Genomic DNA, 57,671 nt, shown 5'->3' with positions numbered 1-57,671 from the left:
TTTCTTTTTAGGTTTAAAAAGTATTTACTTACGGCGGGTTCCGGTTGAGTTGTTTTAAGTTGACAACCCTTTTTACGGGATTATAGGTATCTTTGCGTGCGACGCTAGAAACCAATGGAACTGAACAGACGGTTGATTTTCTTGATTTGGGGATTACTACAGACAGTTCCCGGCCTGACACAGCCGTTGGGTTACCGGTCTTTCCAAAACGTAATTGCCGGGGCCGGGGCGACTACCGTGAGTGCATTCGCGCAGGATAGCCTGGGCATGATGTGGTTTGGCACTAACAAAGGCTTGGTAAGCTACGATGGTTACGTAACCCAGGCACATCACGGTCGCAACGACAGTACAAACACATATGTATATAACATCGTGGTATTGAACAGCCGCCTGCTGTGTTTGGGAACCGACTACGGTGTATTGTTTTACGACTACCAAAGCGATAGGTACCTGCCAAGCACTGTGTCATTTCCATCGGATGTGCGGACACTTCTGCTGGACGACAACGACCTGTGGATCGGTTCGCTTAAGGGTTTGTACCGTTATGAGCTAGACAGCAAACGACTGGAGTCTTTCACCGGTGATGCGACCAACGACGACCAACCGAAACTGACCGTATATGCATTGGCAAAACTGGAAAGCGATTTATACATCGGCACGTATAATGGCTTATACCGAAAGCAGGATGGCGTGCAATCAATCGGTGCTGTTAGCTTATCCACTCAGCATAGCCGGAGCAATTTTTTTGTCAATTCACTATGGGTAGACACGGCGGAAGGCACGGTATGGGTAGGGGCCGAGGGTGCGCTTTACCGATATGACCCAACTACCACGGAGACAACGGAGGCCATTCCCCTTCACAACCAGTCTGTCAAATCGCTTGCCATGGACCGCCATGGGATGCTATTGGCGGGAACAGATGCAGGGATATACATTTATGATCCGGGTAAGCAGTCCGCAGTAACGGTGGTGCACGACGCCCGCAACGACAGATCGCTTGCCAACAACATCGTTTGGGCCATCTTCACCGACCGCGAAGGCAATTGGTGGTTTGGTACAGACTATGGTACCTCCGTAACAAGCGGCCGTCCGGTATTCCAAACCATCCCGATTTACGAGGTTACCGGAATAGGCGAGGGGAATCGCTTCTATAACATCCTCCGCGATTCGCGCGGCCGTTATTGGCTGGGTGGCACCAATGGAATCATCCGTACGGATACCCTCGGTGCTAGGCGAACGGCACCGGCATGGTACCGCATGGGTGACTCCCGTTATCCGCTGTCGCACAATCGCATCCGTGATATCTACGAAGATATTGACCGGCAGATTTGGATTGCCACCGATGGTAGCGTAAACCGGTACAACGAGGCAACACACGGTTTTGACCGCTACACGATCGTCAACCAAACGCGGACGGCAAATGCCAACTGGGCGTACGATTTGTTTGAAGACCGAAACCGGCGGTTATGGATTGCTACTTACCTCGGCGGAATCTTCGTCGTCGATAAGCAACGCCTGATGGCGGCATCCGGCGATTACATTGCGCAGCATCAGTTGACCGCAGCAGATGGGCTAGCGGGTGATTTCGTGAACCAATTGTTTCAGGATGTCAAGGGGGATATCTGGGCACTCGTCTATAAGAAGGGGCTGCACCGTATCCAGCCCGACAACTACCGGGTGAGTGCCGTAACGGACGGCGCCGGACGACCGATCCAATTGCCGACCTATATGATGCAGGATGCCGAGGGAATTGTTTGGGTGGGGGGAGACAATGCGGTTTACCGCTTGGACCCGCAGCATGGAACCTGCCAAACAGTACCTATTAGTACGTTCGGTACCGGTGAAATCCTGTGTATGGAACAGGTGGGAGCGCACATTTGGATTTCAACTTCCGGTGCGCTCTGGACACTGGACCGTGGTACGCTCGAAGTGAAACGCATCAAGGGAGAGTCGGATTTCACGGCGGCCTTTTACGATGCGGCGGGTAGCCAGGTATTGCTTGGGGCGGTAAACAGTATCACTGCGTTACCCGCGGATGCGCCGCATGCCGCAACGGCGGCGGCCACACTGTCATTTACCGCATTGCTGGCCAATGACCGTCCGGTAGGCACCTCGGGGAGCAATATCCGCTACCGCGACCATATGGAGTTGACACACGATCAAAACAACCTCGTATTCCGCTTTGCTGACTTTGTGTATGCGCCGGATGAAAGCAAACAATTTTTGTATAAAATGGAAGGTGTAGATGCCGAATGGGTATTGATGGATCGCGCGTCTAATCAGTTGACATATACCAACCTCCAACCGGGTACCTACCAACTGGCTGTACGGAAGCTGGATCTCTCGGGTGACCCCACAGGTGCACCGCTTCGGTTTACCGTGCGCATCCGGCCTCCCTGGTATGAGACCGGGGCTGCCCAGGCTATCTACCTGGCACTGGCAATCGGGCTGATCGTATGGGTCGTCAACTTTTTCCGCGTACGGCATAACCTGAAAATCGAACGCATCGAAAAGCAGAAAACACTGGAGTTGACCAATCTGAAAATCAATTTCTTTACGGATGTTTCCCACGAATTCAAGACGCCATTGAGCCTCATTCTCGGCCCGACCAGTCAACTCCTGATGGATGCGAGGCATAAGGGTATTCATCCGCAATTGGAAGGTATACAACGCAATGCCCTGCAACTGAATACGCTGATCCAGCAAGTGATGGAGTTTAACCGGTTGGAAGGGGCGGGCGACGAAGGGCTCATGCGGTCTGATGTGGAATGGGTGTCGTTGGTAAGGAATGTGTTTGCCGCATTTCAGGGGTCAGCCGACACGCTGGGCCGCACCTATACCCTGAAAACCGAGCTGGAGGAACTGCGGGGAATGGCTGATGTCGTGAAGATCCGGTCGGTCCTGAATAATGTATTGGCCAATGCATTTAAGTATACACATGCCGGCGACCGCATCATGGTATCACTGGCTGCCGAGCAGGGAGAGATAATCATCACTGTCAGCGACACGGGTATCGGTGTCCCGGAAAAAGACCTGCCGTATGTGTTTGAGCGGTTTTACCGGGCGGCAAATACAACTAACCGGCATGCCGGTTCGGGTATCGGGTTGTATCTGGCTAAACAGTATGCCGAACAGCACGGAGGCTCGATGACCATAACGGCGACGGAAGGAAAGGGTACCTCGGTACGCATTGGGCTGCCTGTTGCGGCGGGCATTCAGCCGCCTGCCGGCGCTGGGGAGAGAGGCGCCGAAACATCGGGTGCCACAGCGGAAAGACACCGGATTCTCGTCGTGGACGATAACCGGGAGATCACCGAATTTTTGGCACAGCTGCTGTTGGCTAATTATGACGTACGGGTGGCCCACGATGGAAAGGACGGGCTACGGCAGTGCATGGAGTGGAAACCCGATGTGGTCATCGCAGATGCGATGATGCCATTGATGGATGGATTGGAGATGAGCCGCCAGATCCGCAGCCATGTGCCGTTGGTTGATGTAGCCATTATCCTGCTGACGGCGAAGGACGACAAGCAGACGGAACTGGATAGTATCGGCAGAGGAATCGATGTCTTCATGGCGAAACCGTTTGACGTGGCTATCCTGCGTTCGCGCATCGTGCAGCTGATCGAAAAAAAGCAGGCAACCGACCGCAAGCTGCGCGTTGGTGCAATCGCGACACCGCAAATACCTACGGCGGTATCGCCGGATGAACAGTTTCTCGTAGAGGTGACACGCATCATCGAAGATCAGATCGACGATCCGGAACTGAACGTTCAGGCGTTAAGCGATCAGCTTGATACCGGCACCAAGCAGCTTTACCGGAAGGTGAAGCACCTCACCGGTCTCACCCCTGTGGAGTACATCCGGTCCATCCGGATGAAGAAAGCCGCCATGTTACTGGGGCAGCATAAGTTTACCGTGGCCGAAGTGATGTACATGGTGGGCTTTTCCAATCCCTCATATTTTTCCAAATGTTTCCAGGCTGCTTTTGGGCGGACCCCACGGGAATTTGCGTCCGAACGGGAATCATAGGCTCCAAGTTTTCTTGTTGTCCGATATTTGTCGTTTTCTGTCCGATTTGTCACACATTCCTTGCCCCCCTCATGCTACTTTTGCGGTAGTTATAAACCAATCTGTGTAAACTGTATGATAAGATGTACTTCCGTTATTGCTTTTTTCAGTTTTTTTATTGTCGCCATGTTGCGTGCGCAGGATACGTCTGTGCCTACCATCTATGTGGACGATCAAGGGGTGATGCGGTGGTCGGACACCCGACAGGAAGCAGCGTTTTATGGGGTGAATTATTGCCTGCCTTTTGCGCACGGCTACCGCGCAATCGACTACCTGGGCAAAGACCATAAGCAAGCAATTGATCGCGATGTATACCACTTCACGCGCCTTGGATTCAATGCGTACCGTATCCACGTATGGGATGTGGAAATCACAGACAGCGTGGGCAACCTACTGGAAAATGAGCATCTGGACCTGCTGGACTACCTTATCTCCAAACTGCGCAAACGGGGTATCCGTACGGTGATCACCTGTCAAACGGATTTTGGCAACGGCTATCCCGAGCGGAACCGGCCCACGGGTGGGTTTTCTTACCTTTACGATAAATGCGACGTGCACAGCAACCCCGATGCGGTACGTGCGCAGGAACGGTACGTGAGCCAGTTCATCCAGCATAAAAACCCCTATACCGGATTCGCTTACCGCGATGACCCTTATGTGGTGGGCTTCGAGATTAACAACGAACCCTGTCATACCGGCGATCCGGCGCAAACACGTACCTATATCAACCGCATGCTGGCGGCTATCAAGCAAACCGGAAATATGAAGCCTGTGTTTTATAATGTAAGCCATAACATGGACCATGTGGGGGCGTATTTCAATACGGCTATACAGGGAGCTACCTATCAGTGGTACCCCATCGGCCTGGTAGCGGGCTTTACCCGCAAGGGTAATTTCCTGCCTTACCTCGACCAGTACGAGATTCCGTTTTCTTCGGTGGAAGGTTTTGGCAGTAAAGCAAAAATCGTCTATGAGTTCGATCCTGCCGATGCAGCATACACCTATCTGTATCCGGCGATGGCACGGACATTCCGTAGCCAGGGTTTTCAGTGGATCACGCAGTTTGCTTACGATCCGATCGATCTGGCACGCTATAACACCGATTACCAGACGCACTACCTGAACCTGGCATATACGCCGGGAAAAGCCATCAGCATGAAAATAGCAGCGGAAGTAACCCGGCGGGTTGGCCGGGGCGAATCATTCGGTTCCTATCCGGCTGACACCCTGTTTGGCGATTTCCTCGTGAGCCACAAGCAGGACCTGAGTGTGCTGAACAGCGAAAAGATATATTTGAATAGCAACCATACGACTGAGCGGCCTGTAGCGCCCGAAAAGCTGACCACTGTTGCGGGCTGCGGGAGTTCACCGATTGTGGACTATGCGGGCACAGGAGCGTACTTCCTGGATCAACTGGAGCCGGGGGTATGGCGTTTGGAAGTGATGCCCGATGCGGTGCCGATAGCCGATCCGTTCGCGAAACCTTCACTGAGCCGGGAGGCGGTAACCATCGCCTGGAACAGGTGGCCCATGCGACTGCGATTGCCGGATCTGACCGGGGAATTCCATGTAGTGCCGTTGGGAGCAGACGATGTGCCGGTTGCCGCCCATGCGGAAGGGGGAGCGTTGCAGGTGACACCGGGCGTATACCTATTGTGCCGGCCGGAGGTTGTTGATGCAGCTACGCGGCGTTGGCAGGCGGATACGCGTTGGCATTCCATTAACCTGGGTGAATTTGTGGCACCGGAAGCACATGCGGCACACTTTTCCGTGGTGCATACGCCTGCCACTGTGGTCACTGCCGACGAGTCATTAACCATCCGCGCAACCGTTGTGGGGCCGTCATTGCCGGATTCGGTCGTGCTTCATACGGATCGGGTTTCGTTTTGGTCCGCCAACAACCCGCGTGTGTTACTGAAGCATGGGAGCGGATACCGGTACGAAGGTAACCTGCCACGTGAAATGGTAAAACAGGGCGTGATACGTTATACGATGACGGTATATGCCAAGGGGCAAGCAACGACATTCCCCGACAATCGATCGGGGACACCGCTCGACTGGGATTATCCCGAGCCGCTTTACTGGACCACGCAGGTAGTGCCATCGGCCTATCCGGTGGTGTTACTTGACGCAGCGGCCGATCGCGAGTCACTGGAAACGTATGCCATGCCTGAATGGGGCGGCAACACGGTAAACAGTCGGTTGGATCATCCTGCGGCACCCAAGGCTTGGCGCTATACGTTTGCTAAGCGCGACAGCGGGGTGCGCTTCTTCTGGAAACGCTATGTAGCCGATGTAGTAGCAAACCGTAGGGACCGACTGGCTGATGCCACATACCTGTGCGTCGCCCTGCCGGGAGTCCATGCATTGGATAGTTTGTCTGTGGGGCTTACCACGGACGACGGGTATACCTACCGTGCGAATATCGCACTGGACGGCGCACCGTTAGTGAGGATTCCGCTCAGTACACTGCAACTAGGGGATACCCCGTTGCTGCCCGCACCGTATCCGGTTTTCCTGGAACGCTATTTTTCACCAACCGTACAGCGGTCTTTTGACGTGGCAACCGTGGAATCACTGGTGCTGCACACACTGGGAGAGGTGGCGTCCGATGCATCGCTGACCATCGGCAATGTATGGCTGGAATGAGTAATTAAATGATATCCATATAAACCAAAAATGACATGAGGGAATATCGACGTAAACATCGTACAAACACGTATTGGTTGGCGTTGCTGGCCAGCACCTTAACCGTGGGAATTCCGCTGGCAGCGACTCCCGTAACCGTACGGGCCCAGCAACAGCAACAGCTTACTGTGCAGGGCACGGTACGCGACGATCAAGGCACACCGCTGGCGGGAGTGGGTATCGCGGTGGCGGGCACAGTGGCGCAAGCCGTTACCGATGCCGAGGGGAGATACCGCATAACGGTACCTGCCGGTGCGCATCAGCTGGTTTTTTCTTCCATCGGTTACCTCACCCAGACGGTGGAGGCCGACCGCCAGCAGATCGACGTGGTGCTGTTGCCGAGCAGCCAGGACCTGGAAGAAGTGGTCGTGGTAGGTTACGGCAGCCAAACCAAAAAGGACCTGACCGGATCGGTAGCCAACGTGGCAAGCAAGGATTTTAACGCGGGCTTGGTGGGCTCGGCCGAACAACTGATCAACGGTAAAGCTTCGGGGGTGCAAGTGATGTCCAACAGCGGGTCGCCGACGGCAGGGAGTACCATCCGGATCCGTGGAGGGGCATCGCTGAGCGCCAGCAACGATCCGCTGATCGTGCTGGACGGCGTGCCGCTAGAAAATGGAGGCATCAGCGGAAACGGAAGCAATTTCATGAGTCTCATTAACCCCAACGACATTGAGAGCATGACCATTCTGAAAGACGCCTCGGCAACGGCGATTTATGGTTCGCGCGCTTCCAACGGTGTGGTGCTGATTACCACTAAAAAGGGCACTACCGGGACATTGCGGATAGGTTTTTCTTCGGTTCTGTCCATGCAACAGCAGCAGAAGGTGGCCGATATGCTTTCGCCCCAACGCTTCGAGCAGGTCATACAAGAGCAGGGTACGGCCGCGCAACAGACGCTGCTAGGTGGGCAGCGTACCGACTGGGTAGGGCAGGTATTTCAATCGGCCTTCGGTACGGACAACAACGTAAGCCTATCGGGCAGCGTGACCAACGCAGTACCCTTCCGAGCTTCGGTCGGGTTCTTTGACCAACAGGGTACGCTGCGTACGGATCGGACCGACCGGGTAACCGGTGCCCTGTCGCTGTCGCCCACGTTTTTTGACGCACACCTTACGCTAAACCTCAACGTAAAGGGAGCGCTCAATAACAATCGCTTTGCGAATACCGATGCTATCTGGTCGGCCGTGGCATTCAACCCCACGCAGCCGGTGCATTCGGGCAGTGAGGCATTTGGCGGGTTTTACGAAAGCCTGGACAATGCGGGTGTGCCGGCAACGGGTGCCAACCTCAATCCGGTAGGCTTACTCGAACAGGAAACCCACAAAAGCCGGGTGGGGCGCTCCACGGGTAACCTGGACATCGACTACAAGTTTCATTTCCTGCCTGCGCTGAAGGCCCATGTAACACTGGGTTATGACTATGCACACGGGGAAGGAGAGAACCGTATTCCCGCATCGGCGGCCAACGCCTATACGGTGGGTGGCTCGTTCAATGAATATGCACAAAATACGCAGAATCGCTTGCTGACGGCGTACCTTAACTACACGGCGCCGCTGGAAAATAGTTCCCTGGAGGTAACCGCAGGGTATGACTTCCAGTACTGGAGTGCAAAAAGTCCGTCGGTAATTTACTTCAACGAGGCCGGAGACGTGCAATCAACCGCCATGGCGTCAGACCAGCGGCATACGCTGCTGTCGGTCTACGGGCGGATCAACTACCAATATGGGGGGCGCTATCTGGTCACCGCAACCATCCGCCGCGACGGCACCTCACGCTTCAGCCCGGAAAACCGCTGGGGAACCTTTCCGTCGCTGGCGCTGGCGTGGCGGCTTTCTGAAGAGGATTTCCTCAGCGGCAGCCATACCCTCAGCGACCTGAAGCTGCGTGCCAGCTATGGCGTAACAGGCCAGCAGGATGGGATCGGTAACTACGGATACCTGTCGATTTACAATCGGGGTGATGACTTCGCCCAATACCGGTTTGGCGAGAGCTTCTATCGGGTACTCCGCCCATCGGTCTATGTATATGACCTGCGCTGGGAAACGACCCGTGCCTTTAACTACGGCATAGACTTCGGCCTGTGGGGCAACCGCATCACCGGTGCGGTGGAATATTATACACGCAAAACGCACGACCTGCTGGCCAATGTATCGGTGCCCGCAGGTACGAATTTCGACCAGACCGCCACTACCAACGTAGGTAACATCGAAAGCCGTGGTTTTGAATTCCAGGTCAATGCAACACCCATAAGCCGCGAAACGCTCACCTGGGAGGTGGGTTTTAACGCCACGCAGCAGCATACACGGGTGACCAACCTTTCGATGGTGGAGGACGATAAGTCCGTGGGTTCCTACGTAGGGCCCTGGGTAAGCGGGCGGGGCATCCAGATTTTGACCACGGGTTACGAACCGAACATGTTTTATGTATATAAGCAGGTGTACGACGAGCAGGGTAAACCCTTGGAGAACGTGTATGCCGATCTGAATGGTGACGGCATCATTAATGAGAGCGATCTCTACCGCTATGAGTCGCCTGCTGCCGAGTGGTTCCTGGGCTTCAATACGCAGCTCACATACAAACGTTGGACAGTGGGTACCACCCTCCGCGCCAACGTGGGCAATTACGTCTTCAACAATACCAAAATGGATCTTGGTGCCTGGGAAACGCTGCAATATGTGCCGTTTGCACTGAACAACCTGCACAGCGATTTCCTCAACACGGGTTTCCGTGCACGCCAGTATTATTCGGATTACTACGTGGAAAATGCGTCGTTTCTCCGGATGGAGAACATCACACTGGGCTATGACGTGGGGCGTATCGCCGGCAGTGCCCGGCTGCGACTGGGAGCCATTGTGCAGAACGTATTTGTACAGAGCAAATACACCGGCAACGACCCTGAAATGCCGAATGGATTCGATAGCACGTTCTATCCACGGCCGCGTACCTATTCACTGAGTGTTAACCTTCAATTCTAACGACCATGATGAACACGATAAAAATACTTTGCTTGATCGGCCTGCTGGGATTGTTCGGCAGTTGCGTGAGCCAGTTGGATCAGTTACCCACGGTGGAAACCACGTCAGAATCCGTGTATACATCGGTGGAAAACTACAAGTCCGTCCTTGCAAAACTCTATGCATCGTATGCAGTGGGCGGCAATGAAAAGGGCGACGGAAATGCGGATATGGCCAGCCCGACGGCCGCGTATGGCTACCTGCGGTCATATTTCAACCTGCAGGAAATCCCGACCGATGAGGTGATCTATACTTGGGCGGGCGGTGATAACCTAGTAGATATCCAATACATGCGCTGGGGCGCATCCGACACGTGGGTGAGCTCCATGTATTACCGGATTTACTATACCATCGCGATCTGCAACGAGTTCCTGCGCAATGCAGGTGACGATAAAATCGCAGGATTTTCCGAAGCGGAACAGCAGGAGATCCGGGTATTTGCTGCCGAGGCACGTTTCCTGCGTACACTGGCTTATTCGCATGCGATGGATCTCTTCGGCCATGTACCGTTTGTAACCGAAAACGACCAGGTGAGCGCCTTTTTCCCGCCACGGATAACGCGTGCGGAATTATTTGACTATGTCGAAACGGAGTTGAAGGCCATCGAAACAATATTGCCTGAACCCTTTGCCAATGAATACGGCCGTGCGAGCCGTGCAGCAGCCTGGACATTACTGGCCAAAAACTACCTTAATGCCTCGGTATATACTGGAACAGAACGCAACGCCGACTGCATCACATACTGTAATAAGGTGATTGGCAGCGGTTTCGCCTTGGAGGCCGACTACGGCAAGCTTTTCAACGCCGACAACGACCGCCGCACACAGAACGAGATCATCTTTCCGATCCAATCGGATGCCGCAAAGACGACCACCTGGGGTGGGATGACGTATTTGGTTAACGGTCCGATCCTCGGGTCGATGAACAGCCCCGACTACGGTGTCACGTCCGGCTGGCAGAGTATCCGCACGCTGCGCGAGTTTGTGGCGCTTTTTCCGGATACGACGGGAGAAGTGGACCGCCGCGGCGCGTTTTGGACCGACGGGCAGACGCTCGATGTGGATGATCCGTCATCGTCTAGCCAGGGGTATACCATCGTAAAATACACCAACCTGAATGATGATGGGTCATACACGACCGATGACGGGCTGGTCAATACCGATTTTCCGCTGTTTCGTCTGGCGGATGTTTACCTGATGTATGCGGAAGCAACGGTACGGGGAGGCGCGGGTGGTGATGCGGCAACAGCGCTGGGCTATGTAAACCAACTGCGCGAGCGTGCCTACGGCAATACCGGTGGAAACATTGGCGCAGCGGCACTGACGCTGGATTTCCTGCTGGCCGAACGGGGTCGTGAACTGTTCTGGGAGTGCGTACGCCGCACAGATCTGATCCGTTTCGGCCGGTTTACGGGTGACGATTACTTGTGGCAATGGAAAGGCGGTACGGTGGAAGGGTCGGCCACGGATGCACGGTTCGATCTGTATCCCATTCCGGCAACCGACCTGGCTGCCAATCCGAACCTGATACAACATACTGGATACTAACCGATGATGAATGATGAAAACGATTGAAAAAATATACCGCGCAGGACGGCTATTCACCTGCGCAATTGCTGCAATGGCTTGTGAGAAATCTGGAGATGTCGTCGTGGCTACGGGATTTTCGGATGCTGAATTGTCGGCAACCACCGAATCCGTGGTGCTCAGCGAAGATCAAAAGGATGAATTGGCGCTGCAGCTGCTTTGGAATACAGGGGAAATGCAGCTTACGGGTGGTTATGACGCGAAGAGCGTCGCAATCAAGACAACGGTGCAATTTTCGTTGGACGAAGCATTCACTACGGTAGCGAGGAGCCAGGAGGTGGGCAGTGCTTCGTTGTCATACACCCATACGAAATTCAACGAACTGGCGCTGGCACTAGGCTTTGAGCCGGATGAGAGTACACCGCTCTACGTCCGCGTGCTGTCGCAATTGGCTGCCAATGTGGCTCCTAAATACAGTAATGTGCTTCGTATCGCTGTTACGCCTTATCTACCTTTGGGGGCGGCCGATTACCTATTTATGGCCACCAACGATTTCTCAGCGTTCCCCTGGAAGTTATGTTCGCGTGAGGAGGATGGTCGCTACGATGGTTTCGTGCGTGTGGACCAGTGGTACAATTTCTACCTGACAAGTGAGGAGAGCGCCGCCGCCGAAACGATATACGGCTCGTACCCCGAAGATGGTAATCAATATCGGTTGCATGCCGGTGCCGACCGATGGAACCTTTGGACAAGTAATGGGGGCTATTTATACCTGCAAGCCGATGTGAATGCATTGACGTGGAGTGAAACCGTCGTTCAGTCACTTTCGGTAACGGGCGATTTTAACGGTTGGAGTACGGATGCGACACCGCTTACATACGACAGCGGGCGCAACGTGTGGACAGCCTCCATCACGACCACCGAAGCGGAGCAATGGGGCATCAAGATACTGGTAAATGGCGACTGGGGATTTTTCTTCGGAGTGGGTCCTGAGGAAGGCCAATGTACACTGTACCGGGCGGATGCCAGCGGGTTCCCGTATCCGCACGTGGGCACACATACCTTGACACTGGACTTAAGCGATCCGAAGGCATTCCGATACACGGTGGATTAAAAGGGTTGGTAAAATGAACCGAGGCAACATCAGGAAATATGTGGTTTGGCTGTTGGGAATACTGCTGTTAGGGGCTTGTAAAAGCGATCCGGAGGTAACACCCGAACCCCAGGCTGCTCCATTTGCCCGTGGGGCGGATGTGAGCTGGATCACCGAAATGGAAGCGGCGGGCCGCAAATTTTACAACGCGGCGGGGGTGGAACAGGATGGCTTGCGCCTATTAAAGCAGTTGGGCGTGAATGCTATCCGCCTCCGCGTATGGGTAAATCCTGTGGATGGCTGGTGCGGTAAGGACGACCTCCTGGTGAAAGCACGCCGCGCACACAGCTTGGGCATGCGGCTGCTGATTGACTTCCACTACAGCGACACGTGGGCCGACCCGGGGCAGCAACAACTGCCCGCGGCGTGGGAAGGGAAGGACCTGGATGGACTGACGGCGGCGGTATCCGAGCATACCACGGACGTGCTAGGCGCACTGAAAGCGGCGGGCATCACGCCCGAATGGGTACAGGTGGCTAATGAGACGGGCAACGGTATGTTGTGGGAAACCGGAAAGGCGGCTACCAACATGGCTAACTATGCTGCACTGAGCAATGCTGGCTATGACGCGGTGAAAACAGTATTTCCCGGGACGAAGGTGATCGTGCATGTGCAAAACGGCTATGACAACAACCTATTCCGCTGGCTGTTCGACGGATTGAAGGCCAATGGAGGCAAATGGGACGTGGTGGGCATGTCACTTTACCCTTCGCCCTACGAGTGGCAGCAGCGGAATGAACAGTGTCTGGCCAACATAAGCGATATGGTGAATCGCTATGAAAGTGAGGTGATGATCTGCGAAGTGGGCATGAGTTGGGACCAGGCGCCGACCGCCAAATTGTTTCTGGAAGACTTGATAAAAAAGGTACGTACACTGCCGGCGGGAAAGGGGCTGGGCGTATTCTACTGGGAACCGCAGTGTTACGGAGGATGGAAGGGATATACGTTAGGCGCATTTGATCAAGCCGGGAAGCCGACAGCGGCGCTCGACGCTTTCAGGGAGTAATAATCTGATGACCTTTTTCATTTATATCGCCATATCTTCTTTTGCCGGGAAATGGTCCGGACAGTATACGGGAACTGATCAGGGAACGTGGAATGTGACGGTATCCGATGATGGAGAGATTTCCGGGACGGGGCAATCCACACGATTGGGTACTATATTTGGCATGGAGGGCAATGTGAGCAAGGATGGTAGTTTTAAGGCAACCATCGGAACAGTAGCAACGGGCAGTGAGTTTACCGGAAAAGACCAATACCATCACCAATCCGCCCATGAGCGGAACATGGTCCGGCGAGCGGCAGTAGGAAGCGGAAAAGCCCAATAGTAAAAAAAGTCAAAAAAAAATTTGAGGTATCAAAAAAATAAATTAACATTGCACTGTTTACTTAAACGGTTAAGTAAATCCAATATAAATCCGATTTAATAAATTGTGCCGGTTTGAAACCCTCGCTGAAACATATCGCTGAACATTTGGGTCTTTCCAAGACGACGGTATCTTGGGTGCTTTCCGGGCAGGCCGAGCAGAAGAACATCAGCCGGGCGACGGCCGAAAAAGTACTGGCGTATGCGGCATCGCTGCATTACCAGCCCAACATGATCGCGCGGAGCCTCAATACGGGTGAAACCAAAACCATTGGCCTGATATTGCCTTCAATTTCAGATACATTTTATTCCGAAGTGGCCCGGGAAATCGAATCCAGGGCGCGTAACCAGGGATATTCACTGATGATCAGCAGCTCGGAGTCCGATATCGATCGGGAAGATGAGATTATCCGGTTGTTCAAAGCGAAACGCGTCGATGGGATTATTTTGGCCCCTACCAAACGGTCGAAGGTAGAAGTGCAGCGGCTGATCGACGAGGGGTACCCATTGACCACCATAGACCGTTATTTTCCCGAACTGAATGCGAGCTACATCATCATCAATAACCGCGATAGTTGTTACATGCTGACTAAGCATTTGATTAACAAGGGATGCAAAAAAATAGCGTTGCTGACCACCAACTCGTATTTGACAACGATGGGCCAACGCCGCGAAGGGGTAGAGGATGCGCTGCGCGAGTCGGGACTACAGTTGGATCCGCGGCTATACGGAGAAGTCGATTTTGCCGGATACGAAAAGAATATCCACCGGGTGCTGAACAACATTTTCACGGAGGTGCCCGATGTGGATGGTTTCTTCTTTACAACCCACATCCTGGCATTGGAGGCGTTCCAGTATTTTTATGAAAAGGGGATAAAGCCGGATTTTGAAATGGCTTGTATCCATGAAGTGCCCATTTTTAAAGTGTTGGCACCACAGATTAACGTGGCACGCATGCCGGTAGGGGAAATCGGTAGGACAGCGGTGAATTCACTGATTGAACAGATGGAGGATGCGAAGGGGAAGGCAAAATCCAGAAAGAAACAGCCGTATGAACCCAAGCGGGTGATGCTGTCCTGTTCGCTGGAGTTTCGTAGTTAGTTTTTTTAACCAGTTAGTTAACCGATTAAGTAGGTTGATATACCGATTTATTGAGATAATTATTAGCTATATTTTTAATATGTTACTTAACCGTTTAAGTAGTGCTTTTGCATACCTAGTACTCTTTTATTTACTGGTTTTGACAGCTTGTACAGGGCATTCCTGGTCGATTTCAGCGCTGCGCTGTGAATACTTGCGATCGCCGATCCATATCGACGTGTCATCACCCAGATTTACCTGGGGATATGAGGGATCAGCTGGCGGGATGCAAACAGCCTATCAACTGGAATTGGCAGATGCGAAGGAAGCATTGCTGCAGGAAAAGCCGTTATGGACGTCCGGAAGGGTGGAAAGTGGGCAGAGTAAAGCGGTGTACTCGGGAGCGGAGCAATTGCGCCCGCATGCAAGGTACTATTGGCGGGTGACAGCCTGGGACAACCGGGGGCAGCGCGTGGTTTCGGCAATCGATAGCTTCGAAACCGCCAAAATGCAGGAAACAGACTGGACCGCCCAATGGATAACGGATCAACACGATGCGTCCTTCGGGCCTGCGCCGATGTTCCGGAAGGTATTCAGCATCCATAAGGAAATTGCTGCTGCACGGCTGTATGTGAGTGCGGCGGCTTATTATAAACTCTACCTGAATGGCAAGGAAGCGGGTACCGCACAACTGGATCCCGGATATACCCATTACGACAAGCGTAACCTGTATACGACATTAGACGTAACTTCCGCGCTCCGGATGGGCGAGAATGTGGTGGCAACCGTGCTGGGCAATGGATTTTACAACGCGGCTGCCCCGGTGGCTACCTGGGATTTTGACAAGGCGCGTTGGCGCGACCGCGCGCGCATGGTGATGGAAATCCACATACAGCATACGGATGGCACGATAACCGTAATTCCTACCGATGATACGTGGAAAACGGCAACCGGCCCCCATGTGTACAACAACATTTACAGCGGAGAAACCTACGATGCACGGAAGCAATGGCAGGGTTGGAACGACCTACGGTTTGACGACGTCGCGTGGCAACCGGCGGTACCCACGCGGGCTCCTTCGCCGCGGCTGGTGTCACAGACCATGCCGCCGATGCGGATAACGGATGAACTCCCGGCAGTGGCCATGCAGGCTTTCGGCGATACGGTGTTTGTCTTTGACATGGGGATCAATCTTACGGGTGTATGCCGCATCAACGTGCGTGGCGAGGAGGGAACCAAAGTAACATTGACCCACGGTGAACTGCTGAAAGACAATGGCCGTATTGAAATGCGTAACCTCGATATTTACTATAAACCAATAAAGGACATCGAGTTTCAGACCGATACATATTTCATGAGTGGTGAAGGGGAGGAAACGTTCACCCCAGCGTTTACCTATCACGGGTTCCGGTATGTGGAGGTGCGGTCAGACCGTCCCATTAAGCTGGACAAAGCGGATGTGACTGCCTTATTTATCCACACCGACCTGGAGCGGGTGGGCCAGTTCAGCTGCTCCAACGAGTTGCTCAACAAGATATGGTCGGCCACCAACCAGTCTTACGTAAGCAACCTGCATAGCATACCCACCGATTGCCCGCAGCGCGAAAAAAATGGATGGACAGCCGATGGTCACATTGCCATCGATCTGGCGTTGCTTAATTTCGATGGCATTAAATTCTATGAAAAGTGGCTGGATGACTTCATCGACAACCAACGCCCGGAAGGTAACATTTCCGGCATCATCCCCAGTGCGGGATGGGGCTATGACGACTGGATCGGCCCGGTTTGGGATGCAGCATTGTTCATCATCCCGGATGCGCTGGAACGTTACTACGGAGATACGAGGGCCATTCACAAAGTATACGATGCCTGCGAAAAATACCTGGAATACCTTCGGAACCGTGAAAACGAAGAAGGCACGGTAACCTACGGCATCGGCGACTGGGTATACTACCATACACAGACACCCACCGAGTACACCACGACCTGTTTCTACTACTGGGATCAGGTGCTCATGGCCCGCTTCAGCGATCTGACCGGCCACGACGGTACGCCTTACCGCAAAAAGGCAGAAGAACTAAAGGCGCTGATCAACAGGAAATATTTCGACGCGGAACAAACCCGCTATGCCAATGGGTCGCAAACGGCTCAGGCAGTGGCGCTTGCGCTGGAAATCGTTCCGGAGGAATACGAGAAAAAAGTGGCGGAAAACCTGAACAGGCTGATTGTTGACAACAACTATCACCTCGACTTCGGCGTGCTGGGCAGTAAGTACGTGCCCCGCATGCTCTCGGCACATGGTTATGCCGAAACGGCTTACCGCATGGCGACACAGGAAACGGCTCCCTCATGGGGCAACTGGATCAAGCTGGGATTCACCACACTGGCGGAGACCTGGGTACTGTCGCCCGAGTTCCGCGATGCGTCGGTAAACCATGTCTTCCTGGGCGACATCAGTGCGTGGATGGTCAATACACTGGCGGGGATAAACTACGATCCCAACAATAGAGGGTTTGAACACATTCTCATTAAACCGGATTTCATTGCTGACCTTTCCTGGGCGAAGGGTGAATACCGTTCAGTGAAGGGACTCATCAAATCCGAATGGAGACGGGAGGGAAAACAGATCAGGCTATCGGTAACGATCCCGGATAACGCAACGGCCACCGTATACACCGATAAAGCGCAGACAGTGGGCAGCGGCCGCCACGAATTTGTCTTTACGAGCCATTAAACAGGAACAATTAAATAGGAAGGGAATAAAATACATTCGAGTTTACACAATTATTAACCGATTTAACAATGATGGATAATTTAAAATGGAGTCTTGTACTCATTTGCCTGTGGCTATTCCAGAATGGCCCGGCGCACGCACAGGTCCAACCGGAACGCATTACGGTCAGCGGAACGGTGACCAATGAACGGAACGAACCGCTGGTCGGTGCCCGCGTAGTCGAACTCGGGGTGCCTACCAACGGCACGGCAACCAACGAAGATGGCGGATTTGCCTTAACAGTGGGCAGGAACGCCACGCTGGAAATTTCCTCGATTGGCTATGCCACGCAGCGGGTAGATGCCGTGGCGGGACGGAGCCTGGCCGTTACGTTAACAGAAGATCTTGCCGTACTGGATGAAGTGGTAGTGGTAGGATATGGCCAGCAGCGGGTCGCTACGGTGACCGGTTCGGTTTCGCAGATCAAAACCGATAAGATTACGGTAGCCCCGCAGGTCAATGTGACCCACACACTGGCAGGGCAGTTGCCGGGGCTGATCTCCAAGCAGACGTCCGGAATCCCGGGTGCCGATGATGCCAGCTTGAACATCCGTGGCTTTGGGAGTCCGCTGGTGATCGTGGATGGGATTGAAACCAACATCAACACGTTGGATCCGAACCAGATCGAGACCGTGTCCATCCTGAAAGATGGTGCTGCGTCCATTTATGGGGCACGGGCAGGAAACGGGGTGCTTCTTGTAACAACCAAACGCGGAAAACAGGGCAAACCCAACGTGCAGGTCAACAGTTCGTTTACACTGCAGGGATCTACGCGGGTGATCCGGCCGGCGACATCGGCCGAGCGTGCACAGTTTGAGGTGGATAAATGGCTCAACGCCGAGAAGCCGGCCGACCAGGTGCCGTTTACCGAAGCGGAAATTCAGAAATTCCGGGATGGGTCGGATCCGAAGTATTTGAACACAAACTGGTTTGATGCCGCCATCCGCAGGTATGCACCGCAGCAGAACCATAATTTTTCCCTTTCGGGGGGTACCGAAGCGGTTAAATATTATGGGTATTTCGGTGCTAACCGGCAGGAAACCATCCTGAAAACCAACGGCGGAAATTACGACCGCTATAATTTCCAGGCCAACGTGGAGGCCAAGGTAACCCAACAGCTTTCGGCGGCCATGGATATCCAGTATTTCAATGAGCACCGCATGTATCCTTCGGGGGCCGACGGGGTGGGCACCAACAATAACTTTTGGCGCGATCTGATCTATGCGGCGGATCCGTCTTTTGCCATGGAATTGCCCGACCCGAATAGGATGCCTTATGCGGGTATTACGTATGGTAACCCGATCTTCGGTACCAATGCGGAGTTGAGTGGGGCACAGGATAAAGTGAACAGCATCACGCAACTCCGTGGGGAGCTGAAGTACGATTTCACTGCGGTACCCGGATTGAATGCCAAAGGGGTGATGATCTACCGGGCAAATTCCTTCGACCAAAAGGTGGTAAAGAACCAGGAACGGTTCTATACGTACAGCGCCGAGACCGGTGACTATACGTATGTGCGCAGCTCACAGGACCCGATGTTCCTCAGCAGAGCTGCAAGCACAGACAACCGGCTGGTGCAGCAATATTCGTTAAACTACGACCGGTCGTTTCTGGATGCCCACAACGTATCGGGGATGTTTATGTATGAGTACATCTACGAAAGGGGACGAGGATTTGATGCGTCGCGCGGTGGATTCCAGTCCATGGCCATTGAAGAGCTGTTCGCGGGCGACCGTACCACTTCGGCCAATAACTCTTCCAGCTTCGCAAATGGCCGTGTCTCGTGGATCGGCCGTCTGAATTATAGCTACCGCGACCGCTACATGGTGGAAACGATTCTCCGGGCCGACGCGTCTTCCCGGTTTGCCCAAGGGCAGCGGTGGGGCTATTTCCCCAGCGTATCATTGGGATGGAACATCGCGAAGGAGAATTTCCTGAACAAATACGACGTGTTTGACATTCTGAAACTCCGGGCGAGCTACGGATCGTCGGGATACGATGCGGTGGCAAATTTTGCCTACCTGGCGGGCTACCGGTTTGACGGTACCTATACGCTGGGCAACACACTGTATTCGGGGTTGATCCCTACGGGACTGGCCAACACCGGCTTGACCTGGGAACAGATGGCTATTTACAATGCGGGGCTCGACTTCTCGTTATGGCACCAAAAGCTATACGGTGAATTCGAGGTATTCCGCCGTGAACGGAAAGGCATTCCGGGCAGCCGGACGCAATCGCTGCCGACTACTTTCGGTGCAGAGCTGCCGGTGGAAAACCTGAACAGCCAACGTGCACAGGGGGTGGAACTGAGGCTCGGAACTGCCGGTACAGCGGGCGAGTGGAAATATGACGTCACCGGAAATATCGCTTACTCACGATCTAAGTGGCTGTCCATCGACGAACCTGCTTATACCGACCCCGATGAAATACGGCTGTATAAACGGAGCGGGGAATATACCGATAGGCGCTTCGGTTACGTATTTGATGGGTTGTTTACCAGTCAGGAGGAGATTGACAACTGGCCCCTGTCATTTGATGCCCTGAACCAGGACAACGCTTCGCTCAGGCCCGGTGATGTGAAATACAAGGACCTGAACGGCGATAACGTCATCAACTGGCGCGATCAGGCGGAGATCGGCAAAGGGGCCGAACCCCATTGGACATTCGGGTTGAACCTGGTGCTAAGATACAAACGGTTTGATTTCTCGGCTCTTGTACAGGGAGCATTCGACTACACGACCAACGTCATGCTGGAAAGTGCTCCCACGGTGCTGTACTACGGTAATTATTGGAACAACCGCGACAATAACCGTGCGGATGCACTGCTTCCGAGACCGGCAGGCTCATCCACCAACGATTTTTATTCGGACTACCGGAATCATAACACGGCTTATGCACGCCTCAAAAACATGTCGCTGGGCTATGAGCTGCCTACGGCAATCCTGTCAAAAGCGGGCATCAGCAGGTTCCGTGTTTACGTGGCCGGTGCCAACCTCTATACGGTGAGCTCACTCAACAAGTATGGCGTAGACCCGGAGATGCCCGAAGGATACGGCGTGGGTATTTATTATCCCCAGCAATTTACCATGAGTGTGGGATGTAATCTTTCATTTTAATTGATTTTGGATATGAAGACAAACTATAAATTGGTCCTATTGGCGTTGGCTACAACGGCCATGACCTCCTGTTATAAAGTATTGGATCAGGTTCCCACGGATCGGTATACGGATGCCGTGGTATGGAACGATCCTTATTTGCTGGATGCGCACCTGGCGGAGCTCTATGCCTGTACACCCGTGATGGTTGGCGACGCGATCAACCTGATGAATACGTGGGACGGTGCGCCGATGAACCGCGACGACAATAGCTTCGGTACCATCATGGGGTTCAGTGCCCAGATGGAGGGCCCCGTCCGTACGATTGAAATCACGGATGAAGCCAAGTATAACTTCGGCGCACAGGCACATTTACTGGGCGTGAAAGAGAACGGTATACAGGCGAACGGTACCGAGCTGCAATGGTGGGGAAATGCCTACTATACCATCCGGAACCTGAATAATTTTATTGAGCGGGCCGCCGAATCGTCCATTTCGAATGTGGAGGAGCGTATCGCCGAGGCACGCTTTTTACGGGCATTCTGCTACTTCGCCATGGTGAAGCGGTATGGGGGTGTTCCGTTGATTACGAAGGTGCAGGCGCTGGATGCGGACTCTACCGAGCTGTATCCCAAGCGGAATTCAGAAAAAGAGCTGTACGATTTCATCATCAGCGAGACCGGGGAGATTGCGACAATCCTGCCTTCCGCAGCAGAGGCCGGACGCGCCAGCAAATGGGCGGCGCTGGCACTCCGCGGAAGGGCGGCGTTGTATGCCGGGAGTATCGCGAAGTTCGGTACCCAGCAACTCAACGGCTTACTGGGCATTCCGGCAGGCGAAGCGGAAGCGTATTTTCAGATCAGCTACGATGCTTCCAAGGCCATCATGACCGAAAGCGCGCACGGGCTGTATGACGACGATGCTGATAAAGTACAGAATTTCAAGAATATCTTCTTGAAAAAGGACAACCGGGAAGCGATCATGGTGAAGCGGCATTCCGGACCGGGTTTCCAGGCCGGTGGCTCCAACCGGTGGTCATGGGATATGGTGGAATGTCCGCGCCCGAATGTGTGGGGGGTGGGCAATTACCACGGACCATACCTGGATATGGTCGAGGAATTCGAACGCAAAGACGGCACCTCGGGCGTGATTGATCGTACGTATGCCAAAAGCCGCCTGTGGACGATGGAAGAACTCTGGGGCGACCGCGATCCGCGTTTCTTTGCCTCGATCTGGACAAACGGTACTGCATGGCCAGGTGCGGTGGGTGGCGTGCTGGGTGATAATACCATCGATATGCATAACGGTATCATTTCGCGCAGCGGCGATCTCGTTGATGGGCGTTACGATTCGTACGAAGGGGTAGCGGCAGTAGGCGACCAGCTGGTGCGGTTCAAGGAGGGCAATACGCCCAGCACGGGTTTCGGGGTGATGAAATACCTGGATCCCGAGGCGGATAATTTCACCTGGTTCTGCGAATCGACCACGGATTACCTGATCTTCCGTTATGCGGAGATTCTGTTGAATTATGCTGAAGCGGCTTTTGAACTGGGACGTGCAGGGGAAGCGTTGGATGCGATCAACCAGATCCGCAGACGTGCCGGCATTGCCGAACTGGGAGGCATAGACCGTGAGAAAATACGCCACGAACGGAAGGTGGAGCTGGTGTTCGAGAACCACCGGTATTGGGATCTGCGCCGTTGGCGGACAGCGGTTACGGAGCTTACCCGTACGTATGCCGGGTTGCGGTATATGTACGATGCGGCAACCGGGAAATACCGTCTGGATTTTATCGATAACATCGATGGCCGTGCAAAAACGCCGACGTTCCCCGAAAAGAATTATTATTTTCCCATCGGACAAGGGCGCATTGCTGCAAACCCGAATTTGGTAGAAAATCCGGGATATTAATTGGAACACTCACGTTTGTGGAGGCTCGCTTCCGCAAACGTGAGTGTATTCATTGATCATAAGGAGAAATGAAGATGTATAAAAAATGGAGCTTAATTTTGGTTGGATTGCTGGCTTTTGGGGGAAGTTATTCCTGCAGCAAAGGTCCGGACAGCACGCCACCTGACGACGATACCAACGTACCGCCGAAAGCAGAACACTATCCCGGTCTGTCTGTATCGGCATCAGGGCAACTGTTGCTCAATGGGGAGCCCTACCGGGCGATCGGCGTCAATTACTTCAATGCTTTTATCCGGACGTTAGACGACGGGCAGCAAAACAACACATCATACCGGACCGGTTTGGCGTACCTGAAGGAACGTAATATTCCCTTTATCCGGTTTGCCATAAATGGCTATTGGCCAAAAAATTGGGACCGCTACTTAAACAACCGGGATGCTTATTTCCAGCAGTTGGATGCATTCGTAGCGGCCGCTGAAGAGTTTGGCATCGGATTGATTCCGTCGTTTTTCTGGCATACACCCACCGTACCCGACCTGGTGGGTGAGCCGGTGAACCGGTGGGGAGATACGGGTAGCAAGACCCATGAACTCATGCAGAAATTTATCCGCGATGTGGTGGTGCGGTACCGCGATTCGCCGGCGATATGGGGCTGGGAGCAGGGCAACGAGGTGAACCTGCTGGTGGACCTGCCGGGCGATAACGACAACCTGCCACCCATCGTTCCCGAACTGGGTACCCCAACTACGCGTTCGAAGGAGGATAAATTATATACAGCCGATCTGCTGGTGATGATGCGGGCGTTTGCCCGGGAAGTACGTAAATACGACGGCACCCGCATCGTCATTACGGGCAATGCAATTCAGCGGCCGGCGGCACGCAATCTTTGGAAAAACCAAAGTTGGACAAAAGATACCCGTTCCCAATTTATCGAAATGCTGGGGGTGCAGAACCCCGATCCGATCGATGTGCTTTGCACCCATGTGTATCCTGCATCGGCCGAAGAGGGGTATTTTTCCGACGCCTCGGTCGGTGTGGAGGGCCTGATCCGCGCCAGCATGGAGGCGGCCGGCGAGCTTAAAAAGCCGTTGTTCCTCGGCGAGTGGGGCGCACAGGAGGCCAAGTACGGTACTGAAACCCGCGAGAAATTCATGGAATTACTGGAGGCGATCGAAGACAATGAGGTACCGCTCTCGGCCATGTGGGTATTTGATTACCCGCCGCATGATACCGAGGAAGGGATCAATGTATCACCGGATAACGGCCCGCGGGAATACATGCTGCAGGAGATTAGGAAGGTGAATGAGCGGATGCGAAAGTGATAAAAAAGCAAGCAATGAAGAAGTACGTAAAATTGGGCTTGGCTGTAATGCTGATCGGCATGAGCTCACTTGGATTGAGGGCGGACGATACTCCGCTCAATGGGACGTGGGAGCTTTCCTTTTTCCCTCAGCCGAAACGCCCCATTACCAGTCCGGAGGAACTGGCGGGGGTGGTAGCCGCCCAGCGGATCGCTGCGACGGTGCCGGGCAATGTGGAGTTGGATCTGCTCAAGGCTGGCCTGATTGCCGATCCCATGATTGGCAGTAACGTCTACGCCCTACGGAAATACGAGGGATACCAGTGGTGCTACACAAAGACCTTCTCCACACCCGGGGTGAAGCCCGGTGAGCGGGTGCGGCTTGTTTTCGGCGGCATCGATTGCCTGGCGGAAATCTGGCTCAACGGAACCCACATCGGCTCGGCAAGCAACATGTTCATTGAACATGCATACGACGTGACCGACGTGCTCAAGGCTGGTGGAGAAAACACCCTACAGGTCATTATCCGTTCGGCGGTGATCGAAGCCCAGCAGTATATGCTGGGTACGTTCAGCGTGGGCAACTTCGCGGCTACAGAGTCTACCTACATCCGGAAGGCGCCGCATGCGTATGGATGGGATATCATGCCACGCCTGGTAAGCGCAGGTTTATGGCGCGATGTTTCCCTTGAGGTGATCAACGAGGCACACATCGTCAATACCCAGTGGATGACCTCCAGCATTGACCTGGAAGCCAAAACAGCCCGGGTTTTCGTGGATGTGCAACTGGCCATTCCGTTTGAAAAGCTCGACCGTACGCAGGCGCGTATCTCGTTGAGCCGTGGCGGGAAGGTAGTCCATGAGGAAAAGGTGCGGGTCACTTCGCACGCGTTCCGGGGCATCATTGAGTTGCAGGACGTGGCGTTCTGGTGGCCACGGGGCTACGGCGACCCGGCCCTGTACGACGCCAACGTGGCGCTGGAAGACGAGGAAGGCAACGTGCTTTCGGAAGCGGAGTGCCGTGTGGGCATACGTACCGTGCACCTGGATAGAACCGAACACAACGATATGGAAAACGACTACGGGCGGTTCTGTTTTGTGGTAAACGGCGAGCCGGTATTTGCGCGGGGCACGAACTGGGTGCCCCTGGATGCGCTGCACAGCCGGGATGCCGCTTTGCTGGACGATGCTTTCCAACTGATGGTGGAAGCCAATTGCAATATGGTGCGGTGTTGGGGCGGCAACGTGTACGAGGATCATCGGTTTTTTGACCTGTGCGACGAAAATGGCATCATGGTGTGGCAGGATTTTGCGATGGGATGCACGTTCTATCCCCAACGCGATGATTTCGCCCGTATGATCGAAGAAGAGGCCACCGCGGTGGTGACCAAGCTCAGAAACCACCCCTCGCTGGTGCTGTGGGCCGGAAACAACGAAGATGATGTGGCACTGCGCTGGACATTGATTAATTTCAACATCGACCCGAACAGGGATCGCGTAAGCAGGGAGGTGCTGCCGCGGGTGATTTATGAAATGGATCCCACCCGTCCGTTTCTGCCCAGCTCGCCTTATTACAGCCAGCAGGTCTATGACGAAGGCAGTCACGACGACCTGCTGCCCGAAAATCACCTCTGGGGGCCGCGGGGCTACTACAAAGATGCGTATTATACCCAGGCCAAGGCCCGGTTTGTGAGTGAAATCGGCTACCACGGCCTCCCCAACCGGAGTACACTGGAAAAGATGTTCACCAAGGATGCAGTCAATCCCTGGCTGGATGGGAAAGTGGGACTGTGGAACGACGAGTGGATGACCAAGGCGGTACGGCCGTTTCCCGATGAGCCGAAGCAGGGCGGACGTAATGACTTGATGACCAACCAGGTGAAGATCTTGTTTGGATCGGTGCCTGCGGACCTGGACAACTTCATCCGCGCTTCGCAGGCGGTACAGGCCGAAGCGATGAAATTTTTCGTCGAGAAGTGGCGGGGCGATAAGCCCGAACGATCGGGCATCATCTGGTGGAACATCCGCGACGGCTGGCCCATCCTGTCGGATGCCGTGACGGATTACTACAATTCCAAAAAGCTGGCCTTCCATTTCCTGAAGAACGTGCAGGAAAACGTCTGCGTGTTTATCAACGATGCCAAAGCGGGTAAGCACCCGCTGGTTGTCGTCAACGATACGCGGAAGGATTCTGGGGGGTATGTGACCGTAACGGACATTGCTTCCGGAAAAACGCTTTATCAGGGCGACTTTACGGTACCGGCAAACGGCAAATCTGTGATCTCGGAATTGCCGGCGTTACAGGGGCAAGGGATGCTGCTGATCCGCTGTGAAATTGACGGAAAGCCGTATACCAATCACTACCTATACGGCGAACCTCCGTTTAACTTGGATACATACTACGAATTACTAGGGAAAACAAATATATATGCTATTAACTGATTGGAAATGAAGGAATACTTGTTAGGAATTGATATCGGAGGAACGAAATGCGCGGTTACGTATGGTCACTACAGCGAAGCGGGGATTACATTAGTGGATGAAGACCGGTTCCCCACCGCCGGGGTGGATGAAACCGTGTCTGCGATTTGTTCGGCTATAGAAGGCATGATGGCAAAGCATGGGTTGACCCAAGCGCAGGTGGGAGCAATCGGCATCAGCTGCGGCGGACCGCTGGATACGAATAAGGGGCTGATCATGTCGCCGCCCAATCTTCCGGGTTGGGACGGTATTCCGATTGTATCCATCGTCGAACAGCGTATTGGCGTGCGTGCGGGCTTACAGAACGATGCAAACGCCTGTGCACTGGCGGAGTGGAAGTGTGGGGCGGGCCGTGGTACTCGGAACATGGTATTCATGACGTTTGGTACGGGGCTCGGTGCCGGACTGATCCTGGATAGCCGCCTGTATGCGGGCACCAATGACAACGCAGGGGAAGTAGGCCACATACGCTTGTCGAGCTTCGGCCCCGTGGGGTATGGCAAAGGGGGGTCATTTGAGGGTTTTTGCAGCGGGGCGGGCATTACGCAGGTGGCCCGGATGCTCGTGACCGAAAAAATACAGATGGGAATCGCTGTGCCTTGGTGCGGTGCGGATGAACTGGAAGTTCTTACCGCGCAGAAGGTAGCCGAAGAAGCTGTAAAAGGAGATACACTGGCCTTAAAGGTATTCGATATTTCGGCCCGGAAGCTCGGGGAGGGGCTGTCTATCATCATCGATATCCTCAATCCGGAATTGATCGTCATCGGGGGTGTGTACACGCGCTGCAAGGAACTGATGGAGCCGCGGATGCTGGAAACCATCGGCCAGGAGGCGCTGTCCAATTCCAGCAAGGTATGCAGCGTAGTAGGATCTCAGCTGGGTGAGCAGATCGGTTCTTATTCGGCACTGTCGGTCGCGGCAGATCTATTGACCAAAAATGAAACCGTCATGATTTTCAAAAATCGCACAGTGAAATAATTAAACCGAGCTTGCGAGCTCTTGAACACCTTTTCAACAAATAACTGTGAAAAATCATGACAGCTTCATTGCCGCTTAAAAACAATTTATTCGAATGAAAAATTATGAAGGAGTTTATTTATAACAGCCTTACCGAGTCCAAAGCGGTACTGGACCAGTTTGTCAGTTGGGAAACAGCCGCATTGATTGACAAGGTGGCTACAGACATGGCCGAAACATTGAGGGCCGGGGGTAAGATCATCAGTTGCGGTAATGGCGGGTCGCTGTGTGATGCGTCGCATTTTGCCGAAGAGCTGACTGGTCGGTACCGCAACAACCGGCGACCGTATCCGGCGATTGCCATCAACGATGCAGCCTACATTACCTGTGTGGGCAACGATTATTCCTTCGAGGAAATATTCTCCCGGCAGGTGGAAGCGTTGGGAAATCCGGGGGATCTCCTGTTAGCCATCAGTACGAGCGGCAACTCGGGCAATGTAGTGCGGGCGGCTGCTTCGGCGAAGCAGCAGGGCATGCGGGTGGTGGCGCTGACACAGGTGGGTGAAAACCGGTTGGCTGCGCTGGCAGATCATGTATTGGCCAGTCCGGCGGCGGCGTATTCCGACCGGATTCAGGAAATCCACATCAAGGTCATCCATACCCTGATACAGGCAATTGAAATAAAATTGGGACATTCATAAAAATAACCAGCTAAAAGCTAAATTACGATGGAAAGAAGAAATAAACAACACGGCCGGTTTGCTTTCGCAGGCGGACTGTTATGTATGCTGGCACTTGCTTCATGCCAGCATGGCACCTCCACCTCCTATACCGACGTAACGGTGGGCGAAGCTACCCCGGTCACACTGGAAGCTGTAGGCGCTGAATTTGACCCCCACTTTTTTGCCCAGAACCTGACACGGAACGACGGGGCGAAGCCGGAAGATTGGCAGCATGTAGTACGCAGGGTGAAAGCCATGGAGCTGCAGAAGTTCCGCGTGATGGCGCTGCCCCAATGGTATGAGCCGGTCAATGATAATGACGACCCCCATGTGACCGACCGGAGCCGGTTCACCTTCGATTCGCCGGAAATGCAATCCCTTTATAAGGTACTCGATCTGGCTCAGGAACAGGGCATGGACGTCTGCATCGTGGTATGGGGATGTCCGGTATCGGTATCGTTGCTGGATCCGGCCTATGCACACGTGAAGACGAGCTTCATGGCCGACCCGGCAAAGAAAGATGTGTGGATCACGGGGCCTACCGACTACGACGAATGGGCTGAAAATTACTCCGCCCTCATCAAACACCTCGTTGACGACCGCCATTACACATGTGTGAATGAAATCACGCCGATGAATGAGCCCGACGGCGGTCCGCTGCTGACGTCAACTGAATACATCAAAATGGCGGAGGTACTGGATGCCCGTTTCAAAAAAGACGGCATCCGCGACCAGGTGCGGTTTAACTTATCCGATAACACCGATACCCGGACCTTTTACCTGGAAGATTGCGCGGAGCACCTGGCGGACATAGCCGATGTGTTCAATTCCCATACATATATATTCGGCTACGACACGCCGAATGATACAATTGCCCGCTGGGAACGGAACAACGTGGAAATTTCCGCACGCGCGGGGAAACGCCACCTGGTGGGTGAGTTCGGTTCGAACCAAACCGTGGGCGCCACCCGGCAACGGGACATCGACCGATACGAACGGGGCGTGCTGATGACGCGCCTCGCCCTCAATTTCCTGAATGCAGGGGCGGCAGGCATCAGCTATTGGAGTCTGATTGACCAGTACTACGGCCGCGATGCCGATTACCAGCAGATGCAGCAACTGGGGTTATGGAAGTATGTGAAGGAAGCATACAAGACAGACTCGACTTATGACCGGATCAAGGAAGATTATGAGGTGCGGCCGCAGTACCATGCCTATGCGCTGCTCAGCCGGTTTGTAAAGCCCGGGTCGGCAATACACCCCATCGACCTTCGTGATGATTTTGCCATCGGTACGGCGTTCCGCGACCCGGAGGGAAAATGGACCTACGTATTTGCCAATGCCACGGATTCGGTAAAATCCCTGGCGGTAGTCAATTCGTCGGTTGAAGGGAATTTTGCGATTTACCGCTATGAGGAGCAAACACTTCCCGCTGACGATCGCATGCTTGCGCCAGCGTCGCACGCCGATGTGAAAAGTGGGAAGCTCCCGATAGACATCGCTCCCCATTCCGTTGTACTCTGTCGCCAACAATAAGAAGACCGCAGCAGATGGAACAAAAGAAAATAAGCGGTATACACGTCCTCCCCGTAATGTTCGGCTTCTTTGTCATGGGCTTCGTAGACATCATCGGCCTGGCGATTAATTACGTCAAGCAGGACTTTGACTCGATGACCGATACGGTGGCAAATAGACTGACCATCTCATGTTACGTGTGGTTTCTCCTCCTCTCGGTGCCTACCGTAATGCTGATCAACAAGGTCGGCCGGAAGCATACGGTGCTGCTGAGCTTTTTCCTGCACGTGATTGCACTGGGAATCCCGGTAATTTCGTATGATTTTTCGCACATACTGGTGGCGTTTGCGTTCGTAGGCATCGGGAATACGTTTTTGCAGGTTGCCCTGAATCCGTTGGTCACCGATGTGGTAAGCACCAAAAAACTCACCGGTACGCTCACCCTGGGGCAGTTCGTGAAAGCGGTATGTTCGTTTTTGGGACCCATCCTTACAACCTGGGCAGCGGGCACCGTCTATGGGTGGAAACTGGTGTTTCCGGTGTATGCGCTTACGTCGCTGATTGCACTGTTGTGGTTATGGCTTACGCCGATCCAGCCGTCTAGAAGCGGAGCATCCGTGTCTTTCGGTGCCACACTCGGGCTGTTCAGGGACCGGTACATCGCCTGGTTTTTCATCGGCATATTGGTGCTGGTAGGGGTAGATGTGGGGATGAATGCGACTTTTCCTAAGTTGCTGATGGAAAAATGCGGCCTGCCGCTGAGTGAAGCGGGCCTGGGCAACAGCGTGTATTTCTTCGCCCGCACGCTGGGGGCATTTGTGGGCGGGATGCTATTGCTCAACTACGCAGAGGTTAAATTTTATACGTATAGTGTGTTTGTGGCCATTGTAGGCCTACTGGGGATGTTTCTGTTGGATAGCCTTTGGGGGATGCTCGTGTCTGTCAGCATCTTCGGTTTGGGCTATGCCAACCTGTTTGCCATTGTATTCTCCCTGTCCATGAAGCGGATGCCGGATAAGGCCAACGAAGTGTCGGCGCTGCTGATCATGGGGGTGTCCGGTGGTGCAGTAGTGACGCCTGCTTTAGGTGTGGCGTCCGACCATTTCGGTACGCAGCTGGCCGCCATCGCGGTGATCGCATTGGTTTGGTTTTATATGGTTTGGCTGATTAAGCCCGTGCAACGCACTTACCTGTCAGGTAATCTAAGATAAAATGAATAAAAACAGATCGTTATGCTGAAAAAGATAGGTATATATGTATGCCTGCGGGTGTGGGGACTTTCTCCTCATTACGCGCATGGGCAAAACGTGGCTAAGTTTACCGGACAATCCACCGATGTGGTAGAGTGGGTAGGCAGCCATTTCAAGAAGGGCCTGATTCCACCGTTTTCGTTTGTTTACGATGGGGTTCATTCGAGCAAGTTCATCGGGAAGTGGAATTTTTCTGCCGAACGTGTCGCTGAAAGTGAACCGGGTGTGGTCGAACAGACCTATACATGGACTGACAAACGGACCAAACTTCAGGTGATGTGCCAACTGAAGGCATATCCGGCGTATAACGCCGTGGAATGGGTACTCCGTTTTACCAACGGTGGTGCAACTGATTCGCCTACACTGCAAGCGGTCAAAGTGATTGACATGGATTTTCACTATGATTCATCCGACCGCATCACGCTGCACTATGCCGATGGAACACACGTGTCGAAAGCAGATTTCCACCCGCGGAAAAAGGTATTGGCCCCCGGTGAAACCCTGCAGATTTCACCGGAGAGCGGCCGTTCCTCGGATAATGCGTTTCCTTTTTTCAATATCGAATCCGCTTCCGGCCAGGGTGCAATGGTGGCTGTTGGTTGGTCGGGAACCTGGTATGCGGATTTCACGGGTAATGCGGGGAACGGCGTTTCGCTCATGTCCGGCATGAAATGGCTGGACACGTACCTGCATGCCGACGAATCTATCCGTACGCCGAGTATCTGCCTGTTGTTCTGGAAAGGTGGAGACCGGATGGTGGGGCATAACCTGTTCCGCCGTTTTATCATCGAGCAGCAAACGCCGAAAATACACGGAAAGCCGGCACGTTATCCCATTTCGGCGAGCTTTAACTACGGCGATCCGTTTCCCTGCAATGAATATACCTGCCTGACAACGGACTATGCACTGGCAATTATCAACCGGTATAAACAATTCAAGCTTACCCCTGAAGTTTTCTGGCTTGATGCAGGTTGGTATGCCCACGCAGGGGATGTGGAAAATAATAAAAACTGGTCAAATACCGTCGGCAATTGGACCATCGACAGCGCACGCTTTCCCGATGGCTTGAAACCGATTTCAGATGCCGCACACCGAGTAGGAGCCAAGTTCATGGTGTGGTTTGAACCGGAGCGGGTGATCAAGGAATCGGATTGGGGAATCAACCTGCGGAAATGGATGTTGGATGCAAAGGGTACCGATGCCTACCTCTTTGACCTCGGAAACAAAGAAGCCCGGGATTGGCTGTGCGGGTTTATTGGCGATTTCATGGAAGCCAACGGCATCGATTACTACCGGCAGGATTTCAATATGGGGGTGGATAATTTCTGGGCGGAAAATGATGAGCCCGGTAGGCGGGGGATACACGAAATCCGTCACATCGAAGGGTTGTATGCATTTTGGGATTACCTGTTGGAACGGTTTCCGGAAGGTATCATAGACAACTGTGCCAGCGGAGGTAGGCGCATCGATTTCGAATCCATGAAACGAAGTGCACCGATGTGGCGCACGGATTACCATTATGGCGAACCGGTGGGGTACCAGACACATACCTACGGCCTGAATTTTTTCCTGCCACAGACGGGTACGGGCGTCGACAAGGATGATCGATTTACCTTCCGATCGAGCTTGGGAACGTCTGTCGTCTATAACTGGAAGGTGACGGACCGTGCATCGTCCATCACCGAAATGCTGCGTTGCCAGACGGAATTCAGTGCGGTGAGACCCTATTTTTACGAGGATTATTATCCACTGACAACGCACGACGATATGACTACCGACAGCATCTGGATGGCGTATCAACTGCATCGGCCGTCTGACAACAGCGGATACATCGTCGGCTTCCGCAGACAGGAGGCACCGGACAGTACGATCACGGTCAAGCTTTCGGGTGTATCGCCCGGCAAAAGGTATGCAATTGAAAATAGCGATACCCACGACGTGGTTATGAAGACCGGACATGAGCTGTCCCAGGGACTGGAATTATCGTTGCCCGATCCCTGCAGCTCGCTGCTGCTGAAATATACGATTCAAAACGATTAAAAATTTATAACAAAACTATGAAACAACGTATTTTATTTGTAACCCTGATGATGCTTTTTTTGCTGACAGGCGGTGCGTGTACCCAGCCAGAAAAGCGTTCGGACGCTGGCCGGTCGGATGTGCCCTGGAAAATGGCCATCCTGGCCTATACCTTCCGCAATCACACGTTTTTTGAGGCGGTAGACAAGGCAAGGGAGTTGGGAATTCACTACATCGGCGGTTATCCCGGCCAGCCCATTGGCAGAGGGGTGGAGGGTACCATGTCTCCTGCGATGGATGACGATCAACGGGAAAAGGTGCTGGATTACCTGGCATCAAAAGAGGTAAAATTGATTGATTTCGGTGTAATCAGTCCGGATTCAGAAGCGGAATGGACGGCGCTGTTCGAATTTGCAAAGGCGATGGGGATCGAGAACATCGTTTCCGAACCCGATCCGAGGTACTTGGAATTGGTTTCGGCATTGTGCGATCAATATCAGATCAATGTGGCGATCCATAACCATGCGGCGCCCTCCCAATATTGGAATCCGGATACGTTGATGAACCGGATCCAAGGGAAAAGTGAGCGGATAGGTGTGTGTGCAGACGTAGGGCACTGGGTTCGCTCCGGACTGGATCCGGTGGCGGGTTTGCAAACGGTGCGCGGCCGGTTGATGGAGCTGCATTTCAAGGATGTTTCCGTAGCAGGCATGGACGCCGAAGATGTGGTCTGGGGCACGGGAGTGAATGAGGTGGAGGCGATGCTGGCCGAATTGGTCGACCAAGGTTTTTCCGGCTTCCTGTCAATCGAGTATGAGCGCAATCCGACGGACAATATGCAGGAAATAAAAGAAAGCCTGCAGTTTTATGAAGAGGCATTGGCGCGGATTAAAAAAGCGATGAATGGACCGCTATAACTCCAGATCGCCTTCGCGGCCAATATCCATTTGCTGGCCCGATACGGCGCTCGCAGCTACTTTGAGTAGTGTAACCAATTTATTGGATTTGTTGAGACAACGTGTTTTGTTTGAGACATGGGTTTCCATGGCATTATGTGGTTTTTGAATGATGTTCCTATATTCGTCCCCTGAATCGGAAGAGACCGATAAGAATAGATACGAACTTATGAACATCAGGAAAGCAACGATAAGTGACGCAGTGCAGTTGCAGCAAATTGCCCGGCAGACTTTTTCCGATACATTTTCGGCCGTAAACAGCACGGAGAATATGGAAAAATACCTTACTGAGCGGTTTTCCATCGAAACGCTGAAATCGGAACTGCAATGTGAGAATTCTGAATTTTACTTTGCTGAAAAGGACCATGAAATAGCCGGGTACTTAAAGATAAATGTTGGGAATGCACAGAGCGAACCGCAGGAGCCGGGTGCACTGGAGATCGAACGGATCTATGTGCGAAAAGATTTCCAAGGTAAGAAGGTGGGCCAGTTGTTGTATCAGCAAGCTGTTGAGGTTGCCGAAGAGAAAGATGCCAGGTATGTTTGGTTGGGTGTTTGGGAAGAAAATCATCGGGCCGTTGCTTTTTACAAAAAGAACGGTTTCGTTGAATTCGGCAAACATATCTTTAAACTGGGTGCCGATGAGCAGATTGATTTAATGATGAAGTTGGAGCTTAAGCTATCCTGAATCACATCGGAGTCTTAACCTTCCGTTAATATCACTTTTGTAGCTTTGCGGCAACGTGATATGACAAACACTGAGTGGACAACCTTATTGCAAACCGGCGACCCCCATGCTTATGGGGATCTCTATCGCCGCTATTGGAAACTGCTGTATACGCATGCGCGCAGCCGCGTAGATGACGATGCGGCCGCCCAGGACATTGTGCAGGATGTATTTGTACGTGTGTGGCAGAAACGCCAACGTCTTTCCTTAACCACTTCAATGGAGGCGTTCTTGCTGGGTTGTGTGAAAATGCAGGTCCTCTCATATTACAAAAAGGAAAAAGTAAGACAGCGGGTAATTGAGAGGGCAATGCAGCAGCTTGACATCCTGCTGGAGGCCGGTACCGATCCCGTACGTGAAGCCGAACTTGACCGGTCTCTGCAGCTGGCGCTGGAAGATGTGCCGGAAAAAATGAGGCAATCCTTTCTGCTCCGATGCGATAACCGCAGTATCCGCGAGATAGCCGAACTGCTGGGGATTGCAGAACAGACGGTATCAAACAACCTCCATGAAGTCGTCATCCGGCTGCGCAAAAAGATAACCCAGGAGCATCCTGGTGAATACCTTACCTGCTTGGGTCTTTTTCTTTCCCTTCTTAATGATTAATTAATAAATAGGTAACGTTTTCGAAAAGTAGTTTTTGCCTTTACGGGATGTAATAAGGTAAAGACGAAGCAAACGTTGGATAAGAAAACATTTAAACAGCTCCTTGGCCGGTATTTGGCCGGTACCCCCACACCAAAAGAAAAACGCGCGATAGACCGCTGGTATGACGGCTTTCCGCTATTAACAGATAGCGATATCTTCCCGGATGAAGAGACGGAAAAGCAGGTGGCTGACTCGCTGTTTTCCAAAATCGATGCACAGCTCAGACCCGGTGAACGGAAGCAACGGCGGTTAATGCCACGCAGGCTGGTTGCTGCCGCCTCGGTATTCCTGATTGCCACCTTTGCGTATTGGATATTCCGGATGGTGTTGCCGATGGGAGCGGAAGAAACGGTGCATTACCTGACACTGGAAACCGGGGTACGGCAGGTGAAGCGGATTGTTTTGCCGGATAGTTCTGTGGTATGGTTGAATGCGAATACCGTAATCCGGGTACCTAAAGACTTTGATAAACGGCAGCAACGCCGGGTACTGCTGGATGAAGGGGAGGCGTCGTTCGAAGTAACTCACAATCCGGCTAAGCCTTTTACTGTAAGGAGTGGTGCATTGACGACCGAGGTGCTTGGTACCGTTTTCAGTGTGCGTAATTACGGGACACTGCCTGAATCGGCAGTGGAGGTGACGGAGGGTAAAGTGCGGGTGCGGGATAGTTTGGGTAACGTGCTGGCTCCCGAACTGCTGCCCGGCGAGCGGATGGTGATGAGCCGTGTTGACGGCTCGGTTGCCGTGGTACGGAATGCAGAGACATGGGAAAGCGATTGGCAACAGGGTGTCGTCCGCCTGCAGGATGCTACGGTAGCCGAACTGAAGCTTGTGTTACGGAATTATTTCGGGGCAACCCTCGTTCTGGACAACCCGGCGATCGGGGAACACCGGTTTAATTTGACCATACCTTCAACCTACAGCCTTGACCAGGTCATGAAAGTTATTTGTTCAATCCACCAAAGCCAATATAGGAGGGAAGCCAATGGGATAATCAGGTTGTATTAAAAAAGCCGGGTCCGCAACCTGCAGACCCGGTAGATTGCGCACGATGGTTCGTCAAAAAAGCTTGGAACCTGTCTGACCTGCCACGTGCATTCTGTTAAAGGGTAATTAACAAAATCATTCAAACTTAGATAAATTCAGGTTGATATGCAATATAATCAGGTTGAATATCAACGTGAATATCGAGGAAGAGCTAATCTTTTTATGAATATTCAAATCAGACATGGAATAAAAATCATGCGGATTTCTACGATCATTTACATGTGGTTGCTTTCAACTGTCCAACTTTTGCTTGCATATCCGTCTGATGGGCAGGTGCTCGGCAAACGGCTGGACATCAGTTTCGGGCGGACCACTTTACGAAATGCACTCTCGCAACTGGAACGGAAAGAAACGGTGTTCTTTGCGTATGAGTCAAAATTGCTGGCTGATGCCAACCCACAGGTGGGGCCGGTGCAGTTTACGAATGCATCACTTAAGGAGGTGCTTGATAATTTGCTTATCAACACCGGGTTAACCTACAAGGAGGAGGTGATTGGTACGGTTACATTACTGCGTAAACAGCGCAACGGCCGGGTGGCCGGAAAGGTTACGGACAGCCGCGGCGAACCGCTGTCGGGAGCTACGGTCCGCATCGGCGAATTGGGACTGAGTACCAGTACCGACCGGGAAGGGAATTACAGTCTTGCCGTACAACCGGGAAGCTACACGGTTTCTGCTTCATTTATTGCGTATGTAAAACAGGAAAAGTCAGCGGTTGTGGTCAAGGAAGACGGTCGTACAACGGTCGATTTCGTACTTGCTGATGAGCAGGGTGCCTTGCAGGAAGTGGTTGTGGTAGGGTACGGTACGCAGCAGCGCGGTGACCTGACGGGGTCCGTTGCCTCGGTACGGGGTGCCGAAATCAGTGAGATACCAACCACGAATCCCATACAAGCGCTGAAGGGCAAGGCAGCGGGCGTTGATATTTTCAACAGCGGTAATGAGCCCGGAGGAGGAATTGATATCCGGATCCGGGGAGAAAAATCCATCTCGGGATCCAATAGTCCATTGATCGTGCTGGATGGTATTCCCATGGCAGGGGGGCTCAACGAAATTAATCCCCAGGATATTTCTTCGATTGAAGTTCTCAAAGATGCCTCGGCAACCGCGATATACGGTTCCCGGGCGTCTAATGGTGTGGTGCTGATTACGTCCAAGCGCGGTGAACTGGGTAAAACCCGTATCAGCTACGATGGATATTATGGAATATCCCAATTGAGTAATAAGCTGGATTTGATGGACGGTGAGCAGTTTGCGCAATTGCGCCGTGAAGCAAACCGGACAGCTTCGGCCGATGGTTCCTATCCTGCCGACAAAACATTGTTCGACGATATCGCCCTGCAGTCCCTTGCAAATGGCGTATCGACCGATTGGCAGGATTTTGCCTATCAGAATGGCAACAAACAGAACCATCAGCTGGCTTTCAACGGTGGTGGCGAACGTACCCAGTTTGCGGTCTCACTGAACTATTACGGTGAAGATGGCTTGTTGGAGGGTGTGTTTTACCGCAGAGGTGGCCTGCGCGTTAACCTGGATCACCGGGTGAATGACCGGCTCAAATTCGGTGTATCTTCTTTTGCAAGCCGGTCAAAACAGACCGTGCAGACCAATGATATTTACGACAACATCGTTAGGCTTAATCCACTGGGTGTGCCCTATGATGAAGAAGGAAACGCACGCTTCCGGCCGACAAATGACGAGGGGCAACGGGTGAATCCACTTTCGGATCTCGAAAACCAGCTTGACGAACGTTTTAGAACACGGCTTTTCGCAAGTGTATTCGGTGAATACCAATTGGCTAAGGGATTCAAATACCGGCTGAATGTAGGGCCTGAACTTGAGTACGGCAAACGGGGTTATTTTTATGGATCACAAACCACCGTTACCCAGGGTGGGCTGAACCAGGCGGGTGTGAGTGATTCGGATATTTTCTCGTTTACCGTGGAGAACATCCTCGATTTTGACCGCCGGTTTGGTGAAAACCACCGGGTGCAGGCTACTGCATTGCAGAGTTACCAGGAACAACAGGCGAAAACTGCGTCTACAAACGTAGCGAATTTACCGTATGACTCGCAACTGTATCACGCGCTCAACACGGCCGGGGAAATCCGAAGCGTAGGAAGCAACTACCAGAAATGGCAGCTGCTGTCTTACATGGCCCGGGTGAACTATGATTTCCGGGGCAAATACTTTGCGACCGTGACTGCACGTACCGATGGCTCATCCCGTTTTGCTCCGGGTAATAAATGGAGTTTTTTCCCGTCGGCGGCATTGGGATGGCGGATCAGTGACGAACAGTTCCTTGCTGATAGCAAATGGCTGAGCGACCTGAAACTGCGCCTTAGCTACGGGGTAACCGGCAACACGGGCATTGAACCCTACCAAACATTCAGCCTGCTGGATAAGACTGCTTATGCATTTGGAAGTTCCGGCGGTGCCGGCTTCCTGCCAAGCACCATCTCCAATCCGGATCTCAAGTGGGAGACGACCAGCCAGCTGAACCTCGCCCTGGATTTCGGTCTGTGGAAGAACAGGCTCTCGGGCACCGTTGAGGCCTATCAGGCGGATACCAAAGATCTGCTGCTCTACCGGAGTCTGCCGGGCAGTACGGGGTTTGAGGAAGTGCTGCAGAACATCGGAGCACTCAGCAACAAGGGGATAGAACTGACGGTGAATGGAACGGTAATCGAGAAAAATGATTTTTCGTGGGAAGTGGGACTTAATTTCTCGCGCAACCGCAATGAAATCGTTGACCTCTTCGGCACGGGAGCAGACGATGTCGGAAATGGTTGGTTTATCGGCCATCCGATCCATTCCTTCTACGACTACCGTAAAATCGGTATCTGGCAGCTCGATGAGGCGGAAAAGGCGGCATCCTATGGATTCCGACCGGGAATGATCAAGGTGGAAGATGTGGACGGAAATGGTAAGCTGGACGCAGACGATCGGGTGATTCTGGGATCGCAGACCCCGGATTGGGTAGGGGGCTTGACCACCCGCTTGGTTTACCGGGAGTGGGAGCTCTCTGCGGTTCTGCATGCCCGACAGGGATACCTGACCAGTTCAAGCTGGTACAACAACAGCAACCGCCTGGCCGGTCGGTATAATAACTTAAATGTGGATTACTGGACACCTGAAAATCCGACCAACGCCAATCCACGTCCCGATGTTAACCAGGAATCGGTATACCTCGGCTCCACGCTGGCTTACAAAGATGCCAGCTTCGTACGGGTGCGCAACCTCGCGCTGGCCTACCGCTTTCCCGTAAGCTGGACGGATCGTTGGGGCATTCAGGGACTGCGTATCCACGTAACAGCGGAGAATCCATTCACGTTCACCCCGTATGAAGGGTATGACCCGGAGTTCGAAACCTCCGGCGAACGGGCCATGTATCCGTCTGCCAAACTTTATTCATTCGGTATCAATGCGACGTTCTAAAAACTAGAAACCATGTCAAAACAACGTAATTTAACAATATCCACCCTGTATCGGGTGCTGATTTGCCTGATAGTGAGTTTTACAGCGTTTTCTTGCAGCCTGGAAGAAAAGCCGTTGTCTGAAGCTACACCGGACATGCTGTATAATACCCCTAATGGCATCCGCGACGGGGTAAACGGTGTCTATTCTGTGCTGCGCGACCTGTATGGATCCCAGCAGGGGTTTACATTGACCACGTTCGGCACTGATCTATTTATGCATGGAAAGGATGGTGGATATAAATCGATGGATTTATACAGCACGGAGCTGGACCCGTCCCTGTCCTACCTATACGATGTGTGGTCCCGCTGTTACCGGGCCATCAACGGGGCGAATGCCGTATTGGAACGTGTTGATGCCGTGGATATTCCCGACAAGCTGAAGGACCAGTACCGTGCAGAGGTGCGATTTTTGCGTGCGCACTTTTACTATTGGCTTACCCTGCAGTTTGGTGACGTGGTGTGGACAGATAAGGAAACCAAAGGTGTCATCACCGACGCGGGGCGTACGCCGAAGACAGAGATTTGGCAGCACATGAAGGAGGATACCCAGTTTGCAGTGGATCATTTGGACTGGACGCCTGCTGCGTACGGCAGGGTGTCCAGAGGCGCTGCTCTGCACCAACTGGCTGCCGTATTGCTGCTACTCGGCGAAAATGCCGCTGCCGCACAAGCCGCTGAACAGGTGATCGATGAAGGGCCCTACGGCCTGTTGGATAGCTACGCATCGGTATTTGACTATAACAATCAGGAAAACAAGGAAATTGTATTCGCTGTGCAGTATACGAAAGAGGTGCTTAACAATGGATCCGGTAATCAGGGCCATGCATTTTTTACGCCTGCATACGACCAATTTGCCGGACTGGCGCGCGATGTGAACCAGGGAGGACGCCCGTATGCCCGGTTCAGGCCCACGCCGTTCTTCATCGGATTGTTTGAGGAAAATGATACCCGTTTCGACGTTACCTTCCGTCGCCATTGGTTTTACAACAACCCCGCAACGTTGCCCGCAGGTAAGGCAATAGGCGACACGGTGGTGTGGGAAATTGCACCCGGCGTATTCTCTACCACGGCACCCAATGGAGTCAACATGCACTGGGGGATCAAGAAGCACGACGACCCCACCCGTGCGAGTGTGCAGGACCTTGCCGGATTCCGGGATTTTTTTGTCTACCGCTTGTCAGAAACCTATTTATTGGCAGCTGAAGGATACCTGCTTGCCGGAAATCCGGTCAAATCAGCGGAATACCTGAATGCGGTACGGCGGCGGGCATCGAAACCAGGTACATCGCTGGAACCCGTCGATGCGGCTGACATTAATTTGGATATTGTGCTGGACGAGCGTGCCCGCGAACTTGGAGGCGAAGAGAAGCGGTGGATGGACTTAGCACGCACGGGAAAACTCGTTGAACGTGTGAAACGGTACAACGCGAATGGTGCCTCAAACATTGCAGACTACCATGCAATAAGGCCCATTCCCCAACAGCAGCTTGATTTGAGCACAGGTGAATTCCCACAGAATACAGGTTATTAAAATCAATAATGATGTACAGATTTCAAATGAATTACGGCCGGAAAGCCGAAAGACGCGGTTTCCTGTCGACGGGGTTGCTAGTCCTATTTTTCACTTCGGTGGGGTATGGTCAGATCCGCACGGATTCGCTGCTTCGTATCTTTCTATACCAACCCGATCAGGTGCTGGTGGCTTCCCATAGGGGAAACCACGTGTCTCATCCTGAAAATTCGCTGCCTGCTTTTAAAGCGGCGGTACAGGCCGGGGCAGCGGTTCTGGAGCTGGATGTCAGGCAATCCAAAGATGGACACTTGGTGGTATTACATGACCGGACGGTAGACCGTACAACCGATGGGAAAGGTAATGTAGCAGACCTGACGCTAAGTGAATTGAAAAGGCTCCATCTGCTGTTTGACGGAAAACCTACGGCGTGGCGTATCCCGACATTTCAGGAAGCATTGGAGGCAGTGAAAGGTGATGTGCTGGTGGATATCGATTTCAAGGCGGATACAGAGGAGGCTGCGGAAGCATGTTACCAAATTGTGGAGCAACTCCATATGGAGCGGCAGGTATTGTTTTTTCTGTACGATCCGACATGGGTGCCCCGTTGCCTTTCCCGCAATCCTGAAATTAAGGTGATGCCGCGTGCGCGCAATGCAGAGATGGTCTATACCCTCCTGAACGAACCGCGTGTGCGGGTGATCCATATTGATGATTCGTTTTACAGCGATGAGCTCGCCCGGGACATGCGGGATAGAGGAGTACGGGTATGGGCCAATTCACTGGGCAATGCCGACCGTACCGCCCTAGAAAAAGAGGGTGATTTCGAAGGTTTTTTTGACCGGATGCCACTCGTGAACATCGTGCAGACAGACTACCCACAGGCATTGGTCAACTTTCTTACTACGAAAAACTAACACCTCTCGCTGCGTACAAGCAGTCGAAGCTTGGTAACCTGAGAACCCGGGGAGTATTCTCCGGGTTTTTTGTGAACGCCCGTTCCGATCGGGCAGCGTCCCACCGTTATTGGGATTTCGTTGCAACAAGTGAGTAGACGAGGGGGATTTTATTTCCCCATTTTTTGATGCGGAATTTTCCGTTCTCGGCTTCCATGGAACCGACAAAAATGTCGTAGGGCGAATAATCAAATTCTTCAAACGATTGAATTTGCAATCCACTGCCGATCAGTGAACGGATTACTTCGCTTAAGCTGTGGTTCCAGGAAATATCCGTGAGTTGACCGTCGGGTTTTCCGTCTGTGTAGGAAAGATCTTTAATAGCTACAATCGGAGTGTCTTTGAAGTAATTGTAGGTGATTTCGTTCAGGTCATCGTCAAACATCCAGATATAGGGATGAAATTCTACAAAGACGAATTTTCCATCGGCTTTCATGAAATGAGAAACAATGTATGCCCATTGGTTCAAATCCGGGAGCCAGCCGATTGTTCCATACGATGCGAAAACGATATCAAATTTTTCATGTAAATGATTGGGTAAATCATAGATGTCGCAGCAAATGAATGTTGCATCGTGCTGTATTTGCTGAGCTAGTTTACGGGCGTAATCGATGGCTTTATCCGATAGATCGATGCCGGTTACTTCCGCGCCCATTCTGGCGAGGGAAAGCGAATCCTGCCCGAAATGGCATTGAAGGTGCAATACCTTTTTTCCTCGCACGTCGCCCAATAATCCAAGCTCTATTGATTTCAATGATGATTTTCCTTTCAAAAAACCCTTTACATCATAAAACCGGGAATTGAAATGCAGTTCAGCCCGTTTATTCCAGGAATTCCGGTTCTTTTCTAAATAATCCGGGTGCAGTGACATCATGCGAAGGTATCAATTCTATGCGCAATTCCAACTAGCTGAAATACCCCTGTTTTCGGCTATTCCCTTCGCCTTGGGAATCTTTATCTTTGGCGATGATGTTAATCCGGCAAATAACGTTCACGCTTATTCATGGGTTGCTATTATGCGCGATGATGTGCCCGGTGGCGGTTGCTCAATACAGCCTAACAGCGATACCGAATCCGAAACAACAGGGACAGGATTTTTTCGTCAGTAATCCCGAAAACATACTGAGTGGTTATACGGTAGATTCCCTGAATGCGTTGGCACGTGAAATAGAGGGACAGACAACGGCAGAAGTGGCGATTGTGGCGATTTCTGATTTTGTGGGCGACGATGATTTTGAATTTGCGCTGGAGCTTTTCCAGACCTGGGGCATCGGTAAACGGGAAAACGACAATGGACTGCTCTTGTTCATTGCAACGGAACGTAGGGCCTACCGGTTCATTACGGGCTATGGAACGGAGGCGGTGCTGCCCGATGCGCTGCTGAAACGGATCGGGGAGCAATATTTAGTGCCCGAATTCCGGCTGGGCAACTACGATGCGGGTATGCTGGCAGCGATTTCGGCCATCCGGGATATCCTCCTGAACCCCGAAAGCACGGATGAATTACAGGCAGAAATGCGGCAACAGTCGTTTTTCTACCGCTACCAGGATGTAGGGGGCTATTCGTTGATGATCATCGTATTGACCTTTATCGCGATGAAGTGGATCGGATATGTTGCGGAAAGAAAGGTCGTAAAGAATAAGCGATATAAATCCGTCGGGCAGAATGGAATAGCTGCGGTTGGTGGATGCGGATGCATGCTGATGATCTTGTTTATCGGGGTATTTGCCTTGTGGTTTACGGGGATGCAACCGGAAGTCATTTTTCAGGCAAACCTGATTCCGTGGTACCTGGCGGTGGGTGGTAGCCTGGCGATTGCGATCAAGTATTCAAAAGGTGAGGAGTACATCCGAAAGGCATACCGCGATGACAAAAACCGCCTTTCAGCACTGGCAACTTATCACCGCTGGATGATACTACCCCTGTTGCTATCGCCCCTGTCATTGGTTGGCCTGCTCGTATTTCTGAAGCGCAGGAATGCAATGCAGGTGAGGTTTATACCGCCCGATGATTCGGGCAATTGGAAACGGCTGGACCGCGATCAGTTGAAAACAAAAACAGACTTGTTAGACAACGGGCAACTCAGTGAAGAGAAAATCCTGTCGCGCAGCTACCAAATCTGGGAGCATGTGCAAACCGGTGAAATTAAGACAGTGGGATGGGACGGATTACGTAAGAAAAACTTCTCCGAATGTCCTTCATGCCACTACCGCACCTTGAAAAAGCCATATGTGAAAACCATCAAAGCAGCAACCTACAGTGCTCCGGGTGAAGGTGAACGCATCGAGGAATGTGCATTTTGTGATTACCGGGTTTCGCTGGGCACGGTTGTAATCCCGAAAAAGGTACACCGTTCATCGTCATCCTCAGGAAGCGGCTCTTCCTCCGGCGGGGGCAGCAGCGGCAGCTTCGGCGGAGGTAGCAGTGGCGGAGGTGGAGCAGGAGGTAGGTGGTGATTGAGATTCAATGTTGGTTTATTTTGAGCGGTATAGTTACTACAATTTCTGTTCCGTTGTTGCCGGAATGGAGGTCTGCCTTGCCGTTTAGGTATTCCACACGACGCCAAATGGATTTTAAGCCTAACGATGGCCTACTGTTTTTCAATTTGTGAATTTCCCCTCCCCGTCCGTTATCTTTTATGGACAACACGAGGTTGTCTGTTTCTTGATAAATTAAGATATTGACTTCTTTTGCTTTGGCATGCTTGATGATATTGGTTACAGCTTCTTGTACGATTCGGAGCAACGCAATCCGCGTGTCCATACCCACGTGAGACAATGCGCCGTCATCGATGTGAATGGATTTGTTGTATCGGCTTTCAGGTAATGCGCTGTCTACTAATAGTTTAATCCGTTGTTCAAAAGATTGTTCGTCTTGCTCCTCGCTGGCGTTGAACCATTCGTGGCTTTTGTTTCGGGCTGCTTCGTAAGCAAGGGTGACCTCCGATTGCAGGGTGCTCAGTTCGCTTTTCAGTACCGCATCACCGGCATCCATGGCCAGTATCTCTAATTTGTGGCGGATGGCGGCCATGGACGCGGAAAGGCCGTCGTGAAGGTCTTGCCCAAGCCGCTGCTGCTCGTCCTTTATCGCTTGACGCTTTGCCTCCTCCATTGCGATTACCTGTAGGTTGGCGGCATTGTTGAGCGCATCAATCTGTTCTTTTGCCTTGCGGCTGCGGCGCAGCATAGTCAGGTAAATAGTCAATACGCTTATCGCTGCAATGGCAGAGATGATAACCAGCCAGCGTGTGCGTTCTTGTTTCACTTGTTCGGCCCGTTGAAGGGCAATGGCGTTGTGTTCGGCTTGCGTAAACGCATAAAGCAGATTGCTCGATTCGGCCATCAGGTTTGCATGCACATCGCGCTCATATTGCAGCGCATCGGAAAGCCATTCGTAGGCACTCCGGTAGTCGTTAGTTAGGATCGCTAATTTGGCCTTGAATTCAGAAACTTCGGCGCTTTGGCTTTTGCCGAAATTTGGTGAAGACGCGTATTTTTCAATATAGTACCCTAGGCTGTCCTTGTTAGCCAATCGCAGGTAGTGTTCGATACGGAAGCGTATCAGATTAATGTCGATAAAGTTGGTCGCTTGGTCTTTGTATATGGTTTTCAGTTGCTCCATGCGGTTTAGGAGTTCTCCGGCATCGTCGTATCGACGTTCGAAGTTGGCAACGGAGAGTTCGATGTCAATCATCAATAAATCATTGTACAACAATTGCGGCCTACTGAGTGTGTCGCTCCTTTTCAGTATGGTGCCGATTTCTTTGGCCAGCAATGCTGTTTTGTATACGGATAGCGTATCATTCATTTTGATATATCCCATCGTAACAGGTGATAGGATATACATGGCGTTTAGTCCAACGGAGTTGTCGACAAGCCCTTGTCGCAAGAGCCCCGGTAAGCTTTCCAGGTAGTTGCGCTCGGTGTTGAATACGGCGATAACTTTATCGTATAACCTTAGTTCTTGGTAGATTTTGGTTAGTTGCAGTTGCGCGATCAGCGGATGTTCTTCGCCAATGCCTTTATAGGCTTCCGCAATCTTTTCGGCATAATAAATGGAAGCTCCCTTTTGTTTCGCCATTCGTGCATTGTTGAAAAACAGGTAGAAGTAGTTGACACGGTCACGGCCATGTTTGGGGTCGTTCCATGCGATTTCTTCATAGAGACGGAGCAGGTCGACCAATTCGTTGGTCTCAAAACGCTTGCCTTCAGATAGTAGTTGGTGAACTAAAGAATCGGCCTTAGTTAGGTATTGATCAGCCGTCAATCGTTGTAAATGGTAGTCATTATTCAGTTTTTCGAAGGCAAGCTTTTCCCGCGATATCTGTTGGGCGCTTACCATTTGTCCCATTCCCATCGTCAGAAAGAAAAACAGGGCTTGAAGCTCAACAACTATTTTGATGCGGTCAATTTTAATGTTCATGAATTGCAATTAGTTTTCGTGGTAACAATTAGATCAATTCATGCAGACGGGCATACGCCAATAATTGGGTGATGGATGTAGAATTTGTTTTCTGCATCAATTTTCGGCGATGAGAAATTATGGTATGTTTACTCAGGTTCGTTTTTTCAGCGGTTTCAGCGACAGACAGACCCAATGCAAACAACTGAAGGACTTCAATCTCTCTGGCAGTAAATCGGATAGCAGCCGGCGGGAGATCCGGTTGGGGAATCCGTGCTCGGATCTCCGGACACAAATAAGGTTCGCTGCGTTCTATATGCCTGATACATTCCACAATGATGTCTGAGCTGGAAGATTTGCTGATGAACCCGTTAGGCAGAAATGTACGGATATGATCAATAACCGCGGGCGAGGTGACGCTGCTCGCGATGATTATACGCGATTGTTTGTTGATGCGTCGAGTTTCTTCGATCAGGGGCAGCGCGTTCCGGTTGGGCAAATAATAATCAAGAAAGCAATAAGTAAGGGTGTGATAATATTTTGTGAGGTAGCTTTTGTACGCCTTCTCTCCTGTAAAGCCCATAACGGTGTCAAACAAGGCCAACTGTTCCAACATGGCTGCAAATGATTCAACAAATAACAAATGATCGTCAAAAATGACAGCTAAACGATTTTGTTTTTGGTGCATTGGTTGTTAACTATAAAGTTAATTGATTGTTGTTAATCGACACAAAGTTACGTATTCATTTTGCATCGTGCGAAAAAGGTTGGTAGCAAAAAAAGGTGATTTTAACCAATTTTATTCGCCTATTTAGGTGTTTTTCTAATGAAGTTAGGAGGAATCCGATTAAATATGGGTACCTTGTACGATAGTTGTTCTTTAGATAAGTATTCGTACTAATTAAGTGAAAAATGACAACAAGTGATGATAGCATGCCATTTAACAAAATGGACATTTTAAATGCGATTGAATTCTTTGGTGTAAATGAGTTGTTGGATGCCATCGGATTTGAACGGATTGAAAGGTATCTCCAGGAAGTACAGGAAGATATCGTTAAGACGATGACAACGGAATAGACACTTCGACCTCCGTGCCGGCGGTAGTAGAGGTTCTGATGTTTGCCGTTCCACCTAGATTTTTAGCGCGTTCGTAGATTGATCGGATGCCAAGACCACTTATATTTCTTGATGAAGATCCCCATCCACGGCCATCGTCCGATATGGTCAAGATCAAATGGTCGCCCTCTCCATACAGTAAAACCGAGACGGTCTTTGCTTTCGCATGTTTGAGGATATTGGTAATGGACTCTTGGATGATCCGAAGCAATTCAATCTTCATCTCGGTTTGTACGTTACCAAGGACATAGTCATCAACCTGAACGTTGGTACTAACTCCGTTTGTCGCCCGGAAAGCAGTATCCAGTAGTTTTTCGATTCGGGTTTTAAATAGGGTCTCCTGGAATAGTTCAGCATCTTGGTACCATTGATGGCTTTTGCCCCGGGCGATTGCATAAGCATCATTCACTTGGTTTTCGATGCTGGCCAGGCGGGATACAAGTGGATCGGAAGGATTGGTTAGGCACAATAAATCAAGTTGGTGTTTGATGCCGGCTAAGGTAGATGAAAGCCCGTCATGCAGTTCGCGCGCCAGCCGTTTCTGTTCTTCTTGGATAGCCTGTGCTTTGATTTCTTCCATGCTAGCAATTTGAGCATTTGCTATTTCCTGAAGGCTAGCGATACGGTTTTTGGCTTGTTGCTTCTCTTTTCTCATGTATAAGTATACACCTAATACAACCGCAATCGCCAATGCCGATATGGCAACTATCCATTGGATGTGTTTTCGTTTTTCACGCTCTGCATGCTCCAACGCCAATTTATTGGATTCAGCTTCGGTGTAAGCGTAGAGCAAATCATCGAGTTCTTCCATAAGGGTTGATTGAGCCTTGCCGTTTTCTTCCAATGCTTTTCCAAGCAACTCGTACGCCTGTTTGTAATTATTCTGCAAGGCTGCCAATCTTGCCTTGTAGGTGTTGACCACCGCCGGTTGCGTGTCTGAAAATGTAGGAGTGGTTTCATAACGTTTTACATAGATGGCAGCACTATCCAAGTTGCCAATATGTATGTAATGGCCGGTGCGCCATTCCATCAGGTTGTAATCGATGAATCCTGTTGCCTGATCGCTATATGTCTCTTTTAAGGCGGTTATTTCATCAAGTAACCTTTCGGCCTTTCCGTAATCTTGCTGTATACTGGCTAGTACGAAATCAAACTCCAACAGGGCAAAATCCGCGAGCAGCATGTTACCACGGTTTACTGGGTAACGTTGTGTGAGCTGTTTACCGATTTGAGTCGCCAACGTATAGACTTCCATTACCTGAGCCGTGTCTTTTAGGTTAGCGTACGCATTCATAACAGCAGAAAGTACTTGGAGGGCATCCAAACCAGCTTTGAAAGCGGTTGTGTCGCTTTGTAGGATATGCAACACGTTGTGTACCGCTTGCTCGCTCTTTTTGTAAGTTTGAATGATTTTTTTGTAATTTTTTTGAATGGAAAAAATATAGGTCTTTACGGCAAGTTCGATAAGCGGCCGGGGATCGTTTTGCCGATCGGCCTCTTGGGTTACTTTTTCCGCAAAATACATGGCAGCCCCCCGAAGATTGGCCATGTGTGCGTTATTCAATTGGATTAAATAATAATCGACCCGGAAATGTCCTGGAACGTTTCGATTCCAAGCAATATTTTGATAGAGTTTGAGATGATGAAGCAGCGTGTCAACCGGGAAAAATACTCCCTGTGCCAGCAAATGGCTGGTAAGTGAATCAACACGTTTGAGGTATGAAGTATCCGTTAGTTGTCCCTGGTGGTAGGCTTGATTGATGTCATTGAATTGCTCCTGTGCCTGTACATTTGACGGTATCATTATCAGCAAGAATGCAGATAGGGCAAGGGTAGTCAATAAGCTGATCATATTATGCATGGGGAGTGTAAAAAATTTAACGGCAAAGTTAAATAAATTAAATGAGCCCGCAGCGCCGTGCATAAGCGAGTAGCTCCGCGATCGATTTGGCGTCGATTTTATGCATCATCTTGCGGCGGTGAGACACGATGGTATGTCTACTGAGATTGGTTCGGTTGGCAGTTTCTGCAATGGACAAGCCGCTGGCGAAGAGGGCGAGCATTTCCAGTTCTCTTGCCGTAAAAGGAATACGATCGATCGTCGTATTTCCATTACTAACAATATGCCGTATATCCGGACAAATATAGGTGTTTCCTTTTTTTATTTCTTGCAGGCATTCCAATACAGTCGTTATACTGGAAGTTTTACTCAAGAAACCCTCGGGTTGATACGTAATTATGTTTTCGATAATTGCGGGTGTGGTTACGCTGCTGATAATGATGATCCGTGCTTTTTTATTCAGACGACGTGTTTCGTTGATGAGCGACAAGGCATTTTTTTCGGGCAGGTAGTAGTCCAGAAATAGGTAAATGGGTTTGTTGTAATTCTGCACTAGGAAGCTGACATAATCACTTTCTCTGGAAAAAACCTGTACGGAGTGAAAAATGCCAAGGCGTTCAAGGATGGCAGCAAAAGATTCAGCAAAGAGTAAATGATCGTCAAATACGATGGCAGGTGGTTTTTCTGTTGAATGATGCATTTGCTTCGCTGTTATTGTAGGAATGACTGGTAATTTTACTTGGGCAAAGTTAATGATTCGTTAAGCGATCATGAAGTATTGTTTGTAGCAAAAATATGCTATTTTAATAGGGTTTGATGGCAATTTTTTGTTGTTATTATGCGTGTGCCTGCTAAAAAAAAAGAGAAACCTGTACTCTTGTCCCTGAAATCAAAAATTGGGATATCCCCTCAAGTTTTGATTGATTTATATCTGGATCTCTATGAAAAAAATCTACCATTTTCTGTTAGGGCTTTCTTGCCTACTGCTTTGTTTTTTATTTTCAATTAATTCGGCTTTCGCTGACGGATCGAAGGATTTGTATCCGAGTGGGGCTTCGGGTGGAAGGGCATTTCTGTATAGTAATAACTATACAGGGTCTTTAGGAGTTACCATGAATTCTTGGCCTTTTAAATCGGTAGGGACTCACTATGCCTATGTTCGAGTTGGAGAAGTTTTACACGCAGCTTCCAGCGCGCAGGGCTTAGGAAATGGGAAAGTTGTGTTCACAGCGCCAGATGGTACTGAATATGAAAGCGAAATCGGTAACGCAACCGGGCAGATTGCTAATAGAGCTGCTGAATTGGCGGGGCCCAGACTATCTTCGCAAGGCAACGGGGGAGACCGATATACTACATTCAATAGAACAGCCGCTAGCAATCAGGAGGGAATTTGGCGCATCGATTTCTATCCGGTTGGAGATGTGAATAGCTCCACTACACCGAGTGTAGCAAATATTGCTGCAATCGGAAATTGGTCTCAAAGCACTTCCGGAGCCGGTACGTTATTGATTGCCGCTTGGGATGTGTCGGTAGAATCCGCAGGAAACTGGGTGCCCGGACGTGTTTATACAAATGTATTGAACATGCATATAAACAGTTCACAATCGGGTTACTATGGCGTTACGTATGTTTTGACCAAAGATGGGTATATTTATCGTGTAAATAATAACGGGAGTAATGGAATAGGTTTTACGTTCTTTGCTAACAACCTGGGATTCGTTGATCCTGTAAGCGGTGAATTGTTATACAAAAGTTTGCCTGAGTCTTCTTCTTCATACTTAAATGGTCGGGTACACAATCCGAATACGGAGGACGATGACCGCAACATAACCCATAAGTTATTTTATACCTTGCCGGCGGACGATCTACCCGCTGTAGCCAGTGGCGCTGTGCCAGGAGGGGAGACTTGGCTATGGGATGAGCCGGTTGAACCCGATGTGAGTGATGTCGAAGTCTCTGGGGTGGATGGGACACCGGGGCAGGTAAGCAACAAAGGAGGGTATATCACTTTTAAAGCTGGGGCACAAGGCCAGTACACGATAGTAATCGAAAGCCCTACCGATGCCTTTCCTGAACGGTCTCTTCGAGGGGCTGCTGTTACGGGCACCAATCAGGTGTTTTGGGATGGAAAGGATGGAGATGGCGATCCGTTGCCCGAAGGAAATGTGCCTGCAACGATATCCGTTCAATTGCAGGGTGCCGAAGTGCACTTTCCTTACTTCGATGTGGAATACAATGAGAACGGAATCGTCATCGAATTGCTTGATAAAGATAACTTAAACAACGTTATTTCAGATTTGGTGTACTGGGATGACTCTGATATACCGAATGTTTCTGGAGCTTCGAATAACCCCGATCCAAAGAATAACAGCCACCTGCCGCCGACCAATAGCCTGGGGGAACACAGTAACACCAATGGGCATGCTTTTTCCAATAATTTTGGCAACGAGCGTTCGTTGGACACGTGGACGTTCATCTTGGGCGAAAAAGAGACGGTGAATACCAACGTGGTAGTCAACATCGCCGATCTGGAAGTATCGAGCATTACATCCAACGTTACGGGCAATATTTCGGTGGGCGATGAGTGGACATATACGAGCGTTATCCATAACCACGGGCCGAGTGCTGTGGCCACCAATACCGATCCGGACCTCGGACCCGTTACACAGGGAGCAAGGTTTAGGTTGTACGTGCCTGACGGGGTGACCATCGATACCGATCCGACATCGATTTCATTTACTTCGGACTGTGCTACGCTAGTCGGTACACCGACTTTTGTGGATGGTGTCTTCGAAGCGATAGTGGATATGCCTGCCGATTGCGAGGCAACAATCGTGGTAAGTGCTACGGCCACGGGAGCCATCACCGAAAACAGTGGTAATGTGTATGTTTGGTCTACGATATTACGACCAAATGATTATACGGATATCGACGCTACAAACCCCGATCCCGATATACCACCGACCGATCCGTTTTTCGAAGCGCAAGGGATCGGTATGGAGTATTCGGATGTAGCGGCGTTGGATCCTGAATCTGTCAACCTGACCCAAACCAACAACATCAAGCTGTATTCGCAATTGGCGATGGTCACAGACCTTGCTATTACAAAGGAAGTCTCGGCGGGGCCTTGGCAAGTGCAGACTCCTGTTACGTTTGCGATTACGGCCAGTAACAACGGACCTTCGGACGCTACCGGAGTGTTGGTGAGCGACTTGTTGCCATCCGGGTACACGTTCATCTCTGCAAATGCATCGACAGGTGCGTATGATGCGTCTACAGGGGTATGGACAATCGGTAACCTGCCTGCCACAGCCGGTAGTAATGAGGAGACGCTTGAAATTGTCGCTGAAATCAATGCGACCGGAGATTACCTCAATCAGGCAGTTATTTCCGGGAATGAGTTTGACAGTAATACGACAAATAACCAAGACGATGCCGGAGTTACGGCTCCAATTGCAGCAAGTGCAGATTTGGTTATAACAAAATTGGTAAGCAATGATCGCCCTGCGGTAGGATCGTCGTTGACTTTTACCATAACAGTGCAGAATGATGGGCCTTCGCGAGCAACGGACGTGGTGGTCAATGACGTAGTGCCTAACGGGTATACGGTTACCGCAGTAACGGTTGAAGAGGGGACATGGACTGCACCCAATTGGGAAATTCCCTCGTTAAACAGTGGCGAATCCTTGAATATGGAAATTACGGCAATCGCAGCCGCATCAGGGACCTATGATAATACAGCAACAGCTGATGCAAATGAGGACGATCCGGATGAATCTAATAATACCGATGAGGTATTGGTAGCGTTGGCCAACCCATCGCTTTCCATCGCGAAGTCAACTAATTTTACTGGTTTTGCTTCTGTAGGTCAGTTGGTCGAGTACTTTTTTACGGTAACCAATACCGGTAATGTAACCATCGAGAACATCGTGGTTAATGATCCGCTATTGGGGGGGAGTATAGACAATGCGAATACCGACGCAAGTGCTCCGTGGCCTACGGCGGTAGGCGTATTGGCTCCCGGTGAATCGGTGATGCTGAAGGCTCAATATGTGGTAGAGGAATCGGATGTGATAGGCACAACCGTGGTGAACACCGCGACGGTAAGCGGCAATGATCCGACCGATCCTGGTGAACAGCTGGATCCCGTAACCAGTAATTCGGTAACAATAAACATGTTCGATCCGTGCGCCATCTCGCCGACCAACCCCGATTCGGATGGCGATGGCATTGCGGACGCTTGTGATTTGGACGATGATAATGACGGCATTTTAGATATTGATGAATGCCCGTATGTGCCCAATCCCGTCATGGTGGTCAATACCGACCAAGGTGAATTGCTGGAATACAACACGGCCACAAATACCTTTGTAACCCTTTGTTCGGGAATTACCATCGAGGGAGGTTTTGTCGGCGACATCGCGATGGATGCCAATGGCGATATCTGGGGCATTACTAATACAAATCGATTGATCAAAATCGATCCCAATAACTGTACGGTTACAGACATCGTTCCTGACCTGGGCTTTAGTGGGAATGGTCTTTCCTTTTTGCCGGATGGCAATTTGCTGGCCGGTGGAGGAGGTGATGCCTTGGTACGGAAAATTGATGTCGTGGGCGGCACGTATACAACGTCCGTTTGGGCCGATTTCAGTTCGGGGAACTCAAATGGCGATTTTATTTATATCGATGGCAAAGTTTACGTCTTGTGGTTTGATCCAACCACGAACCCTACATATCCATTGCTGATCGAGGTTGTCGTTAACGAGAACTACGATTATCTTTCACATACGGTATTGGGTACGTTGCCCCGGTATACTTGGGGGCTCGCCAAAGTGAACGGTAACGAATTGTATGGGGTGACTGGCATCGGGGTCGACGGCTATCCCAATCCCGAAGGAACGGTTGTCCGTATCAATACTGACCCTTCATTTTCTTGGACGACGACGACTTCCTTCCATCAGCGATTTTTTGGCGCTACGTCAAGCGATGAGGCCGTTTTGGAATGTGACACCGATGGCGATGGGATTCCGGATCGCTTGGATTCCGATTCGGATAACGACGGTTGTCCGGATGCGGTGGAATACTATGGTTCGCTTGATGCTATAGGCGCCGACGGTGGCTTTTATGGCGAAGGGAACCCACCAGCTGTGGATGCGCAGGGTCGTGTGGAAGCTGCTTCCTATACCGGAGGTTATACGAATGCTGTTGTTGCTACCCAAATAAGTGTGGAAACATCGCCCGATGACGTTACCGCAAATGCAGGTACGGAGGCAACCTTTGTTGTTGATGCCAGCGCCCTTCAGACAACCGCGTTTGAAAATGGTAATCCCGATTATACGGTTCCGCCAGCCAGCGATGTGAGTGCTGGTCTAATTTACCAATGGCAGGTGAGTGTAGATGGGGGAAGTACCTGGACAAACCTCGCCGAAAGCGAACCATATGAGGGAACAAGTACGGCATCGCTGACCATTACCAATGTAACGATTGATTTGCACACCTACCAATACCGTGTTGAGATTACCCATGATGCGCACATTTGTCCGGCTTTCTCGGATGCGGCGGTGCTAACTGTTCCCAGTGCGGATGTAGCTGTAGAGAAAGAAATCTCCAATGCGACTCCGGATATCGGAACTGATGTGACTTTTACCATCACGGTAATAAATAACGGCTTTGACGACGCCACAGGCATCGAAGTGCTGGATATGTTGCCTTCGGGTTATACCTATGTGAGCCATACGGGCGAGGGAACGTATGATGAGGCGACCGGCGTTTGGGTGGTCGGCGATCTTGGTGTCGACGAAGAAGTTTCCTTGGCTGTTGTGGCCACAGTGAACGAAGTTGGGGAATACAAGAACGTAGCGGTTGTTTCTGCACAAGAGTATGACCCTACTCCTGAAAACAATGAATCGTCGGTAACTCCTGATCCGGTTGCCAACCCATCACTGTCGTTCGTGAAGACGGGCGACCTTTCTGCCGATGGTAATACCATCGAATACACATTCACGGTGACCAACACGGGCAACGTGACGCTGACGGACATCACCGTCAACGATCCTAAAATCGTGGGAGCGATCACCCTCGATGTGACCGAACTGGCTCCCGGCGAAGTGGCCACGGGCACGGCCACCTACACGGTAACGCAGGAGGAGAAGGACGCGGGCGAGGTGGAGAACCTTGCCACGGTTACGGGCACGCCTCCGATGACCGATCCGGATAATCCGGCTGAACCCACAGACCCTGTGTCATCGACCCCGGATGTGGACAATCCCGGTACGCCGGGCGGTCCGGGTGTGCCGACGGAGGTAGGGATACCCGCCAACCCATCACTGTCGTTCGTGAAGACTGGGGTACTGTCTGCCGACGGCAATACGATCACCTATACATTCACGGTAACCAACACGGGGAACGTGACGATGGATGACATTACTGTAAGCGACCCGAAGATCACGGGCTCAATAACTTTAGACGAGACGACCCTAGCTCCGGGCGAAGTGGCCACGGGTACGGCCACTTACACGGTAACGCAGGAGGAGAAGGACGCGGGCGAGGTGGAGAACCTTGCCACGGTGACGGGTACGCCGCCAACGACGGACCCTGCCGATCCGGCCACGCCGATCACACCCGTGCCATCGACCCCGGATGTGGACAATCCCGGAACACCGGGCGGTCCGGGTGTGCCGACGGAGGTAGGGATACCCGCCAACCCATCGCTTTCGTTTGTGAAGACGGGGGTACTGTCTGCCGACGGCAATACGATCACCTATACATTCACGGTAACCAACACGGGGAACGTGACGATGGATGACATTACTGTAAGCGACCCGAAGATCGCGGGCTCAATAACTTTAGACGAGACGACCCTAGCTCCGGGCGAAGTGGCCACGGGTACGGCTACTTACACGGTAACGCAGGAGGAGAAGGACGCGGGCGAGGTTGAGAACCTTGCCACGGTGACGGGCACGCCGCCAACGACGAACCCGGCTGACCCATCCGAACCGATCACACCCGTGCCATCGACCCCGGATGTGGATAATCCCGGCACGCCGGGCGGTCCGGGTGTGCCGACGGAGGTAGGGATACCCGCCAACCCATCACTGTCGTTCGTGAAGACTGGGGTACTATCTGCCGATGGCAACACGGTAACCTATACGTTCACGGTAACCAACACGGGGAACGTGACGATGGATGACATTACTGTAAGCGACCCGAAGATCGAGGGTGCGATTACGGTTACCCCGGCCACGCTCGCTCCGGGCGAAGTGGCCACGGGTACGGCCACCTACACGGTAACGCAGGAGGAGAAGGACGCGGGCGAGGTTGAGAACCTGGCCACGGTGACGGGCACGCCGCCGTTCGATCCGGTGGACCCAAGCCAGCCGGGCGGACCGATCGATCCTGTTCCATCAACGCCGGATGTGGACAACCCGGGCACGCCGGGCAATCCGGGCGTACCGACCGAGGTGGAAGTACCGGCCGCCCCTGCGCTGTCGTTAACGAAAGGTGTCACAAGCGAAGGGCCATACGAATTAGGAGATTACCTCAATTTTGAAATTATTGTCCGCAACACGGGCAATGTGACGCTGACGGATGTCACGGTCACGGACGACAATGCGGAGATTGTATCGGGCAGCCCGATAGCGAGCCTGAAGCCGAATGCTTCTGCAACGGTCATCGCACGCCATCANGGACACGCCGGACCAGCCGAACGATCCGACGGTGGTCGAGCTGACGCAGAATCCGTCGTTGTCCCTTAAGAAACGGGCAACAAGCGAGGGTCCGTATGAATTGGGCGACTACATCAACTTCGAGATCGTTGTTAAGAACACGGGCAACGTTACGCTGACGGACGTGACGGTCACGGACGACAATGCGGACATCGTGTCGGGCAGCCCTGTAGCAACCCTTAAGCCGAACGCTGTTGCCACGGTTATTGCGCGCCATCAAGTAACGCAGGATGATATCGACGCGGGCAAGGTTGTCAACCAGGCGAAGGTTACGGGCATGGATCCGGATGGCAACCCGACACCGGAAGTTCCGTCGGACAACCCGGACACGCCGGACCA

Annotated in this window: 35 protein-coding genes; 29 read left to right on the top strand and 6 right to left on the bottom strand. The window is 51.8% G+C overall.

Annotated features, from left to right (window positions below):
* Positions 1-114 precede the first annotated feature (114 nt).
* From IEX60_RS14610 to IEX60_RS14520, 19 genes are all read left to right on the top strand, one after another.
* Positions 115-4,032 carry a hybrid sensor histidine kinase/response regulator transcription factor gene (locus IEX60_RS14610; protein ID WP_188751889.1) on the top strand — a complete coding sequence of 1,306 codons (3,918 nt, stop codon included), beginning with the start codon at positions 115-117 and terminating at the stop codon, positions 4,030-4,032.
* Between the two features lie 114 nt (positions 4,033-4,146).
* Complete coding sequence (locus tag IEX60_RS14605; RefSeq protein WP_188751888.1) at positions 4,147-6,720, top strand: glycoside hydrolase 5 family protein; 2,574 nt, start codon at positions 4,147-4,149, stop codon at positions 6,718-6,720.
* A 35-nt stretch (positions 6,721-6,755) separates the two neighbouring features.
* The gene (locus IEX60_RS14600; protein ID WP_188751886.1) at positions 6,756-9,737 is read left to right on the top strand and encodes a SusC/RagA family TonB-linked outer membrane protein; all 2,982 of its coding nucleotides are present in this window, start codon (positions 6,756-6,758) and stop codon (positions 9,735-9,737) included.
* A 5-nt stretch (positions 9,738-9,742) separates the two neighbouring features.
* The gene (locus IEX60_RS14595) at positions 9,743-11,323 is read left to right on the top strand and encodes a RagB/SusD family nutrient uptake outer membrane protein (protein WP_229717579.1); all 1,581 of its coding nucleotides are present in this window, start codon (positions 9,743-9,745) and stop codon (positions 11,321-11,323) included.
* Positions 11,324-11,333: 10 nt separating this feature from the next.
* On the top strand, positions 11,334-12,416 hold the full coding sequence (locus tag IEX60_RS14590) for a DUF5111 domain-containing protein (protein ID WP_188751884.1): 1,083 nt from the start codon (positions 11,334-11,336) through the stop codon (positions 12,414-12,416).
* 13 nt (positions 12,417-12,429) lie between these two features.
* Positions 12,430-13,461 carry a glycoside hydrolase family 53 protein gene (locus tag IEX60_RS14585; RefSeq protein ID WP_188751882.1) on the top strand — a complete coding sequence of 344 codons (1,032 nt, stop codon included), beginning with the start codon at positions 12,430-12,432 and terminating at the stop codon, positions 13,459-13,461.
* A 7-nt stretch (positions 13,462-13,468) separates the two neighbouring features.
* Complete coding sequence (locus IEX60_RS14580; RefSeq protein WP_188751880.1) at positions 13,469-13,783, top strand: hypothetical protein; 315 nt, start codon at positions 13,469-13,471, stop codon at positions 13,781-13,783.
* A 113-nt stretch (positions 13,784-13,896) separates the two neighbouring features.
* Positions 13,897-14,922, top strand: coding sequence for a LacI family DNA-binding transcriptional regulator (locus tag IEX60_RS14575; protein ID WP_188751878.1), 1,026 nt, complete (start codon positions 13,897-13,899; stop codon positions 14,920-14,922).
* A gap of 79 nt (positions 14,923-15,001) precedes the next feature.
* On the top strand, positions 15,002-17,635 hold the full coding sequence (locus tag IEX60_RS14570) for a family 78 glycoside hydrolase catalytic domain (protein WP_188751876.1): 2,634 nt from the start codon (positions 15,002-15,004) through the stop codon (positions 17,633-17,635).
* Positions 17,636-17,703: 68 nt separating this feature from the next.
* Entirely contained in the window at positions 17,704-20,790 is a 3,087-nt protein-coding gene (locus tag IEX60_RS14565; RefSeq protein ID WP_188751873.1) for a SusC/RagA family TonB-linked outer membrane protein, read from the top strand.
* A gap of 12 nt (positions 20,791-20,802) precedes the next feature.
* Positions 20,803-22,680: a RagB/SusD family nutrient uptake outer membrane protein gene (locus IEX60_RS14560; protein WP_188751871.1), complete on the top strand. Its 1,878-nt coding sequence runs from the start codon at positions 20,803-20,805 to the stop codon at positions 22,678-22,680.
* Between the two features lie 68 nt (positions 22,681-22,748).
* Positions 22,749-24,002, top strand: a complete 1,254-nt coding sequence (locus IEX60_RS14555) for a cellulase family glycosylhydrolase (protein WP_188751869.1) — start codon at positions 22,749-22,751, stop codon at positions 24,000-24,002.
* A 14-nt stretch (positions 24,003-24,016) separates the two neighbouring features.
* A complete protein-coding gene (locus IEX60_RS14550; protein ID WP_188751867.1) occupies positions 24,017-26,422 on the top strand; it encodes a glycoside hydrolase family 2 protein in 2,406 nt (801 codons plus the stop codon).
* Between the two features lie 6 nt (positions 26,423-26,428).
* Positions 26,429-27,439 carry an ROK family protein gene (locus IEX60_RS14545; RefSeq protein ID WP_188751866.1) on the top strand — a complete coding sequence of 337 codons (1,011 nt, stop codon included), beginning with the start codon at positions 26,429-26,431 and terminating at the stop codon, positions 27,437-27,439.
* 104 nt (positions 27,440-27,543) lie between these two features.
* Entirely contained in the window at positions 27,544-28,119 is a 576-nt protein-coding gene (locus tag IEX60_RS14540) for a D-sedoheptulose-7-phosphate isomerase (protein WP_188751864.1), read from the top strand.
* A 27-nt stretch (positions 28,120-28,146) separates the two neighbouring features.
* Entirely contained in the window at positions 28,147-29,676 is a 1,530-nt protein-coding gene (locus IEX60_RS14535; RefSeq protein ID WP_229717577.1) for a glycoside hydrolase family 113 protein, read from the top strand.
* 14 nt (positions 29,677-29,690) lie between these two features.
* Positions 29,691-30,866 (top strand): MFS transporter, encoded by a 1,176-nt coding sequence (locus tag IEX60_RS14530; protein WP_229717576.1) that lies wholly within the window; start codon positions 29,691-29,693, stop codon positions 30,864-30,866.
* Between the two features lie 21 nt (positions 30,867-30,887).
* Entirely contained in the window at positions 30,888-32,945 is a 2,058-nt protein-coding gene (locus tag IEX60_RS14525) for an alpha-galactosidase (RefSeq protein ID WP_188751862.1), read from the top strand.
* 17 nt (positions 32,946-32,962) lie between these two features.
* Positions 32,963-33,841 (top strand): sugar phosphate isomerase/epimerase family protein, encoded by an 879-nt coding sequence (locus IEX60_RS14520; protein WP_188751861.1) that lies wholly within the window; start codon positions 32,963-32,965, stop codon positions 33,839-33,841.
* On the opposite strand, the gene IEX60_RS24980 is transcribed toward IEX60_RS14520, so the two are convergent.
* Entirely contained in the window at positions 33,836-33,970 is a 135-nt protein-coding gene (locus IEX60_RS24980; RefSeq protein ID WP_262892321.1) for a hypothetical protein, read from the bottom strand. The two genes, IEX60_RS14520 and IEX60_RS24980, sit on opposite strands and share 6 nt — an antisense overlap.
* Positions 33,971-34,049: 79 nt before the next feature.
* On the opposite strand from IEX60_RS24980, the gene IEX60_RS14515 reads away from it, so the two are divergent.
* The 6 genes from IEX60_RS14515 to IEX60_RS14490 all read left to right on the top strand — a co-directional run bounded on the left by IEX60_RS14515 (position 34,050) and on the right by IEX60_RS14490 (position 42,208).
* Entirely contained in the window at positions 34,050-34,568 is a 519-nt protein-coding gene (locus IEX60_RS14515; protein WP_188751860.1) for a GNAT family N-acetyltransferase, read from the top strand.
* A 60-nt stretch (positions 34,569-34,628) separates the two neighbouring features.
* Complete coding sequence (locus IEX60_RS14510) at positions 34,629-35,213, top strand: RNA polymerase sigma factor (protein ID WP_188751857.1); 585 nt, start codon at positions 34,629-34,631, stop codon at positions 35,211-35,213.
* Between the two features lie 75 nt (positions 35,214-35,288).
* Positions 35,289-36,263, top strand: a complete 975-nt coding sequence (locus IEX60_RS14505) for a FecR family protein (protein WP_188751856.1) — start codon at positions 35,289-35,291, stop codon at positions 36,261-36,263.
* 201 nt (positions 36,264-36,464) lie between these two features.
* On the top strand, positions 36,465-39,740 hold the full coding sequence (locus IEX60_RS14500) for a SusC/RagA family TonB-linked outer membrane protein (protein WP_188751854.1): 3,276 nt from the start codon (positions 36,465-36,467) through the stop codon (positions 39,738-39,740).
* Between the two features lie 12 nt (positions 39,741-39,752).
* Positions 39,753-41,312, top strand: a complete 1,560-nt coding sequence (locus IEX60_RS14495; protein ID WP_188751852.1) for a RagB/SusD family nutrient uptake outer membrane protein — start codon at positions 39,753-39,755, stop codon at positions 41,310-41,312.
* Positions 41,313-41,320: 8 nt separating this feature from the next.
* The gene (locus tag IEX60_RS14490) at positions 41,321-42,208 is read left to right on the top strand and encodes a glycerophosphodiester phosphodiesterase family protein (RefSeq protein WP_188751850.1); all 888 of its coding nucleotides are present in this window, start codon (positions 41,321-41,323) and stop codon (positions 42,206-42,208) included.
* A 106-nt stretch (positions 42,209-42,314) separates the two neighbouring features.
* Here IEX60_RS14490 and IEX60_RS14485 read toward each other — a convergent pair whose 3' ends face one another.
* Entirely contained in the window at positions 42,315-43,121 is an 807-nt protein-coding gene (locus tag IEX60_RS14485; protein ID WP_229717575.1) for a class I SAM-dependent methyltransferase, read from the bottom strand.
* 92 nt (positions 43,122-43,213) lie between these two features.
* On the opposite strand from IEX60_RS14485, the gene IEX60_RS14480 reads away from it, so the two are divergent.
* Complete coding sequence (locus tag IEX60_RS14480; RefSeq protein WP_188751848.1) at positions 43,214-44,704, top strand: TPM domain-containing protein; 1,491 nt, start codon at positions 43,214-43,216, stop codon at positions 44,702-44,704.
* A 7-nt stretch (positions 44,705-44,711) separates the two neighbouring features.
* Here IEX60_RS14480 and IEX60_RS14475 read toward each other — a convergent pair whose 3' ends face one another.
* Together IEX60_RS14475 and IEX60_RS14470 are read right to left on the bottom strand one after the other, a co-directional pair.
* The gene (locus IEX60_RS14475) at positions 44,712-46,670 is read right to left on the bottom strand and encodes a sensor histidine kinase (protein WP_188751846.1); all 1,959 of its coding nucleotides are present in this window, start codon (positions 46,668-46,670) and stop codon (positions 44,712-44,714) included.
* A gap of 28 nt (positions 46,671-46,698) precedes the next feature.
* On the bottom strand, positions 46,699-47,337 hold the full coding sequence (locus tag IEX60_RS14470; protein WP_188751844.1) for a response regulator transcription factor: 639 nt from the start codon (positions 47,335-47,337) through the stop codon (positions 46,699-46,701).
* Positions 47,338-47,561: 224 nt separating this feature from the next.
* Between IEX60_RS14470 and IEX60_RS14465 the strand changes: the two genes are divergently transcribed.
* Complete coding sequence (locus tag IEX60_RS14465) at positions 47,562-47,726, top strand: hypothetical protein (protein WP_188751842.1); 165 nt, start codon at positions 47,562-47,564, stop codon at positions 47,724-47,726.
* On the opposite strand, the gene IEX60_RS14460 is transcribed toward IEX60_RS14465, so the two are convergent.
* Positions 47,704-49,626, bottom strand: a complete 1,923-nt coding sequence (locus IEX60_RS14460; RefSeq protein ID WP_188751840.1) for a sensor histidine kinase — start codon at positions 49,624-49,626, stop codon at positions 47,704-47,706. The two genes, IEX60_RS14465 and IEX60_RS14460, sit on opposite strands and share 23 nt — an antisense overlap.
* 37 nt (positions 49,627-49,663) lie before the next feature.
* On the bottom strand, positions 49,664-50,305 hold the full coding sequence (locus IEX60_RS14455; protein ID WP_188751838.1) for a response regulator transcription factor: 642 nt from the start codon (positions 50,303-50,305) through the stop codon (positions 49,664-49,666).
* A 241-nt stretch (positions 50,306-50,546) separates the two neighbouring features.
* Here IEX60_RS14455 and IEX60_RS14450 point away from each other — a divergent pair, with 241 nt between their 5' ends.
* Both IEX60_RS14450 and IEX60_RS14445 read left to right on the top strand, forming a co-directional pair.
* A complete protein-coding gene (locus tag IEX60_RS14450; RefSeq protein WP_444543944.1) occupies positions 50,547-57,362 on the top strand; it encodes a CLIPPER-2 domain-containing protein in 6,816 nt (2,271 codons plus the stop codon).
* Positions 57,352-57,671, top strand: a 320-nt coding sequence (locus tag IEX60_RS14445) for a CLIPPER-2 domain-containing protein (protein ID WP_188751832.1), incomplete at its 3' end; no start/stop codon positions are given. The genes IEX60_RS14450 and IEX60_RS14445, both read left to right, overlap by 11 nt.

It is taken from the genome of Parapedobacter defluvii (assembly GCF_014642075.1).
GTDB lineage: Bacteria > Bacteroidota > Bacteroidia > Sphingobacteriales > Sphingobacteriaceae > Parapedobacter > Parapedobacter defluvii.
The sequence above is the reverse complement of the archived record's forward strand: the minus strand, read 5'-3'. Positions and strand labels throughout refer to the sequence as shown.

Coding starts and splice junctions, on each gene's coding strand:
- IEX60_RS14600 (WP_188751886.1), top strand. CDS start 6,756: ATGAGGGAATATCGACGTAAACATCGTACAAACACGTATTGGTTGGCG.
- IEX60_RS14565 (WP_188751873.1), top strand. CDS start 17,704: ATGATGGATAATTTAAAATGGAGTCTTGTACTCATTTGCCTGTGGCTA.
- IEX60_RS14550 (WP_188751867.1), top strand. CDS start 24,017: ATGAAGAAGTACGTAAAATTGGGCTTGGCTGTAATGCTGATCGGCATG.
- IEX60_RS14585 (WP_188751882.1), top strand. CDS start 12,430: ATGAACCGAGGCAACATCAGGAAATATGTGGTTTGGCTGTTGGGAATA.
- IEX60_RS14495 (WP_188751852.1), top strand. CDS start 39,753: ATGTCAAAACAACGTAATTTAACAATATCCACCCTGTATCGGGTGCTG.
- IEX60_RS14515 (WP_188751860.1), top strand. CDS start 34,050: ATGAACATCAGGAAAGCAACGATAAGTGACGCAGTGCAGTTGCAGCAA.
- IEX60_RS14555 (WP_188751869.1), top strand. CDS start 22,749: ATGAAGATGTATAAAAAATGGAGCTTAATTTTGGTTGGATTGCTGGCT.
- IEX60_RS14470 (WP_188751844.1), bottom strand. CDS start 47,337: ATGCACCAAAAACAAAATCGTTTAGCTGTCATTTTTGACGATCATTTG.
- IEX60_RS14580 (WP_188751880.1), top strand. CDS start 13,469: ATGACCTTTTTCATTTATATCGCCATATCTTCTTTTGCCGGGAAATGG.
- IEX60_RS14490 (WP_188751850.1), top strand. CDS start 41,321: ATGATGTACAGATTTCAAATGAATTACGGCCGGAAAGCCGAAAGACGC.
- IEX60_RS14590 (WP_188751884.1), top strand. CDS start 11,334: ATGATGAAAACGATTGAAAAAATATACCGCGCAGGACGGCTATTCACC.
- IEX60_RS14455 (WP_188751838.1), bottom strand. CDS start 50,305: ATGCATCATTCAACAGAAAAACCACCTGCCATCGTATTTGACGATCAT.
- IEX60_RS14530 (WP_229717576.1), top strand. CDS start 29,691: ATGGAACAAAAGAAAATAAGCGGTATACACGTCCTCCCCGTAATGTTC.
- IEX60_RS14480 (WP_188751848.1), top strand. CDS start 43,214: ATGATGTTAATCCGGCAAATAACGTTCACGCTTATTCATGGGTTGCTA.
- IEX60_RS14475 (WP_188751846.1), bottom strand. CDS start 46,670: ATGAACATTAAAATTGACCGCATCAAAATAGTTGTTGAGCTTCAAGCC.
- IEX60_RS14460 (WP_188751840.1), bottom strand. CDS start 49,626: ATGCATAATATGATCAGCTTATTGACTACCCTTGCCCTATCTGCATTC.
- IEX60_RS14540 (WP_188751864.1), top strand. CDS start 27,544: ATGAAGGAGTTTATTTATAACAGCCTTACCGAGTCCAAAGCGGTACTG.
- IEX60_RS14560 (WP_188751871.1), top strand. CDS start 20,803: ATGAAGACAAACTATAAATTGGTCCTATTGGCGTTGGCTACAACGGCC.
- IEX60_RS14525 (WP_188751862.1), top strand. CDS start 30,888: ATGCTGAAAAAGATAGGTATATATGTATGCCTGCGGGTGTGGGGACTT.
- IEX60_RS14610 (WP_188751889.1), top strand. CDS start 115: ATGGAACTGAACAGACGGTTGATTTTCTTGATTTGGGGATTACTACAG.
- IEX60_RS14535 (WP_229717577.1), top strand. CDS start 28,147: ATGGAAAGAAGAAATAAACAACACGGCCGGTTTGCTTTCGCAGGCGGA.
- IEX60_RS14500 (WP_188751854.1), top strand. CDS start 36,465: ATGAATATTCAAATCAGACATGGAATAAAAATCATGCGGATTTCTACG.
- IEX60_RS14605 (WP_188751888.1), top strand. CDS start 4,147: ATGATAAGATGTACTTCCGTTATTGCTTTTTTCAGTTTTTTTATTGTC.
- IEX60_RS14570 (WP_188751876.1), top strand. CDS start 15,002: ATGTTACTTAACCGTTTAAGTAGTGCTTTTGCATACCTAGTACTCTTT.
- IEX60_RS14595 (WP_229717579.1), top strand. CDS start 9,743: ATGATGAACACGATAAAAATACTTTGCTTGATCGGCCTGCTGGGATTG.
- IEX60_RS24980 (WP_262892321.1), bottom strand. CDS start 33,970: ATGGAAACCCATGTCTCAAACAAAACACGTTGTCTCAACAAATCCAAT.
- IEX60_RS14465 (WP_188751842.1), top strand. CDS start 47,562: ATGACAACAAGTGATGATAGCATGCCATTTAACAAAATGGACATTTTA.
- IEX60_RS14545 (WP_188751866.1), top strand. CDS start 26,429: ATGAAGGAATACTTGTTAGGAATTGATATCGGAGGAACGAAATGCGCG.
- IEX60_RS14520 (WP_188751861.1), top strand. CDS start 32,963: ATGAAACAACGTATTTTATTTGTAACCCTGATGATGCTTTTTTTGCTG.
- IEX60_RS14510 (WP_188751857.1), top strand. CDS start 34,629: ATGACAAACACTGAGTGGACAACCTTATTGCAAACCGGCGACCCCCAT.
- IEX60_RS14485 (WP_229717575.1), bottom strand. CDS start 43,121: ATGATGTCACTGCACCCGGATTATTTAGAAAAGAACCGGAATTCCTGG.